At 39.8% G+C, this 57,671-nt stretch carries 38 protein-coding genes (1 of these 38 running past the window's edge); 15 read left to right on the forward strand and 23 right to left on the reverse strand.

The features are described from left to right. Window positions 1–160: 160 nt before the first annotated feature. The 3 genes from AC0UMU_RS06795 (at window position 161) to AC0UMU_RS06805 (ending at window position 4,192) form a co-directional block, all read left to right on the forward strand. The gene (locus AC0UMU_RS06795; protein WP_009319683.1) at window positions 161–2,800 is read left to right on the forward strand and encodes an ATP-binding protein; all 2,640 of its coding nucleotides are present in this window, start codon (window positions 161–163) and stop codon (window positions 2,798–2,800) included. Between the two features lie 20 nt (window positions 2,801–2,820). After that, a complete protein-coding gene (locus tag AC0UMU_RS06800) occupies window positions 2,821–3,516 on the forward strand; it encodes a response regulator (protein ID WP_122304185.1) in 696 nt (231 codons plus the stop codon). 64 nt (window positions 3,517–3,580) lie between these two features. Further along, entirely contained in the window at window positions 3,581–4,192 is a 612-nt protein-coding gene (locus tag AC0UMU_RS06805) for an L-threonylcarbamoyladenylate synthase (protein ID WP_009319685.1), read from the forward strand. A 188-nt stretch (window positions 4,193–4,380) separates the two neighbouring features. Here AC0UMU_RS06805 and AC0UMU_RS06810 read toward each other — a convergent pair whose 3' ends face one another. From AC0UMU_RS06810 to AC0UMU_RS06830, 5 genes are all read right to left on the reverse strand, one after another. Then, entirely contained in the window at window positions 4,381–5,766 is a 1,386-nt protein-coding gene (locus AC0UMU_RS06810) for a transposase (protein WP_288641156.1), read from the reverse strand. A 584-nt stretch (window positions 5,767–6,350) separates the two neighbouring features. Then, entirely contained in the window at window positions 6,351–7,505 is a 1,155-nt protein-coding gene (locus AC0UMU_RS06815) for a 1-acyl-sn-glycerol-3-phosphate acyltransferase (protein ID WP_122337269.1), read from the reverse strand. Window positions 7,506–7,557: 52 nt separating this feature from the next. Next, window positions 7,558–8,538 (reverse strand): D-alanine--D-alanine ligase, encoded by a 981-nt coding sequence (locus AC0UMU_RS06820; protein ID WP_022390835.1) that lies wholly within the window; start codon window positions 8,536–8,538, stop codon window positions 7,558–7,560. Between the two features lie 48 nt (window positions 8,539–8,586). Continuing rightward, window positions 8,587–9,657, reverse strand: a complete 1,071-nt coding sequence (locus tag AC0UMU_RS06825; RefSeq protein ID WP_122337270.1) for an RluA family pseudouridine synthase — start codon at window positions 9,655–9,657, stop codon at window positions 8,587–8,589. Continuing rightward, complete coding sequence (locus tag AC0UMU_RS06830) at window positions 9,657–10,268, reverse strand: PASTA domain-containing protein (protein ID WP_278714104.1); 612 nt, start codon at window positions 10,266–10,268, stop codon at window positions 9,657–9,659. The genes AC0UMU_RS06825 and AC0UMU_RS06830 overlap by 1 nt, the downstream gene beginning before the upstream one ends. A 237-nt stretch (window positions 10,269–10,505) precedes the next feature. Between AC0UMU_RS06830 and AC0UMU_RS06835 the strand changes: the two genes are divergently transcribed. The 5 genes from AC0UMU_RS06835 (at window position 10,506) to AC0UMU_RS06855 (ending at window position 16,649) form a co-directional block, all read left to right on the forward strand. Next, on the forward strand, window positions 10,506–11,399 hold the full coding sequence (locus AC0UMU_RS06835; RefSeq protein WP_009318906.1) for a DUF8429 coiled-coil domain-containing protein: 894 nt from the start codon (window positions 10,506–10,508) through the stop codon (window positions 11,397–11,399). Window positions 11,400–11,677: 278 nt separating this feature from the next. Further along, entirely contained in the window at window positions 11,678–13,129 is a 1,452-nt protein-coding gene (locus tag AC0UMU_RS06840; RefSeq protein WP_022390833.1) for a TolC family protein, read from the forward strand. A gap of 27 nt (window positions 13,130–13,156) precedes the next feature. Beyond that, window positions 13,157–14,152, forward strand: coding sequence for an HlyD family secretion protein (locus tag AC0UMU_RS06845; protein WP_278714107.1), 996 nt, complete (start codon window positions 13,157–13,159; stop codon window positions 14,150–14,152). A 52-nt stretch (window positions 14,153–14,204) separates the two neighbouring features. Next, window positions 14,205–15,386, forward strand: a complete 1,182-nt coding sequence (locus AC0UMU_RS06850; RefSeq protein ID WP_278714110.1) for an ABC transporter permease — start codon at window positions 14,205–14,207, stop codon at window positions 15,384–15,386. Between the two features lie 27 nt (window positions 15,387–15,413). After that, window positions 15,414–16,649 carry an ABC transporter permease gene (locus AC0UMU_RS06855; protein ID WP_278714112.1) on the forward strand — a complete coding sequence of 412 codons (1,236 nt, stop codon included), beginning with the start codon at window positions 15,414–15,416 and terminating at the stop codon, window positions 16,647–16,649. Window positions 16,650–16,755: 106 nt separating this feature from the next. Here AC0UMU_RS06855 and AC0UMU_RS06860 read toward each other — a convergent pair whose 3' ends face one another. The 10 genes from AC0UMU_RS06860 to AC0UMU_RS06905 all read right to left on the reverse strand — a co-directional run bounded on the left by AC0UMU_RS06860 (window position 16,756) and on the right by AC0UMU_RS06905 (window position 37,183). After that, window positions 16,756–17,799, reverse strand: a complete 1,044-nt coding sequence (locus AC0UMU_RS06860) for a glycoside hydrolase family 43 protein (RefSeq protein ID WP_009318911.1) — start codon at window positions 17,797–17,799, stop codon at window positions 16,756–16,758. A gap of 61 nt (window positions 17,800–17,860) precedes the next feature. After that, entirely contained in the window at window positions 17,861–19,540 is a 1,680-nt protein-coding gene (locus AC0UMU_RS06865; RefSeq protein WP_288641164.1) for a T9SS type A sorting domain-containing protein, read from the reverse strand. Between the two features lie 91 nt (window positions 19,541–19,631). After that, the gene (locus AC0UMU_RS06870) at window positions 19,632–22,409 is read right to left on the reverse strand and encodes a carbohydrate-binding protein (RefSeq protein ID WP_473979901.1); all 2,778 of its coding nucleotides are present in this window, start codon (window positions 22,407–22,409) and stop codon (window positions 19,632–19,634) included. Between the two features lie 12 nt (window positions 22,410–22,421). Beyond that, on the reverse strand, window positions 22,422–24,983 hold the full coding sequence (locus AC0UMU_RS06875; RefSeq protein WP_288641168.1) for a glycoside hydrolase family 3 protein: 2,562 nt from the start codon (window positions 24,981–24,983) through the stop codon (window positions 22,422–22,424). 14 nt (window positions 24,984–24,997) lie between these two features. Further along, window positions 24,998–25,735: a DUF3823 domain-containing protein gene (locus tag AC0UMU_RS06880; RefSeq protein ID WP_288641170.1), complete on the reverse strand. Its 738-nt coding sequence runs from the start codon at window positions 25,733–25,735 to the stop codon at window positions 24,998–25,000. Window positions 25,736–25,820: 85 nt separating this feature from the next. Further along, window positions 25,821–27,710: a RagB/SusD family nutrient uptake outer membrane protein gene (locus AC0UMU_RS06885; RefSeq protein ID WP_278714126.1), complete on the reverse strand. Its 1,890-nt coding sequence runs from the start codon at window positions 27,708–27,710 to the stop codon at window positions 25,821–25,823. Between the two features lie 11 nt (window positions 27,711–27,721). Further along, window positions 27,722–30,796, reverse strand: a complete 3,075-nt coding sequence (locus AC0UMU_RS06890; RefSeq protein ID WP_009318917.1) for a SusC/RagA family TonB-linked outer membrane protein — start codon at window positions 30,794–30,796, stop codon at window positions 27,722–27,724. Beyond that, on the reverse strand, window positions 30,793–33,054 hold the full coding sequence (locus AC0UMU_RS06895; protein WP_288641173.1) for a GH92 family glycosyl hydrolase: 2,262 nt from the start codon (window positions 33,052–33,054) through the stop codon (window positions 30,793–30,795). The genes AC0UMU_RS06890 and AC0UMU_RS06895 overlap by 4 nt, the downstream gene beginning before the upstream one ends. A 10-nt stretch (window positions 33,055–33,064) precedes the next feature. Continuing rightward, window positions 33,065–35,332: a GH92 family glycosyl hydrolase gene (locus tag AC0UMU_RS06900; protein ID WP_288641174.1), complete on the reverse strand. Its 2,268-nt coding sequence runs from the start codon at window positions 35,330–35,332 to the stop codon at window positions 33,065–33,067. A 234-nt stretch (window positions 35,333–35,566) separates the two neighbouring features. Next, window positions 35,567–37,183, reverse strand: coding sequence for a GxGYxYP domain-containing protein (locus AC0UMU_RS06905; RefSeq protein ID WP_288641176.1), 1,617 nt, complete (start codon window positions 37,181–37,183; stop codon window positions 35,567–35,569). A 263-nt stretch (window positions 37,184–37,446) separates the two neighbouring features. On the opposite strand from AC0UMU_RS06905, the gene AC0UMU_RS06910 reads away from it, so the two are divergent. Both AC0UMU_RS06910 and AC0UMU_RS06915 read left to right on the forward strand, forming a co-directional pair. Continuing rightward, window positions 37,447–39,957 (forward strand): Kelch repeat-containing protein, encoded by a 2,511-nt coding sequence (locus tag AC0UMU_RS06910; RefSeq protein ID WP_288641178.1) that lies wholly within the window; start codon window positions 37,447–37,449, stop codon window positions 39,955–39,957. A gap of 134 nt (window positions 39,958–40,091) precedes the next feature. Further along, the gene (locus AC0UMU_RS06915) at window positions 40,092–40,286 is read left to right on the forward strand and encodes a hypothetical protein (protein WP_288641180.1); all 195 of its coding nucleotides are present in this window, start codon (window positions 40,092–40,094) and stop codon (window positions 40,284–40,286) included. A gap of 213 nt (window positions 40,287–40,499) precedes the next feature. Here AC0UMU_RS06915 and AC0UMU_RS06920 read toward each other — a convergent pair whose 3' ends face one another. The 3 genes from AC0UMU_RS06920 to AC0UMU_RS06930 form a co-directional block, all read right to left on the reverse strand. After that, the gene (locus AC0UMU_RS06920; protein ID WP_288641182.1) at window positions 40,500–41,621 is read right to left on the reverse strand and encodes a Fic family protein; all 1,122 of its coding nucleotides are present in this window, start codon (window positions 41,619–41,621) and stop codon (window positions 40,500–40,502) included. A gap of 87 nt (window positions 41,622–41,708) precedes the next feature. Beyond that, window positions 41,709–42,389 (reverse strand): PIN domain-containing protein, encoded by a 681-nt coding sequence (locus tag AC0UMU_RS06925; protein WP_288641183.1) that lies wholly within the window; start codon window positions 42,387–42,389, stop codon window positions 41,709–41,711. A 289-nt stretch (window positions 42,390–42,678) separates the two neighbouring features. Continuing rightward, a complete protein-coding gene (locus tag AC0UMU_RS06930; RefSeq protein WP_122337282.1) occupies window positions 42,679–42,879 on the reverse strand; it encodes a helix-turn-helix domain-containing protein in 201 nt (66 codons plus the stop codon). Window positions 42,880–43,477: 598 nt separating this feature from the next. On the opposite strand from AC0UMU_RS06930, the gene AC0UMU_RS06935 reads away from it, so the two are divergent. From AC0UMU_RS06935 to AC0UMU_RS06950, 4 genes are all read left to right on the forward strand, one after another. Further along, window positions 43,478–44,416 carry a magnesium transporter CorA family protein gene (locus AC0UMU_RS06935; RefSeq protein WP_288641186.1) on the forward strand — a complete coding sequence of 313 codons (939 nt, stop codon included), beginning with the start codon at window positions 43,478–43,480 and terminating at the stop codon, window positions 44,414–44,416. Window positions 44,417–44,635: 219 nt separating this feature from the next. After that, window positions 44,636–46,693: an endonuclease gene (locus AC0UMU_RS06940; protein ID WP_288641188.1), complete on the forward strand. Its 2,058-nt coding sequence runs from the start codon at window positions 44,636–44,638 to the stop codon at window positions 46,691–46,693. 12 nt (window positions 46,694–46,705) lie between these two features. Further along, entirely contained in the window at window positions 46,706–47,776 is a 1,071-nt protein-coding gene (locus AC0UMU_RS06945) for an endonuclease (protein WP_288641190.1), read from the forward strand. 2 nt (window positions 47,777–47,778) lie between these two features. Then, entirely contained in the window at window positions 47,779–50,160 is a 2,382-nt protein-coding gene (locus AC0UMU_RS06950; RefSeq protein ID WP_288641192.1) for an endonuclease, read from the forward strand. A gap of 76 nt (window positions 50,161–50,236) precedes the next feature. On the opposite strand, the gene AC0UMU_RS06955 is transcribed toward AC0UMU_RS06950, so the two are convergent. The 4 genes from AC0UMU_RS06955 to AC0UMU_RS06970 all read right to left on the reverse strand — a co-directional run bounded on the left by AC0UMU_RS06955 (window position 50,237) and on the right by AC0UMU_RS06970 (window position 55,893). Next, entirely contained in the window at window positions 50,237–50,749 is a 513-nt protein-coding gene (locus tag AC0UMU_RS06955; RefSeq protein ID WP_278584343.1) for an RNA polymerase sigma factor, read from the reverse strand. A 400-nt stretch (window positions 50,750–51,149) separates the two neighbouring features. Then, complete coding sequence (locus AC0UMU_RS06960; RefSeq protein WP_270214340.1) at window positions 51,150–52,343, reverse strand: pyridoxal phosphate-dependent aminotransferase; 1,194 nt, start codon at window positions 52,341–52,343, stop codon at window positions 51,150–51,152. A gap of 285 nt (window positions 52,344–52,628) precedes the next feature. After that, complete coding sequence (gene porE / locus AC0UMU_RS06965; RefSeq protein ID WP_288641196.1) at window positions 52,629–54,602, reverse strand: PorE family type IX secretion system protein; 1,974 nt, start codon at window positions 54,600–54,602, stop codon at window positions 52,629–52,631. Window positions 54,603–54,666: 64 nt separating this feature from the next. Further along, window positions 54,667–55,893 carry an S-adenosylmethionine:tRNA ribosyltransferase-isomerase gene (locus AC0UMU_RS06970; RefSeq protein WP_278714162.1) on the reverse strand — a complete coding sequence of 409 codons (1,227 nt, stop codon included), beginning with the start codon at window positions 55,891–55,893 and terminating at the stop codon, window positions 54,667–54,669. A gap of 54 nt (window positions 55,894–55,947) precedes the next feature. Between AC0UMU_RS06970 and AC0UMU_RS06975 the strand changes: the two genes are divergently transcribed. Continuing rightward, window positions 55,948–57,012, forward strand: a complete 1,065-nt coding sequence (locus tag AC0UMU_RS06975; RefSeq protein ID WP_278714150.1) for a DUF2027 domain-containing protein — start codon at window positions 55,948–55,950, stop codon at window positions 57,010–57,012. A 46-nt stretch (window positions 57,013–57,058) separates the two neighbouring features. Here AC0UMU_RS06975 and AC0UMU_RS06980 read toward each other — a convergent pair whose 3' ends face one another. Next, window positions 57,059–57,671, reverse strand: the 3' portion of a protein-coding gene (locus AC0UMU_RS06980; protein WP_278714152.1) for an AAA family ATPase. The gene runs 125 nt beyond the window's last position; the window shows 613 of its 738 coding nt (coding positions 126–738); its start codon lies beyond the right edge, outside the window; its stop codon occupies window positions 57,059–57,061.

The raw sequence follows: 57,671 nt of genomic DNA on the forward strand, positions 1-57,671 counted from the left end.
TCATATATCAACGGCGGCATCCATAAAAAAACAGATGTCGCCGTTGATATTTCTTTATCGGAAAATTTAAACAGGCTAACATTTTCCCTCTTTATTATTTTGAGAGATCAAAGATCTTTTTTTATTTTGTTAAACATTCCGAGATAAAATATGTCTTTTTATGAATAAAGTTTTTCGATTCAAACCTCAAAAGAGACTCAGCTTACTCAACCCTGAGCGAAAAACAAAAGGACAACTAACCTTGTTCTTCGGAATGTGTATGGGTATAGGGAAAACCCACTTGATGCTACAAGAAGGTATCCATTTGATAAAAGACGGTTTCGATGTCGTTCTGGCAAATTATAACTCGCACGGAAACAAAGAGATAGAACGGTTAGCGGCACAAATAGAGCAAATCCCACTAAAAAAGAACGGAGAAATAAATCTCGACTATATAATCAAACGCGATCCTCAAATTGTTCTGATAGATGAAATGGCCCATCAAAATCCCAACGGCAGCCGACATAAACATCGACATCAAGATATAGAGGAACTGCTCGACGACGGAATACACGTATATACGACTCTAAGTGTACTGCAATTAGAAAGCAAAGCCTATTCTGTTCAGGAAAATACCGAATATTACACTACATGTACCGTTCCGGATATTCTATTCGAGCTGGCAGAAAAGGTGCATTATATAGATGCGTCTCCCCAAGAAATAGCAAAACGATTTCTCGACAAAAGTATTTATCTCGACCAACATTTAGGAGAGCATTATCGAAAAGCATTTTTTTCGATCAAGAACCTGCATTTGTTACAACGCCTTTGCAAACAAATGATGGCATTCCGCCGAAATGAAAAACAACGCCAGTACCTTTATGAGCACCATATGCAAGAAGACACCATTACCGGAGTAAAATTATTGATCTCCATTAATGAAAGTCCGCATATGGAAAGTTTTATCCGAAGATCAAAAAATCTATCCTACACCTTAGGGGTTCCTCTCTATGCCGTATATTTCGACTCTACAGGACAACTGACAAATAAAGAACAAGAACAACTCAATAAAAACATCAGCATGGCCTACCGATTAGGAGTATTTGTTATCCGGTCAACAGGTGAGAACTGGGTATCGAGCATGCTGGATGTAATCCGTATCGAAAAAATTACACATTTAATTTTCGAGAGACTTCCGAACGAAAAATATATAAAGCGAATTTTCAGACGAAGCGAACTGGATCGTCTTATCTCTAAATGTAAGAATCTCGATATTTACATTCTTTCGAATGAGAGTATTCTTGAGCGGAAAAAGAAATTTTTCCAAATCAATACATCGGGGTTCAAGACCTCGATCTGGAACTATATAAAATCGGCGACAATAACATTATCTGCAGTAGCCATACTGAGTCCCTTTATCGGAATGGTAAGTGAAGTATCATCCGGATACATATTCCTTATTATTCTTGCATTACAGTCTATCTATTTCTCAACCGGACCGATCCTTTTATCGGCTTTGCTGAGTGCAGGAGTATATGATATATTCTTTACTATCCCTTACGGCACACCATCCCTTTCCTCTCCTGACGACTGGCTACAATTTTTTATGTTCCTTGCTATCCCGTTTATCAATATCATGCTGGCTACCCGATTAAGGAAACAAGAACAGCAAAGCCGAAAAAGAGAACGGATATCAAACACCATGTTTAATTTTTCAAAACACCTTAGTACCGCCAGCGGAATTAACTCGATTCTCGAAATATCAGCAAAAGCTATCAACGATAGCTTCAAACTAAAATGTGCATTTATCTTGAAAAACAATAAAGGAGGATTAAGCAATTCTACCTCGCCTCACAGTAATTTCACACTTACCAGCAATGAGTTTAAAGTTGCACAATGGGTTTTTGACAAGGGGAAACAAGCTGGTAAGTCAACAGAAAATTATATGCATGAAGAACGCACATTCTATCCGCTCAACAGCCTTAAAATGAAAATGGGAGTCGTCGTTCTCGAATTTAAAAAATTATTCGATGCCGAAGAAGAGCTACTGTGGCTTACGTTGAAAAGGCAAATCTCAAATGCACTTGAACGGGAATATTTGAACGATATGGCCAGACAAGCCTCTATATTAAGCGAATCAGACCGATTGTATAAGACTCTTTTCAACTCTATATCTCATGAATTACGTATTCCGGTAACCTCGATTCTTTCTGCTTCTGAAACCTTGAAAGAGATAGAACAAGGTATCAGCAAGGATATAGGTGAAGAAATTTATATGGCTGCCCAAAGACTACACCGGCTTATCGAGAATCTGCTCAGTATGTCGAGATTAGATTCCGGCAGGCTTTCTCCTCGTTTCGACTGGTACGATGTACATGATCTTGTAAATTCGGTAACCGGGTTACTCAAAAACGAACTAAAAGAATATGATCTTTCTATAAATATTCCGGACGATATGCCTTTGGTACGCATCGATTTCGGACTCATCGAACAGGTGTTGTACAATTTATTATACAATATCACAGTATATGTCCCGTCTCATACATTGATCGAATTAGATTTCCAGCACGACGGAACAAATTTCTGCATATCTATTACCGACTACGGGAAAGGATTTGCAGACAAAGATTTACCCTACATCTTCAACAAATTCTACCGGGGTGAATCGGGAATTACAGGAGGATCGGGTCTCGGATTATCCATTGTCAAAGGATACATAGATATCCACAAAGGTCAGGTAGAAGCCAGTAATGTTACCGGAAAAGGAGCAAATATTTTCATCCGTATTCCCAGTATGTTACCTTTGATAGATAATTTTTGATTTTTACTAATACATATAACATGAACAATAACAGTATCTTGATTATAGACGACGAAGTACAGATACGACGCTTATTGAGCATTACTTTGGAAATGAGCAAATATAAAGTATTGGTTGCCTCTAATGCCAAAGAAGGATTAATGGCCGCCGCCATGCATTCTCCGACATTGATTATTCTCGATCTCGGATTACCAGATGAAGACGGACAATCTGTTCTGCGAAAACTACGAGAGTGGTATAAAAATCCCATTATCATTTTATCTGCACGCACGCATGAAGAAGAGATTGTAAAAGCCCTTGACTCTGGAGCGAATGATTATCTGACCAAACCGTTTCATAATGGCGAGTTATTAGCCCGCATCCGGTCGGCAATACGTTCTATTCGGGAAGAAAAAGACCAATCGGCAATTCTCTCATTCGGCGATTTAACCATAGATATGCTAAACCATTGCGTAAAAAAGAAAAACGAAATTATAAAATTGACAAGTACTGAATTTTCGATATTGTCTCTAATGGCACAAAATGCAGGGAAAGTCCTTACCCATCAATATTTGCTGAAAGAGGTATGGGGTGTAGCCTATCAGAGCCAACCCCAATATTTACGGGTATTTATAGCTCAATTAAGAAAAAAGATCGAAAACGATCCTTCTTTCCCGACATTTATTCTTACCGAATCAGGAATAGGATATCGTTTCAGCGAACAAGCAGAGAGATAAACAATTCCTTATAAACCTCTGTTTCCAATCACGGTCAATAACAAACAATATATACAGTTTTATCATGGAAGTTATCAAAATATATCCGGAAAACCCGAATCCAAAAGAAATAAACAAAGTGGTTAATGTCCTCAAAGAAGGAGGACTGATAGTATATCCGACAGACACTGTATATGCGATCGGATGTGACGCTCTTAATGTTCGTGCCGTTGAACGAATATGCCGCCTAAAAGGCATTAATCCTCAAAAAGTCAATCTATCGATCATTTGCTATGATCTCAGCAATATCAGTCAATACGCTAAAGTAAACAACGAACATTTCAAATTGATGAAAAAAAATCTACCGGGTCCGTTTACATTCATACTGCCTACTCACTCCAATCTTCCAAAGATTTACAAAAACCGTAAAACAGTGGGAATTCGTGTCCCTGACAATTCTATAATTCGGGAAATCGTACATCAGTTGGAAAATCCGGTACTAACAACTTCAATACGTGATGAAGACGAGATTCTGGAATATACTACTGATCCCGAACTTATTGCAGAAAAATATGAAAATGACGTCGATATTGTCATCAATGGGGGATATGGAGGCATAGAGGCTTCTACTATTGTCGATTGTAGCGAAGACGATGCATTCATCGTCCGTGAAGGGAAAGGAAAATTGATTTGGTAACCCAATGATACTTAGGGACAGTCGTTTAATTCCGTCATTATGAGTCAATCGGCAGACTGTCCCGGTAATTTTCGATCGAACTCATCTTTTTATATTTTCGGCTCCGTTTCGGAGCCCCTTTTTTCATTTTTGGACCCAACTGGAGCCAATACTCCAGTGAAAGGGCCGTTTCTCACTCACCTCGAACATCAGGCAGCCTGAGCAATTTCGTTGACTTCCCGCCGGACGAGCTGTACTGCATTCGCCTTGTGGATGCCAAAGAAGATGTACAGGATTTCGGTCAACTTCGTCCTTGCCTTGATGCGTTTCAGGCCATAGTGTTCCTTCTGCGTTCCGAACGAGCCTTCCATCCTCGTTGCCCTCACCCTCGCCAGCTCGTTGCGGATGATGTCGTTCTCTTTCTTTTCCAAGGACGGACGGCCACGCTTGACGAATGACGTCTGTATTCCTCTATCCTTGCAGTACCCCCTGTTGGCGCTGCCGGCATAGCCTGCATCTCCTCCGACCTTCTTCGCGTCCACACCGAAGAGCTTTCGGTGCATCTTCAGGCAGTGCGTAAGCCTGGTTCCCTCGTTGAAGGCATTGAATGACAGCTTCTCGATGAATGAGAGTCCGTCAACCTGGATGTTGTTGCACTTCGCACCGAACTCTACGCTCTTCACTTCCTTGCCTCTCACGATTGGCCTCACATACGGCTTGCTGATGCTCACTATCCTGTCCTTGACACTCTCGCGAGGATTGTTGTTCTCGAAGTGGGCCTTCTGCTGGCGGTACACTCTTGTGATGATTTCAATATCGCTCTTCTGTCTGGCTGTCAGCAATTTCTCCGCGCCTGCATTCTCCCTCTCCAGTGTGCGGGTCTCCTTCAGTATCTTCCCCAAAAGGTTGAGCAGGCGTCTGGTCAGTTTCCTGGTCTGGACTTTCGTATGCCTGCGCCGCTTCCTGTACGACAGGTTGGCCTTCTCTACGTCTACGTACTTCGTCCTCGGACGGTGCACATTCAGCTTGGCACTCAGAGTGCACATTATCTCATATGACTTCTCTATTCCTTCCCACAGAAGCTTCGCATCCGTAGGATAGCGCATCTCGCTCTCGTAACAGGTTGCATCCGTATACATCGTATCCAGGTCCTTCATGTACGGTTTCCAGGCTCTTGCCAGTATCTCCTGCTGCTGTTGGATCTTCAGCCCGCGGGCCAGCTCCGAAAACACGTCGTCCAGAAGTTTGTAGTTCGTCAGAGGATGCATCGGGTCTATTCTCAAATCGCAGAAGAGCTGATAGTGGACGTTGCCGTTAAGATGCTCCATCAACTTCGGGCTGCTCAGACCTGTGTACATCTTCAGGAACATCAGCGCAACCTTGCCCTCCGGGGTGAAGTATGTTTTTCGCCCTTTCTTCGCTCTCATGCTCTTGCTTATCAGTCCAAAGTTCTCTGCCATCTCACCAAGCGGCAGCCTCTTCCTGATTTTTCCCAGCTCGCTAGTCTCGAACGTCCGCCTATACAATTCATAAAAATCGAACTCCGTGAAAGGAAGATCGGGTGATATTTCAGAGAAATTTTGTACCTTAGCCATGCAGATTAATTTTTGCGATACCTCCAAATTTGGCTTTTCTAGGGCAATTGGAGGTATTCTTTTTATCTTTAGCTAAGATACAAATTTTATATTACATTGGCAATCAATTCATTATAAAGTTTTATTCTTTTTACGACAGTCCCTACTTAACCTTTAAATTCTGTTTAAAGTCTCCGATAAAATAATCCGGACAAATACTTAATCCTTCTTTGAATTTTCTTTCGTCAGATAAGCTGCCATCATACTCACAAAAACAGAAAAATATTCTCAAAAACAAAAGACTTCGATTGACATCGAAGCCTTTTGTATAAGAAGTTTTTCAGATCCGAAGCCGGAAGTCAATTCACTATTCTTCATAAGGTGTCTAAGAGTAAATAAAATAACATGCTTTGATGGATTCACATCCTAAAACAATTACTTTTCCAAAACCTCAGACCTGAAAAACTATATTGTAATTATAATTTATGTGCATCTCTATGCCTATGTCACTAAGATGTTCTTTTCAGAACATATTTTATTATTATCATCGCAAAAATAGTCATTTTATATGATGAAATAAAATTTAATACTAAATATTTTTTACATCATAGATCAACACCCGTAGCTATCAATTTATTTTTCAATGGATTAGAATACATTTCAAGCATCCTTTCAAGAAGAAACGCCTCATCCTTCTGCGGTAAATCGATCTTATCTAACTGTTTCTGCATATAATCCATAAAACGACGTTTCTCTTCTGTGGAATAATTTCTTGAAAAACGATCTGTATGGTACAACTCGTCATAAGCGACATAATTACCCGAATAAATCATGTAATTTGAATGAATTGCTTTATCAATAATACGGGTTATACAATGCAACACATCCGATTTTTCACAACAGTCTTCCAATTTTTCTAATTCTCCGTTAATAACCGGCGATAAATGAAAATGAATATGCCCCTTATAACCGGATATTCCCGTTTCCATACTGAAAAGATCATCCTGAGGTTGTTTCTTGTAATCAGGATTATCCCGTTTCATCTGATACTCTTTTGCTTTTAAATAGTCACAAGGATCATATTCATAAGATATAGAAACCGGAACAATATTCAACCCCATAATGTTCGTACGCATATCGCTTCCACCCCCGAGATTCAGCATTTTGATAACGCTTTCCTGCGTTTGGTCCTCAGAATTTTTAGAACGTCCCTCACGTTGGGCAATCCATAAAGATTGATGTTTTATCTTAATTGCGAAATTAATATAATTAGATAACCGGCGAGAAACCTCAAGCATGCGTCGGCGAGGTACATTACGGTTTACGATAACGCTTTTATTTACCCGTACCAAATCTGAAATCCACGGATACACCAATAAATTATCCCCGATCGCCACTTCACTGGTTTCAAATCCGTGAGCATCGAGCATCATATTCAGGAAAGAGGCATCTAAAACTATATCTCGATGATTTGACATATAGGTATAATTACCTGACGGAGACAAATTTTCAAGTCCGCTCGCATCCACTCCTGAAGTAGAGCGTCTCGCCAAATCGTTTAATACAGGAATAGCCAATCGTTTTTGAAATTCTCTTTTAGTAGTACATTCTTCCATTTGGCGACAGAATGCATCCACATCCGGAACAACGAATTTTAAAGCATGCCGAAACTTTTCTTCTTTTGTGAGCGACCTGATAATGTCAGGAATCTCCTCGTCATAAAAAGGACGTATCTCGTCAAAATCAAATAGTTGTCTCATAACTTTATCATTTTACAGATCATAACAGAGCTCTTCATAAGAATCGTTATCTTCACAACATTTCATCTTCAATAATCTCCGACAAAACCTGTTTCATCTCCATTCCGGCAGCTTTTACCTGCTGAGGGATAAAGCTGGTCTCGGTCATACCCGGAGTCGTATTTACTTCTAACAAATAGGGTTCTTTGCCCACGATAATATAATCGACACGGATAATACCTTTGCACCCCAATATATCATAAATAAAAGATGTCCGCTCCTGTACCTTAGCTGTCATTTCCTCAGATAAACGGGCAGGAGTGATCTCTTCTACTTTGGAAGCCGTATATTTGGCTTCATAATCAAAGAACTCGTTTTTACTCACGACTTCGGTAACCGGGAGTACGACATCCCGTTTCCGGGTTTTATAACAACCGCAAGTGATTTCCGTCCCTGCCATAAAAGCCTCGATAATAACTTCTTTCCCTTCATCAAAAGCTTTCTTTATAGCCGGCTGTATTTCTTCTTCAATCTTTACTTTCGTAGCTCCGCAACTCGATCCACCTACATTAGGTTTTATAAAGCAAGGTAAACCAATCTGCTCTACGATCTCCCGGTCAGAAACAGTCTGCCCGTTTCGCAATACGATAGAATGCGCAATAGGAATACCGAACGCATGCAGATAGCGATTACACACAAACTTATTGAATGTCATAGCCGAAACCAAAGTATCGCAAGTCGAATAAGGCAAACCTATCATATCTAAGTAGCCTTGTAAACGCCCGTCTTCACCGGGAGTCCCATGTATCGTAATATAAACGAAATCAAAATGACGAATCCGTCCACCTTCGACAAAACTAAAATCATTTTTATCTATTTCAGAAGTTTCTCCGTCAGGCAACTCAACAAACCATTCGTCACGAGTCAATTTCACGATATATATGTCGTAACGGTCTTTATCCATAAAAGAATAAATCCCTTGCGCACTTCTCAACGAGACCGGAAACTCCGAAGAATATCCACCGGCTACAATAGCAATTCTACGCTTATCCATGTTTATAGCAATAAATATACTTAAAATATTTTATATAATGATCTTTATTCAACCAATTTCTCTATTCTGCATGTATGAACGCCATTTTTCGATCAACAAGCTCATATCCTCCGGTATCTCCGAATCAAAAAACATCTCTTTTCCCGTAATCGGATGTACAAAACCCAAAGTTTTGGCATGTAAGGCATGACGGGGACAAATATCAAAACAATTTTGAACGAACTGTTTATATTTGGCAAAAGTCGTTCCCTTGAGTACCTCATTTCCTCCATACCGAGCATCATTAAACAAGGTATGACCGATATATTTCATATGCACCCGTATCTGGTGCGTACGCCCGGTTTCCAAACGACATTCTACAAGAGAAACATATCCCAAACGCTCGAGAGTCGTATAATGAGTTACGGCATGCTTACCATAATCGCCCTCGGGAAACACGGTCATTTGCAAACGATCTTTCAAACTACGACCTATATTTCCTTCGATCCGACCTTCGTTCTCCTCCATTCTTCCCCATACCAATGCAACATACTTCCGTTTTGTCGTTTTATTAAAAAATTGCAATCCCAAATTCGTTTTCGCTTCGGGAGTTTTAGCGATCACCAACAGACCCGAAGTATCTTTATCGATACGATGCACCAATCCTAAACGAGGATCGGAGACATCGAATAAAGGATCATTTCTAAAATAATAGGCTAATGCATTGACCAATGTTCCTGAATAATTGCCATGTCCCGGATGCACGACAAGACCTGCCGGCTTATTCACAACCAGCACCTCTTTATCTTCATATACAATATTAAGGGGAATATTTTCCGGTATGATTTCCGATTCATAACGAGGTCTGTCCATCACTACCGAAACAACATCCAACGGTTTTACTCGATAATTAGACTTTACCGGATTCCCGTTTACCAATATACAATTAGCTTCGGCAGCTTGTTGAATTCGGTTTCTCGATGCATTCTCGATGCGAGCTACCAAAAATTTATCGACCCGTAGCAAATTCTGACCTTTATCCGCAACAAACTTAAAATGCTCATACAGAGCCGGAATTTCTTCATCCCCCGTCTCCAGTTCTTCACAGTCGGTCTCTATGTCCGTGAGCTTCTCATCCATTATTCCATCCACTCCTCTCCCACAGAATCTTCACTCATAATAATAGAGTCTTCTATAATTTCCGCCGTTCCATTTCCAACGAATAATTTCAATCGGGAAGATACGGGCAATTTCAATCCTTTCTCTACTGATACTCCATTATAAACGACATCCAACACAAGATCTTTATATTCCGAAGCTACATATTCGATCTCCGGTTGCGAAAGACCTATCCCTTCAAGAATAGCAACAGCCTGGCGATATGACATATCTCGAACATCCGGTACTGTAACTTTTCTGGGAAGATTAGAGTTTATCGTCAGAAAAACAATTCTATTTTCTTTTACAGAAGAATTTTCCCGAGGTATTTGTTCTACAACTGCGCCCCGAGGAATATTGTCAACATACACCGAGTCGATGACTTCACTACGCAATCTATAGCGAGAGAAAAGATCTTTTGCATCTTCAGCCTGCATACGTTTGACATCGGGAACCGTTACCGACTCCCCATGTCGGGTGTAAATATCCAAACCATGTAACACGATCCAAACCAATGCCACAAAAACTAATCCGATAAAAATCAAATGTTTAAGAATCGGATGATTTTTAAAAAACAGAATGATTTTTTTCACTGCTTTTCAATTATACATATTAGAATTGGCAAAGATAGATATTTTGATCGGTTTTCCAATCAAGCTAATTTATTTTAATAATCATACATCAAAACCTCCACGAAACAAAGAATTCCCGATTCATAACTTAAAAAATCTAATATGGTTGATTTTTGCTTCTAAAACGTTTACCTTTGCGAGCAATATTCTCCCGATGGAGAATAAAAAATATTCTAATCTGAAAATACTTTTTCAAATATGAAAAAAGGATCTGTCATATGGATTGTAGCATGCGCTATTCTTGTTGTCATTTTGGTAATCGCTGCATATTTTATTTACTCACAAAAGAAAGAGATGGAAGATTTCAAAACGCAAGTTGAAATCGAAAACGAACGGAAAGAACTTGAAAAAGAATATGCCGACCTCGCATTCCAGTATGACCAATATGAAGGTGGAAAAATATTATTGAACAACGACTCTTTAGTACAAAAGTTGGATGCCGAAAAAATGAAAGTCCAACGTCTGCTCGAAGAACTTCGTACCGTCAAAGCTACTGATGCCGCACGCATCAATGAACTGAAAAAAGAATTGGCTACATTACGAAGCGTAATGCGTAACTACATCATACAAATCGACTCCCTCAACTCCCTCAACAAAAAGCTGATGGAAGAAAACAAATCTGTCACCAGTAAATATCAGGCCGTAGCCCAAACTGCTTCTCAATTGCAAAAAGATAAAGAACAGCTCAGTCACAAAGTTACGTTAGCATCAAAATTGGATGCAGTCGGAATCACGGTTACACCGATCAATAAAAGAGGCAAGGAAACCAACAAAATCAGTAAAATCGAACAAATAAAGGTATGTTTTACCATTGCCAAAAACGTAACGGCCGAAGTCGGTGAAAAATATATTTATCTCCGGATTATGAAACCAGACGGGGATATTCTGGTAAAAAGTCGGGCAGATTTATTTCACTACGAAGATAAAGAAATCAACTTCTCTACTCGCAAACTTATAGAATATGACGGAGAAGAAATGAATTTGTGCCTCTATTGGAATGTCGAAGAATTCTTATATCCAGGGGATTATCGGGTCGATATCTTTGCCGACAATTATATGATCGGAAGCAAGTCATTTAGCTTAGAAAAATAACAATAGATCAACAAAATATTGTAGAACTGTCTGTTGCCGAAATATGAATCATATTTCGGCAACAATTTTTTGCTTCCCCTTTTATTAAAAAAGAATAAAAACAGAAAACTAACCGAAAGAAAATCTTGTTATGTTAATATTCACAATATATCTTTGCCGGTAAAAGATAGAGCTGTGAAGTCTCTATTTTTTTAACGCAGAAAGATTGTTTATGCAACAATTGCATATTTAAGAATATAATGCGAGATTTGAGAAATAATATCTAAACAACGAACAGAATGAAAAAATTAATTGTCCTCTGTTTACTCATCATTGGCGGAAGTAATGCTATCGCACAACAGGTTTTTACCCTTGACTCGTGCCGGAATATGGCAATAAACAATAACAAACAGATACGTATTGCCAACGAAAAAATAAAAGCAGCCGGTTATGAAAAGAAATCGGCATTTGCAAATTATTTGCCCGGATTCGATGCAGTAGGCAGTTACATGTATAATTCAAAAGAAATCTCTCTATTAAGCGATAAACAAAAAGAGCAATTATCAAATGCAGGGACAAATACATTAGCTCCTATAATGCAACAAATAATAGCTCAACATCCCGAACTCGGACCACAACTTCAACAATTGGGTGCTGGCATAATAAACTCGGTAAACGGAGCAGGACAATCTTTAGTAAATGCTCTGCGTACCAATACGACCAATATGTTCGGGGGGGCAATTACGCTTACCCAACCTATTTATATGGGAGGAAAAATAAGGGCCTACAATCAAATCACCAAATATGCAGAAGAACTGGCAAAAACTCAGAAGAACACAGCAGTAAAAGACCTTGTATTCCAAACGGACGAAATCTATTGGCAAGTGGTATCGTTGGTATATAAAAAGAAACTGGCCGAAAGTTATGTCAATCTTCTAGATTCTTTATACCAAAATGTCGAAGCAATGATAGCAGAGGGGGTTGCAACTCAATCTGACGGGCTGACTGTTGCAGTAAAACAAAACGAAGCACAAATCACTTTAACAAAAGTTTCTGACGGACTCAGCCTCTCTAAAATGCTTTTAGCACAAATTTGCGGATTACCGATAAACATGCCTTATACTTTAGCTGACGAAATAGAAGAGTTACATGAAGAAAACTTTCCAACTCCGACAAACTCCATCAACATGGATGAAGTATATGCCAACCGCAGTGAAATACAGAGCCTCACATTAGCGACCGAAATTTATAAACAAAAACAAAAAGTCGCGCTTTCCGCCATGTTGCCTAACCTTGCGTTGACAGGCAGTTACATGTTCTCCAATCCGAATGTTTTCAACAGTTTCGAAAAGAGAGTAGACGGATTTTTCAATGTAGGTGTAATGCTTAAAATTCCGGTTTTCCATTGGGGAAAAGATTTTTATAAAGTAAAAGCGGCTAAAACAGAAAGAAATATCGCTCTTTTGAATTTAGAAGAAGCTAAAGAAAAAATCGAATTACAAGTCAATCAGGCTACGTTTAAAGTAAACGAAGCAAATAAAAAACTGATTATGACACGCAAAAATATGGAAAAAGCAGAAGAAAACCTTCGTAACGCCCAAATCGGATTCGAAGAGGGAGTTCTTACGACCGATAATGTACTGGAAGCTCAGACTGCCTGGTTACAAGCCCAGTCAGAAAAAATAGATGCCGAAATAGACGTCCGCTTATGCGAAGTTTATTTGTCTAAGGCTATGGGATTAATGAAATAAAATAGGAAACGTAAAAAACAAACGACAATGGATACTCCTCAAAGAAAAAAAGAAAAAAGTCTGATCATCGGATTAGTCGGACTCATTATCGTGATCATCATTCTCGCAATGATCGGATTCTTCATGTTGAAACCGGGTGACGAAACCATACAAGGACAAGCAGAAGCGACCCAAGTACGGGTATCGGGAAAACTTCCGGGACGTATTGTCGAATTTATGGTGGAGGACGGACAAAGCGTACATAAAGGCGATACTCTTGTCCGCATCTTTTCATCCGATGCCGAAGCTAAACTCATGCAGGCTTCTGCTATGGAGAATGTATATAAGGCCCAAAACCAAAAAGTAGATAAAGGAGCACGCATAGAAGTAATAAACTCGGCTTATGATATGTGGCAAAAAGCAATAGCCGGACTCGATATTGCAAAAAAATCATACGACCGGATGCAGGCTCTTTTCAAAAAAGGTGTGATTTCTGCCCAAAAACGCGATGAAGCCGAAGCAAACTATAACGCAATGAAAGCCACCGAAAGCGCGGCAAAATCTCAATATGAAATGGCAAAAAAAGGTGCGCAAATCGAAGATAAAGAGGCCGCGGCAGCAATGTTGCTGGCAGCAAAAGGAAGCGTGGCTCAAGTCGAATCGATATTGGCAGACTCATACCTGACAGCTCCGATCGACGGAGAAATATCCGATATATTCCCTAACGAAGGCGAGCTGGTAGGTACTGGAGCTCCGATTATGAATGTTCTGAATCTGAATGACATGTGGGTTACATTCAACGTAAGAGAAGAACTCTTGCAGAACCTGACTATGGGAAAAGAAATACCGGCAATAATTCCGGCTTTAGGAAACAAAGAAATCACTTTGAAAATTTACTATATAAAAGATTTAGGCACTTATGCTGTATGGAGAGCGACAAAAGTAAGTGGACAATATGACGCCAAAACGTTCCAGATCAAAGCTCGTCCGACAGCTCCGGTAGAAAACCTGCGTCCGGGAATGTCTGTCTTGCTGAAAAAATAATTAGTTACATCCGAGTCCGCCATCTTTAACGGACTCTCAATACAAAAATTACATGCCAGAAAAAAAATCGGTTACAAAAATTCTTTGGGCAGTCATCATAAGAGAATTGCACCGGCTGGTTTCCAGACCGATATACATTTTCTGTATAATAATAGCACCTCTCATCAGCTATCTTTTTCTGTTAACTCTTATGAACGAAGGATTACCGGAAGAGATTCCTACCGCCGTCGTCGATCTCGACCATTCTGCAGCATCGAGAAATTTTATCCGGCAACTCGATGCAATGAGTCTGACACAAGTTACAGAGCAACCCAACAGCTTTACAGAAGCTCGAAAATCGCTGCAAAAGGGAGAAATATACGGGTTCTTAGTGATACCGGAAAGTTTCGAAGCAAAAGCTATGGCCGGCCGCAGACCGGAAATATCGTTTTACACCAATAACGCATACTACATACCTGCGTCTTTGTTATATAAGAATTTCAAAACGATGTCGGTACTTGCCTCCGGGGCTATCGTACAGCAAACCTTACTCGCCCACGGAGAATACGGATATGAAATTATGCCCCAATTACAACCTGTGCCTACGGCAGTACATGAATTAGGTAACCCTTGGATAAGTTATTCTGTCTATTTGAATAATACATTTATTCCGGGAATGCTGCAAATAATGATATTATTGACAACCGTATTCAGCATCGGAACAGAAATCAAACACGGAACATCCAGAGAATGGTTAGCTCGATCACACAATTCGGTCGTATTGGCTATTACAGGGAAATTACTTCCGCAAACCGTTCTGTTTTTTATCATGGGAGCATTACTGCAATCTATGCTCTACGGATACTGGCATTTCCCATTACACAACGGAATCTGGCCGATGCTGGCGGCAATGTTCTTGTTGGTTCTTGCAAGCCAAAGCTTCGGCGTTATCATGATGAGTATAGCACCATCGTTAAGAATAGGGTTGAGTATAGCCGCATTATTCGGAATCATTTCTATTTCGATTACCGGATTTTCATTCCCCGTGCCTGCCATGTATCCGCCATTTCAGTTATTGTCAAACATATTCCCGCTACGACATTATTTCCTGATATACGCAGATCAAGCACTGAACGGCATACCGTTATATTACAGCCGAATGTATTATCTGTATTTGTTCCTTTTTGCCATAGCTTCTTTACCGTTACTGAAACGACTCAAAACCGCTTTGCAAAATCAAGTATATGTCCCTTAGCAATAAGCAGGATAAAAAAGTATTAAGATGAAACTACAAATATTCGAATCGATAAAAACCGGGATACTGGATATCTGCTATATCTGGAGAAAAGAGTATGTAACGGTATTCCGGGATTTCGGAGCATTGATTTTTTTCTTTGCCCTGCCATTTGCATATCCGATATTATATGCTCTTATTTATAATACTGAAGTCGTACGGGATGTTCCGATGGTTGTAGTAGATAACGCCCGCACTCCGTTAAGTCGTGAATTATGTAGGAACATGGATGCAAGCCCGAATGCAAAGATCGTATCTTATTGCGCTAATATGGATGAAGCAAAAAAAATAATGTATGAAAAGAACTGTTACGGCATTATGCTCATTCCGGAGGATTTCAGCAAAAAACTTATGCGAGGAGAGCAAAGTCCGGTTATTTTTTACTCAGATATGAGTATATTACTTAACTACAAAGGATTTCTGATCGCTTTGACAGAAGTGACGATGGACTTAGGGTCAAAACTACAAGTCGCCGCATTAGGTGGTGCGACCCCCGAACAAGCTAAAATGGCGATGTCTCCTATTCCATACAGTTCTATAACTCTCTATAACCCCGAAAGCGGTTTCGCATCGTTTCTTATTCCGGCAGTCTTGATATTGGTTTTGCAACAAAGTCTTATTTTAGGAATCGGACTTTTAGCAGGGGGAATATACGAACACAAGAAATTGCATAGATATTATTCCAACCGGGAAATGATGCATAACAATATCATGCATATTGTTTTTGGAAAAGCGATATGTTATTATAGCCTTTACATTGTCTCCACAATGTATATATTACACGTAGTACCTTGGCTATTCAAATATCCTCAGATAGGAAACCAATGGGAAATATACGCGTTCATCGCACCATTTTTATTATCGTCCATATTTTTCGGAATGACACTCTCTATATTTGTAAGAGAACGGGAAACATCGTTCCTACTGTTTGTTTTTACTTCATTGCTGTTTCTCTTTATTTCAGGTATTACATGGCCACGTTATGCAATGCCCGAAATCTGGAAAATAATAGGAGCTATCATACCTTCAACATGGGGAATCGAAGGCTTCGTCCGCATGAATACTACAGGAGCTAGCATCAGTGACGTACATGATGCATTCATTAATCTGTGGATACTTACCGGAATCTATTTTATAACAGCATGTCTGGCATACAGATATCAAATATGGAAAGATAAAAAAAGAGGTTTCAGAGGAAAGATAGAAGAAAACTATCAAATATAAGAGGCTGTCTAAATCCGAAATAGATCAAAAAGATTACACACTTTATATGAAAAATGCCCCTAATATCGAGGGGCATTTTTCATATAACAAATAAAAAGCGAACAGTTTATTTGATGCGATGAGGCTTAACCCCCTCAAACGTTATTTTAACAGGAAGAATATATCCGTCCTTATCAAAATACATCCGGTCGATACACGTTTCTCTATGATTCTGATTGGTATCACCTAAAGGTCTGCGATGATAAACGATATACCATTCGTCTTTCCCGGGAATCTGAATCACCGAATGATGTCCGGCTCCGGTTGCTACATTATCATCCTGTTGCAATATTTTACCGATACGTTTGAAAGGACCAAAAGGAGAATCGGAAATAGCATAAGCCACGCTATAATCAGAACCACCCCAGCTACCTTCAGACCACATAAAATAATATTTGCCGTTTCGCTTCAACATAAAAGGCCCTTCTACATAATTTTCAGGAGTAACCGATTTATATAAAGTACCGTCATCAAACGGAACAATGCTCAACAAATCATCACTCAACTTTACCATATTGCAATGATGCCAGCCTCCGTAATACATATAATAAGAGCCGTCATCATCACGGAATACGAACTGATCGATAGGTTGTGCGCCATTCACGATTTTATCGATCAGCGGTTTTCCTAAAGCATCTTTGAAAGGTCCCTCCGGACGATCGGCAACTGCTACACCTATACCACCGTATTGGTCATTATTCTGAATATCATTAGCCCCGAAAAAAAGATAATATTTCCCGTTTGCCGAAATTACCGACGGAGCCCACAAAGCAAACTCAAGCCACTTTATATTCTCAATCGAAAGGACTTTCGGATGCTTAGTCCAGTGAACAAGATCTTTAGACGAAAATGCGTCCATATATGTCTGCACATTGTAAATTTGATGCACAGCCCGAGTTTTTTTGCCCGTATCCGGATCTTTTCCATCAGCAGTTACCAGTCCGGACAATGTAGGATATATCCAATATTCATCTCCATACACAATAGCTTCAGGATCGGCATACCATCCGGGCAAAATAGGATTTCCGCTCGTTTTTTTCTTCTTTTGAGGAAAAGCTAATACCGACACACAGCAAAAAAGAAATAAAAAGAAAATTTTTTTTGTAACCATAATTTAACCCGATAAAACAAAAAACGCCCTTAACGGGCGTTCTTTGTAATTAAATAAATTTTTATTTTACAGACAATTTATAAGTAGCTACATTACCCTTCGCATCGGCAACTTTTACCAAATAAATACCTTTTGCCATAGACAAAGTACTCAATCCGGCAGCCACCTTAGTTTGAGAAATATTCTGTCCTGCGAAATTATACACATCAACAGTCAACGACTCAGTAGCAGACTCGATGCAAACAGCATTTGTCATGCCCCAAACTTTTACACCTTCAATTGTTGCCGTAGAGATAGAAGAAGGATCATAGTCGGTATCCAAATATACACCATGGATATTCGCACCGGCATCGGTCCTAAATACCATATACAAATCATGCACACCTTCTACTTTTGATGTCATAGTTCCGGCAGTTTTCTTCGGAGTGGCCCAGTTACTTGTACCCTGAGCCTGTACTGTTGCCAATTTCGTATCATTTTCCAATACCGATAGATCGCTATAATCATCATGATCCAAGTCGATATAGAAATCGAACGTACTGCTTCCCAAAGACGCCTGGTCTGAAGAATGATCTACCAAAATACGAGTAAATTGTCCATTTTGGAAATCAACGTCAACAAATTTCAAAACCACACCATAAGAAGTATAACCGATATTAGAAGCCTCAAATTTCAGATCATCTGAACCGTATGCCATAAATTCAACGGTGTTCTCAATACCCCCCATCGAATCGAAATGCATGCCATAAGCGTTATCAGTAAGAGGTTCGTCTATCAACTCTATCTTTTCAGGTTCATCATCTTCTACTTCCCAAGGAGTTCCTTCAATCAATTGAATTTCTTTCAAGTTTGTAGCACCCGTCCATTTTACATAAAGATCATGCACACCACTGATATTTTTCTCTAAGTTTTTTGCCAATGTACCGTAAACAGTCCAATACCAATCACGAGCCGTCCATATTCTAGCAATCATGTTATCTTCACTATCCGTACCATCAATATAAATTTCAAGGAAACCATTCGGATTAGTAGACCCTCCATGAGTAGAAACCACAGCTATCTGTTGATATGTATTTCCATCTTTAAAATCTATCGACGGAAATTTAACAATCAACCCTTCTCCTGTATTTCCCCAAACACCATCATTTAATTTAGCATCTGGACATACTTCCGGATTCACAACAGAACCTGCACTTGCCGGAATTGAATAATAATCATACGTCGGATCAGGCATTTCCCCTTGTTCTTCTTCAGTAAATTCATTGTTATAGAACACGATCTTTTTCAGATTACCCTCACAGTTATTATAGCGCATATATACTTGATGCTTTCCGGTAGGCCAAGTAAAACCATCAGTACCTTCAGGATAAAAATTATACCGGTAAGTACGATAATATTGGAAAGCACCCGTACCTTTAACATCAATTTGCGTAAACAGCAAACCTCCGTTATCCGGATCTCCCATATAGAAATCCAATGTACCTTCCGTATCCGGATTTTCATGTGCAAATTCCGCACCATTAGCTACATAAGTCGTTCCGTCTCCAAAATCGATTTCTCCTAAACAAATCGTTGTCCCGGTTTTTGTATTTCCCAAACATTTGTTCACAACATCAAAACGTCCATCATTTATAATTTGCACACCGCTTTCTTCTGTCATCTTAATGACAAGGTCCTCAGCAGAAGCCGTTGCGAACATTCCGGCAAAAAGCCCTAATAAAGTAATTGTTCTCGTTTTCATAACATACAATTTAAAAGTTAATGTATATAATAATTAAGTTGTCTTTTGATTTTCGGAAACCGACTGCTTAAAACCGGTTTCCGAGCTCTCACTATTTCTTGATTACACGACCATACGAATGAACAGACTCCCCGTTCAATCTCCAAACATATATTCCCGAAGGCAAGTTATTTCCGGAAACAACCAATTCCCGATCACCATCATTCAGAAATATCATATTTCTATATACACAGCGTCCTGCAAGATCGAATAAAGTAATTTCTATATCTTGAGACTGTTTTATAGAAACGGGAATATATATTTCATTGACAAACGGATTCGGATAAGCAACACCGACAGAATTTTCAGAAATAATAGAGTGATCCACACCCGTGTAGTCAGCAGCTTCTTCTATCCTAAATTTCTGATTATCTTCCCCTGTCAAATCTCCTACAGATAACTCCGCTCCTTCGTTCATCGAACTATCCGAAATCTCGAGATATTTCAATGCTCCTTTTTGTACGATAGTGAAACAGCCGTCTCCTTGATAATACAAATTCCATTTTCCGTTATTCACGGTACAATCAAAAGGAAATTGACCGATCGTATTCGTTCCTCTCAAAACGATATTCAATCCGGAAGCGACATTCTGCAAACCGTAACATGCATCACCGGCGACGTTCAATCTCCATATCTCCGTATTGTCTCCGGTATATTCTTTCTGAATAATTTTCGTTCCGTTTGTCGTATTATTCGTTTTCAAAGCCAATGCCTTGCCACTATGTACCGCGATGATTTTATATCCTTTGCTTCTCTCTATTACAGGAATGGTCTCCGTATCTTCTTCGAAATCGTAATAGTCGAGATTCATTCCCCCATTCGTTATCTGTACCCGTAAATTATGAGTTCCTTCGGGTATCGTTACCCTTACCATATAATCGGCATAATTATCGACTCCGGATGTAGACTTCAATTCCATTGAAGAGAGCACCTCATCATCCAACATAACACAAATACCCTTATCCTGTCCTGAAGGTGTAGAATAACGGACAGTCATCTTATACGTAGCTGTTTTTTCGACATTTACCGTATAATTCAACCATTCTCCGGTAGTAGTCCAGCCGATATGATACCCCGATCCGCCGGCTCCCACACCGACATAATCACCCTCTTCATTTCGGTATGCACCGCCTTCATTAGAAGTCGCCATATCATAAAAACCGGCGCCTTGACCTCCTAAATCGAAATCTTCAGCTTCTATGCGGCCCGGAATAGCTAAATCTTTATAAGGTTTCTGTCGCTCTGTAAAATATTTTTTTGCCGTAGCCAACAAATCGCTGGCTTTCAGAAACACATATTTTCCGGGAAATTCGCTTTGCAAACGTTCCACAACACGGTTTATCGCAGCATATCCGGCGCCTCCCAATCCAGCCTGAACCATATATACTCCGGTAAATACAGGGATATCATTTCGAGCAGCAACGCCTTTCAAATAATTATAAATACCGTCTTCATCACTGCAAACTCCGCCTGTACCGACAACCGGCATACCGCACCAGTTATAGGCATCTTTGTAAGCCCCGTTTGTCCATGCCAAAGTACCGGTAACTCCTGTTTTTACAAAACCATTGTTATAAAAAGGTTGTGCAGGCCAACGTAATGAGGATGCCGTACTGAACATGCCGGCGGCTTTCAGATACTGTCCGTTCATTACACACCATGATTCATAATCATCCGGTTTATAATAAGGTTCTTGGATATATTGTACCCCCGAAGGACCTCCGATAAACTCATCATTATCGGTTCTATTCTCATAATAATATTGCAAAATGAACGGAGCGATTTCGGTCAAAGCCGGAGATAAAGTCATAGAAACAGGCACTTTTCCCCGTTCAGACTGTTTCCAAATATCCAATGTCCCGTTATGATTGAATTGAATATTGTCCCCGTCACTCCAATGCAATGCGACATATACTTTATTCGTTTCCGCATCAACAGCCACACCTTCCGGCTGACGTCCCTCAAATGTTTCAGAAGGGAACGAAGAATAATAACTGGCATTCGGGAAAAGATCGCTCACTACAAATCCGAACCCTTCGGGATTAGTCGTGAGATTAAGATCATCTCCATGCATACCGTACCCCATTACCACCGCATTTTTAGGATATCCCGGCGTATTTAATATTTTTTTAATAATATTCTTCCCCGTAGTCGTCTCATCATCCACCCAAAAAGCAAATGAGCGTGAAGCCACGGCATAATCATAAATACGCCAACCGCCATTTTTCCAATCGTCACGCAAGCCGATACTAAAAACCAATTGCTTGTTAAGTTTAGGCATAATTTCCTCTAACGCCCAATCATAAGCCTGAGTTATCGTGCTCCAATTATTCCGGATATCGACGATCTCCTTATCCCATCCGAACTCGGCAACCAACTCATCTTTAAGTTCTTCCGATACAGGCAAAGCATCTTCGGCACAAGCCATCAACAGCGCCATATTGAAGGTATAGTCATTATCCGAAAAATTACATATTACCAATTTATCCAAACGGTCTTTATACGATTTGAACAAAGTGCGCAATCCCCGATTTTCACCCGTAACGATAACACCTTGATCCGGACGTTTATATTTAACGTCTAAATACTTAAACCAGTCTAATTCTTTATCTCCGGTCGAAAGAAACACTTCCGCAGAATCCCGGTTAATAATTCCCTGAAAGATCCGACAAATATGAAGCGCTTCAGGACTTTCCGTCGCACCTCCTACCGAAACGAACACAGGCGTCTGCACCGGTTTCATTTTCGGAAAATGTACTCCGGAAATTTGAGCGGATATTCCACCCAAAACTCCGTAGCACATTATCAATATCACTAATAGTCGTTTCATGAATAACCTCTATTAAAGTTTAACTACTTGCTGTAAACGAATATCATCCGAAGACGATCCGACCATGAAAATATAATTACCCGAAGGCGTATAGAATTTTCTCTCCTTCTCATCCCAAAGACGCAACTCCTTTTTAGGAATAGATACAGATACCTGAGCAGACTTGCCTTTTCCTATATGTACACGTTCAAAACCTTTAAGCTGTTTTAAAGGGACTTTTATTCCCGATTCAGGGAAACGCACATACACTTGTGCAACTTCATCTCCGGCATATTTCCCGGTATTTTTCACCGTAAACTTCAAATTCACGGCATCATCGGAAACTTCACTCTTCAGGTTTTTATAATCGAAGCGGGTATAACTCAACCCATATCCGAACGGATACAAAGGTTTATTTTCAAAATACATATAAGTTCTGCCTTTCTGAATATCATAATCATCAAAAGCAGGAAGCTCATCAAGGCTTCTGTAATATGTCAAAGGAAGACGTCCTCCGGGATTATAATCACCGAACAAAGCTTCAGCAACGGCAGTACCGCCTTGTTCTCCCGGGTACCAGGCATTTAATATAGCAGGAATATTCTCATCAATCCAGTTAATCGCCAAAGAACTTCCGGCAACCAATACGACTACGGTATTCGGGTTAGCTTTATATGCTTCCTTGATAAACAGTTGTTGATCGGCAGGCAACTCTATCGTATATCTGTCCTGTCCCTCCCGTTCGATAGACTTGTTGATACCCAATACGGCAACCGTAACATCGCACTCGCGAATAGCCCGTCCGGCTTCTCCGTAAAGATCGAGTAAAGCTTTCTTCCCTACATCCGGAACACGCCAATATAATTTTGCCGTAGCCTCAGCTCCGTCATCGAAATATTCGGCAACCAGATTATATTTTTCGCCCTTATTCAGCTCGACCACTACACTATCGGTCTGTACCCCCCGATTGTGCCAAGAATCGATCAGTTTCTTACCGTTAAGATATAACCGGCAGCCGTCATCAGTAGCAAAAGCCAAAGTATATTTTCCCGATACACTCGGCACAAGATCTCCGCTCCAGCGGATCGACAACGGAGACTTCGGCAAGAAAGGATCGGGAGCTTGATTGGCCGGTTCAAAATTGATATTTTCATCGGTACGCACTTTCGGTGTTCCTTCCAAGTTCTTATTTCCATAATACTCAGCTTTCAAACCATTCGGAAAATTCGCTTTCGTAATCATCTCATATCCAGAAATCGAAGAAGACCACGGTGCATATACGATTTTCACATCATCCCCTACTCGATTTTTAATTCCTTCAAGAACAGATACCGGAGCATTCACCGGAGTACCGCTATAATCTCCGAATTCGCAATTCCCGGCATTAATGCCGACCACAGCGATCGATTTTACTTTTTTCGGATTTAAAGGCAAGAAGTTCTTTTCGTTCTTAAGTAATACAAGACTTTGACGTGCTGCTTCCAATGCTAATTGCCGATGCTTCTCACACCCTACGATAGAGGGAGATATAGCATTATACGGATTCTTTTCGGGATCATCGAACAGCCCCAGCATCATACGGGCACGTAAAACCCGATAAGCAGCAGTATCTATATCTGCATCTGTCACCATACATTGCTTGTAAGCATTCATCAAAGGCTCGATATATACATTGTCGCCGCATTCCAAATCAAGACCGGCTTTTATAGACAATGTCGCCGCAGCTTCGGGAGTCTTCACATATTTATGATGCGTCACCAAGAAACCCGGTCCTCCGCAGTCAGACACGACATACCCGTTAAAGCCCCATTCTTTCCGGAGAACTTGAGTCAACAACCAAGGGTTCAAAGTACACGGGACATCATTGATCGCATTATAAGCAGACATGATAGATTGAGCTTTACCCTCTTTAATACAACTTTCGAAAGCCGGAAGATAATATTCTCTTAAATTCCGTTCAGAGATATGAGGATTACATTCAAAACGGTTATGCTCCTCATTATTGGCTGCAAAATGTTTCGGAGTAGAAACAATTTTAAGGTAACGAGGATCATTACCTTGAAGCCCTTTTACAAAAGCAACCCCCAATTTGCCGGAAAGGAACGGATCTTCTCCGTATGTCTCAGGAGTACGTCCCCAGCGAGGATCACGAGCCATATTCACTGTCGGTGACCAAAAAGTCAGCAAATCGCTAAAAAAACCTTTCTGATCTTTACCCCGATTCAATTCGTTCCAGCGTCCACGTGCTTCATCTGAAATCGCTGTCGATATTTCATACAACAATTCAGGATTCCACATACTCGCCAGTCCGATAGCCTGAGGAAAAACGGTAAAATTACCCGGACGAACAACCCCATGAAGCGCTTCATTTCCATGATAATATTTATCGATACCTAAACGGGGAATTCCCGGAGATGTAGCCCGCAAAAGCGAAATTTTCTCTTCTACCGTCAAACGGGACAATAAGTCCATAATCCGCTCATGCTGCGGAGCGTTCATATCTTTATACAACTCCTTAGTCTGGGCAACAGCCAAAGAAGTAGTTGCCAGACAAAAAGAGAATAACAAGGTCTTTATTTTCAGATTCAAAATCATGATGTCAGTTTAAATTAAGGTGCGACAATTTCAATAACAGGAGTATAATTATACCGTTTCAAAGTCGAATTATAGCTACAGCTCGACAGAGCGGCAACACGGATATAATATTTCTGCCCGCTTTTCAAATTCTTGACAGTGTCTTCATATACCTTTGACTCTATCGAAGCATCTGTAGAACGGCTAAGCACTTTTGTCGTAGAATTTTCCTCTATGAAACAACTGTTATAACAGGAAACTACCGGATAGATATTGCAAAGCAATCTGGATTCGGAAATTGTTTTCTTACCGATAGTCATTCCTTCCGGAGTAGTAGAACGGCGGATTGTATATTTAACCGTAACCTCTGCCGAACCGGGCTCTCCATAAACAATCTCTTCTATATTTACTTTCAGGAACGGAGTCACCTTAAAATCATGCTTAGTAACACCTTTAAGATGTACTCGTTCGGCTTCTACCGGGAAAAACGGACCTTCTGTCGGCGTTACATCATAATCCCCGCTAAAAAGAGCTACATTACGGAATGTACCGTCAGCTTTAGCCCAAAACTGAAGCGGTGTAGGATTTTCATAAGAAAGATCCATCAATTCAATACGGCAGCCATCCGGCTGTTCGGTGTAAACCGGAGATCCGGTCTCAATATCGATCAAAGTCCCGTCGATACCCGCATCGGGAGCATCATAATTATCCAGTTGAAAACAAGATGTCATCAACAAAGGGAATATGGCAAATATCAAACTAATCTTTTTCATGTATTTACAATTTTATTTTTAAGGACTGTCTGAAAACTTCCAGACAGTCTTGTCATATTTCTATTATTTACTTATCTACCGACGATTAATAGCCGGGGTTCTGCTCGATACCCGGATTTAACTTTCTCTGATCGTCATTAATACGGATATAATATAAATAGGGCTTAAAATCATGTGCATTACCGACTTCAACTTTCTTGAATATCCAAGTCTTCTTATTAGCTACCCAATACGGATAAAGACCTTTCATCTTCTTATTGTTCATAACCTTATCGGCCTGACGCCACCGTTTGAGATCCCAGAACCGATGATTCTCATACATCAGTTCAACTTGACGTTCATTACGCACTACATCTACTGTAAGAGATGGAGCATCTTCTACACCTGCACGGTCACGTACGTCATTTAAATAAGTCAATCCATTAGCTACATAATCCGATACCCCCATCGTAGCCAATTCGGCTGCAGCTTCAGCATAATTCAGCTCAACTTCAGCATACCGGAACTCAAACCAATCCTGCTCACCACTCGTATGTTTAGGATCTTGTGTAGCATTTCCCTCATATAAGAATTTTTTAATATACAAACCGGTAACCGTCGATTCGGAATTACCTCCGACACCTTGCGCCCCGATTACATATATCGAAGTATCTTTCTGTGTTTCCGGATCGGTATAACTAATCTGATCGGTAAACGCACCCCCCTCTTTCAAGATCGTTACATTCTGACCGTTCATTTCGACAATTCCTCTTTTTACATCAATTATACCGCTTACATCTCCTTTTGCATTGGTCCACTCAGCACCGGGAATCAAAACTGTAGCATACAATCTCGAATCTCGTCCGTCGAAAAGATCGGTACGGTCTTTCACCTCAAGAATATTTCCATCATCCCCGACAATCCAACCCGAAGAATTGGTTTCAAATTCTCCCGACGTACCATCTGCCATCGGAAAGGCCTCTATCAAATCCAATGTTGGAGACAAGCGAGAACCATAACCTTCCGGATAACGGTATCCCCAAGGCTGATTCCATAAATCCCAGTTATGAGCTTTATCGGGATACTCATATTTCTTTACAAAAATCACTTCAGGACAATCTCCCTTGATCCAGAACATTTCCTGATAGTTTTTTGCCTTGTCTGCATTTCCACGATATAGAGAATATCCTCCTTCACGAACGACATCTACCGCCTTGATTACTTCTTTATAGTATTTTTCAGCTTTCGAAGGATCATCGAACCCTACCAATCCGTTTTTATCATACGAACCATATTTGGCTATAGAAGCGGCATAAAGCATGGCACGGCTTTTCAAAGCTGCTGCGGCATATCGATTGATTCGGTATTTTTCCCGAGACGAACGGGTCGGTGGAAGCATAGCGATTGCATTGTCCAAATCTTCCAATATAAATTCATACGTCGCTTCCTCTGTGCTTCGATTTACCAACAAAGCCGAAGGATTGGATTCGTCATATTCTTGAGGAACCTTTATAATAGGAACACCTCCATAACGTTTTGCCATACCGAAATAGTACCATGCACGTATTGCATATGCTTCACCCAATAATTCTTCTTTTTTTTCCGGAGCAAAAAGCGTAGATTGTTCCAATTCTTGTATCAACTGATTTACGTTACGCACATTGTCGTATGACCACCACTGATTCCATGCACCATTTTCCGTCGCCGGTCCGAATATTTCATGAGGCCATTCGCAGTGAATAGCTTCATCGCAACTCAGAGCCGGAACAAAGCATCCGGAAACCCAATTATTAAATCCGGATTCACTTCCGTAATTGAAATCTTCTATCGGAAGGCGGTTGTACAAAGTCGCCATGTAAGCCTCTATTCCGGCTTCACTACCGAAGATATCGTTTTCTGTAATTTTATTGATGGGCGCCAAGTCGAGAAAATCGCTACAAGAAATCGTACCGAAAGTAAGCGTCATGGCCAATGCCCCGTATATAATCTTTTTCATCATATCAGCCTTTAGAATGTTACGTTTACACCAAAATTAAAGTTTCTCATAATCGGATAACGGGCAAGAGAACCTCCGGGATTTTCAGGATCGGTATAATTCAGATCTTTAGAACAGATCGTGAATAAGTTAAACCCGTTAGCATATATACGAAGATTACTGATCCCGATTTTATTCGTCCATTGTTTCGGCAATGTGTAACCCAACTCAAGATTTTTGAGTCGCAGATAGCTACAATTATTATAGAAATATGTAGATTCTTGTCCGTAGTTTTGAGGATCTTGCAAACGAGTCGACGGATAACGTCCGGCCACCCACGTTCCCTCACTATCGAACGGTGCGGGATTACCTTCTGCATCGACTTTATGCCAACGATCCATGAAAATATCCCATGCTCCTCCGAACTGTAACGGACGGTCGGTCAAGTTAGCATTAAACATAGCTGCACCTTGGAATGTCACATTCAAATCGATACCTTTCCACTGTCCGCCAAGAGTAAGACCATAGTTCATCACCGGAGTATTCCCCCTAAGAAGAGGTTGTTTATCCCAATCATCGATAATACCGTCTTCATTATAATCGACATACATCAAGTCTCCGGGAAGGTAAGAATACTGCGTATAAAGACCGTCTAAAACCGGATTCCTGTAAATTTCATCCATACTGGAGAATTGTCCGCGAACATCATATACCCATTTGATATTGCTGTTTCGATTATTCTGATTATTGCGCCAATTATCATAAGAGTTTCCGGACGGAGTACTTTCGATATATTTATTACGAGCTAAAGTATAGGTAAAGTTTCCTGAGATATGATAAGTAAAATCAGCAACTTTCCCTTCATGCCCCAACACTAATTCAAAACCCGATTGCATATCCGAGTTGATATTCTCTTTTGCGAATGTAGCTCCGAAAGTTCCCGGAACAGAAACTATACGATTTGCCAACAATCCGTCACGATCACGGCGAAACAAGTCGAATTCAACAGAAAGAGCACCTCTCCATAACGACATATCGAAACCGATATTTTTTGTCGTAGATGTGTACCATGTAGCATCATAATTTGGTATCTGAGGCATTCCGACACCCGGAATAAGACCTTGATCTCCCAATACGTATTTATCACCACCCGGATAATCGAATGCCATCATCCACAAGTAAGCATCAGTGTTGTCATCCCCCATCTTACCGATAGAACCACGAATTTTCAAATTATCGATAAAGTCTACATTATCTTTAATAAACGATTCTTCAGAAAGACGCCAGCCGACAGAAAGAGACGGGAAGAATCCCCATTTCTTATTTCTGAATTTCGAAGATCCGTCTAAACGGAAACTTGCTTGAACCAGATATTTCGATAAAAAGTCATAATCTATACGTCCGACAAGCCCCATATTTGAGTTACGGTCGGCAGAACCGTTTACACTACGAGCATCATCTACCAATCCTGCGTAAATCTGATCGACGGCATCCATCAACGTATTACGGCTTCCGCTCAATTCAGAAGTTTCCCATTTACGGGTTTCGAACAATAATAAAGCTTTCAAATTATGTTTATTTTTGATCGAAGTTTCATAGTTCAAAGACAACTGTGTTGTCGGAGTCGCCGTGTTGCTGCGCCATTCTGTCACACTTGCCAAAGAAGATGTTGTTACTACATCATAAGATTTCGCGTCGGCATTGTATTTATAAGTTTTATACTGCTTCTTGAGCATCTTATCTGTATGATATTTAGGGTCATAAGCAATAAGTGCTTTTGCTGACAAACCTTTTACCCAAGGTATATCCCAACGCAAAGAGGCGGTTGCTTGCACTTGCAAGTTTTTGGTACGACGATATCCGCCATATTCCTGAGAACTTTTTATCAAAGCGTTCTTTTCATCATTATATTGATAGCCCAAATAATCGGGATTACCATTGGCATAAACTTCATAAATAGGAACTTGTGCCGAAACAGCATCGAAAATTTCACTGGGATAATAAGCCGGAGCATCCTTGTCGTCATAATATCCTCCTATCTGGAATTCGGCAGTCAATTGATCGGTTATTTTTGCCGTAATATTCGATCTCAGATTATAACGTTCATAATTCAAAGAATTCGCTTTCCACAATCCTTCTTCCGAGTAATAACCGATACTATTGAAATATTGTACCCGATCATTTCCTCCGGATATATTCATATTTATCTGCCATTGCGGTACCGTAGAACGAACAACCTGATCGAACCAGTTGACATTAGCATAAGGAGATCCCGAAGTTACCAAACTCGGATCGTAAGTCGGAACTGTTTCTCCTCGATTAGCCATCGCTTCATTATAAAGTTCCATATAACCATAAGCATCTACGGATTTCGGGAATTTGGTAATATTCTGTATACCGTATGAAGCGTTCAATGTGATTTCCGGTTTACCCTTTGTACCACGACGGGTAGTAACCAATACGACTCCGTTCGCAGCTCGCACACCGTAAACGGCAGCCGAAGCATCTTTCAACACAGATACCGACTCGATTTCATTCGGATCGAGACGATCGAAGTCATCACGCGGAATACCATCTATAATAACCAAAGGCGATCCTAAACCACGAATATTAAAGCTGTTATCGTAACTACCCGGTTCGCTGGAATTTTGTTTGATGTTCAAGCCCGGCACTTTTCCTTGCAAAGCATTCGTTAAGTTTGAAGTAGTTACAGCCTTAATCTCATCCCGGTTAATAGATGCCACAGAACCGGTAATCTCTTGTTTTTTTTGAGTTCCATAACCTACGACAACCACTTCATCCAAGAGTTTGGTATCTTCTTTTAAAACCACGATCAGGTTATTTTTTCCCTTCACCGGAATTTCTTTTTTCTCAAATCCGACAAAAGAAAAAACCAGAGTAGCTTTATCTTTATCCGCTTTTAAAGAAAAATGTCCATCGACATCCGTAGCTGTTCCGACTTTAGAACCTTTTACAATTACACTCACACCGATGAGCGGTTCACCCGCACCATCTTTTACTACACCGTTTATCTCGGACACCTGTGCCATCAAAGACAGCGGCAGCCCTGCCAAAAACAGTAAAATCATCACTTTTAGATGTTTCATTGTATTTCAGATTTAGTATATAATAATTCTTGTTTCTTAACTCCAAAAGATTTTTCAGGAACATTACCCATTGTCAATTCCAAAACTCCTCCTTGCATAATATCTTCATGTGAAATCCAAGCTTTTTCATAAGGTTTTCCGTTCAGCTTGACCGACTGTATATACTTATTTGCCGGAACATTATTCAATGCAATAATTTTAAAGCTCTTTCCTTCCGGCAAAGAAATTTCAGCCTTGTCAAACAACGGAGAACCCAAAATATAATCACCTCCTGCAGGCACAACCGGATAAAAACCTAATGCAGAAAAAATATACCAAGAAGACATCTGCCCGCAATCTTCATTCCCTTGCAATCCATCCGGCTGGTCGCTATACATATTTTTAAGGATATAGCGTACTTTTTCCGCAGTCTTCCACTGTTGTCCTGCCAACGTATATAAATATGTAATGTGATGTCCGGGTTCATTTCCATGCGCATACTGTCCGATGAGTCCGGAGATATCTCCTGAAGCTTTTTCACCCATGGATTCGTTCAAAACAAAAAGAGAGTCCAACTTTTGTACGAACGCCTCTTCGCCTCCCATTAATTTAATTAACCCCTCGACATCGTGAGGGACAAGCCAGGCATATTGCCAGGCATTCCCTTCACAATAGTCGTCAGCCCGATGTTCCGAGCGGAAAGGATTAAAACCATCCCGCCAGCTTCCGTCAGCATTCTTACCCCGAAAAAATCGAACTGAAGGATCCCAATAATGGCGGTAATATCCCGCCCTTTCCATAAACAACCTATAATCATCTTCTTTACCTAATTTCTTCGCAACTTGTGCCACCGACCAGTCTGCCAACGCATATTCCAAACCTTTAGCAACACTTTCGCCTTCTTTATCTGCCGGTATATATTCATTTTCACGTACAAAATTCAGACCTTTATAATCGCTTAGCATCGACTGCTTCATGGCGTTATAAGCCTGCTCGTAGTTAAATGTATTATACCCCTTTAAAATAGCATCTGCAATTACCGGAACAGACTGTATACCGATCATTTCATAGGTATCCGATCCATACAAATGCCATACGGGCAAACATCCTTTCTGATCGAAAATAGCCAACATGGATTTCACGAAATCCGAAACCCGTTCAGGTTGCAGTATCGTATATAACGGGTGTGCAGCTCGATAGGTATCCCACAACGAAAATACCGTATAATTTTTAAAAGGTGCATTGGAATATACTTGGCGATCGGCCCCCCTGTAATCGTTATTTACATCATTAAAAAGTACCGGTTGCAAAAACGCATGATACATGCCCGTATAGAAAATACGTTTCGCTACCGTATCATTTGTTTCTACGACGACTTTCGACAACTCTTTTTCCCACGCATCAGTCGTTTGTGCGACAACCTGCTCAAAATTCCATTCCGGGATTTCCGAAACTATATTTTGTGCCGCATTTTCAATGCTGACCGGAGAAATACCTACTTTAACCTGAACATCTTCAACATCATCCGCAAAACGGACATTTGCCTTCACACCCTGAGCTTTCAAAGATTTTCCGGAAACCTCAGCCGTGTCATTTAATAATATAACGGAAACAGGCAAAGAAAATTTTGCTGTGAAGTAAATTTGTTGTACACCTTTAGACCAACCTGTTGAAAAACGATAACCGCTTACCGTGTATTCATCGGTCTGTTCGATAAAACTTTCCAATGTCCGGTCATCTCCATACCCGTTTTTCAGGTCGATCATCAATTGTTTTCCTCCCGGTTCTTTCGGGAAAGTATAGCGATGGTAGCCGACACGCTCTGTCGCTGTCAACTCTACCAAAACATCAGAATCGTCCAGCATAACCGAATAATATCCTACTCGAGCTTTTTCCCGATCGTGAGAATAATGCGAACCGTAACCCGAAGTAGGATTTTCCTGTGTCCCGGCTATTTTCTTCATTTCTCCGGTATAAGGCATGAACAACAAGTCTCCGGAATCGCAACACCCAGTTCCATTTAAATGCAGATGTGAAAAACCGATCAATACTGAGTCGGAATAGTGATATCCCGAACACCAATCCCAGCCTTTATTTATATTCGTCGGTCCTAACTGCAACGCACCGAAAGGTGCAGCTACCCCCAAAAAGGTGTGTCCGTGTCCTCCCGTGCCGATATAAGGATCGACCCAATGGGTAAGGCTCGTTACATTTTTGTCACTGCAACCGGACAATGCCAGAAATGCGACCGCCAGACATATACTCAAGAAATTTTTCATTATTAAACTATTATTTTTCATTGCTCAGCGAATAGGGAAAATCTTTTTTATCGATACCCCGTTTTTTATTGGGGACATTACTCATTTCATAATCAATTACGGCTCCTTGTTTTAACCGGGAATATGAAAACCATGTAGGAGTATATTCTTTCCCGTTTAGTTTAATACGTTTTATATACCGGTTTTCTTTAGTTACATCAGGAGCATTCAGTACTATTTTTTTACCATTTTCAAGAGTAACGGTCATTTTCTTAAACAACGGTGTTCCGATTACATATTGATCCGTTCCCGGACAAACAGGATAAAATCCCATAGCAGAAAATACATACCAAGCCGAAGTTTGCCCATTATCTTCATCACCGCAATAACCATCCGGAGCTGCCGTGTACATCCGATCCATCACCTCTCTTATCCAATATTGCGCTTTCCACGGCTCTCCCGCATAATTATATAGATAAAGCATGTGCTGTATGGGCTGGTTTCCGTGTGCATAATTGCCCATATTCATAATCTGCATCTCTTTGATTTCATGAATACAGAATCCATAATAACTGTCATCATATATAGGTGGAACGACAAACACGGAATCAAGCATCTGAACGAAAGTCTTCTTACCGCCCATCAGATCGATAAGCCCCTGTACATCATGAAAGACACTCCATGTATAATGCCAGCTATTTCCTTCTGTAAAAGCATCTCCCCATTTATAAGGATTGAATGGCGTTTGGAAAGAACCGTCCTGATTTTTCCCACGCATCAAGTTATGGCTCTTATCGAACACGTTTTTATAATTAAGACTGCGGTTACGGAAAAGCTCGATCTCCTTTTCAGGACGTCCTAACTTTTTAGCCATCTGCATGATGCACCAGTCATCATAAGCATATTCAAGCGTACGGGCGACATTTTCAGGAATCTTTACATCATAGGGTACATAACCGAGTTTGTTATAATAATCCGCTCCCCATCTTCCTGTCGACGGAACATCGGGATGTACTTTATCCGTAGCTGCCAATAATGCATCATAAAGCGTTTCACTATATTCTACACCTATTCCTTTTAAAAATGCGTCGGCAACCACCGATGCAGAATTATTACCGACCATACAGAAACGATGTCCGGGACTTGCCCATTCGGGAAGGAATCTGCTTTCTTTATAAGCATTCGCTAGCCCTGCCTGTATCTCTTCATTAACAGAAGGATACATCAAATTCAAAAATGGGAATAAAGCTCTGAAAGTATCCCAAAAACCGGTATCCGTATAAAGAAAACCTTTTTTTACACCCCCTTCGTACGGGCTATAATGAACAGGCTCTCCTTGTGCATTTATTTCATAAAATTTACGAGGAAACAGAACCGAACGATAGAAACAAGAGTAAAACGTACGATATTGATCCGTAGAACCTCCTTCTACCTGTATTCTACCCAATATATCATTCCAACGATCACGTCCGGACTTTTTAATTCTTTCGAAATTTCCGTCTCCCAACTCTTTCAGATTCAACCAAGCCTGATCAAAAGAGATAAAAGATGAACTTACTTTCGCCTGAACAGTCTGTCCTCGACGAGTCTTAAAACCTATAATAGCACCTACATGATTGGCTTCCAATTCTTTCTTTCCGGGAACGACCTTACTGTCACTCCAGACATCAGACGAGGCAAAAGGAGTATCGAACTCGATTACAAAATAATTTTTAAAGTCCGGAGTAACACCTCCCGAATTTTTCGTAGTATATCCTATTACCGTATTTTTTTCGGGGATCACCTCTATATAAGAACCGTTATCAAAGGCGTCGATCACAATATAAGAACTATCGCTTTCAGGAAATGTAAAGCGAAATGCCGCCGAACGTTCGGTCGGGGTCAATTCTGTCGTAATATCATGGTCTGCAAGATATACACTATAATAATAAGGTGTAGCAACCTCTGCTTTATGAGAAAACCAACTGGCTCTCTCCTCCTGTCCTATCTTATATCCGATAACAGGCATTAAAGAAAACTGCCCGTAATCATTTATCCACGGACTCGGTTGGTGGGTCTGCTTAAAACCTCGAATCTTATCGGCCGTATAAACATACGTCCAGCCATCTCCCATCTCTCCGGTCTGCGGAGTCCAAAAATTCATTCCCCAAGGTAAAGCAACAGCAGGATAGGTATTCCCTGTTGAAAGCAACTTCTTCGACATGCTCCCGACAAGAGGGTTGACATAATCGACCACTTCTGTTGCAAACAAAGAGGTAGTAAAAAGCGAAAATAAAATTGTCGTTAAAAAACTCTTCATGGCTCAATATTTTCTCTAAGCATAAATGTGTTACGAATATATTATAGTAATATAGAAAAGATCATTAATTTATCATTAACAGAAATGGTTCAACCCCGATTTAACAATAAACAAAGCCGAAATTTCTCTTTTCCATCATTAATAATTCATTAATTTTTCAGTTCCATACAATCTTTCTATTCAAAGGAATATATCCTATAACCCAATCATTTATAATACATTAAACATATATGATCATCTTTTTTTCTTATCAAAATAGCGAGCAGCAGATGCAGCAAGATCTTTCGGTAACAAATACTCATAAACACCCGGACGCTCTTTCTCTAACCGGTCTATTTCCCGCTTTAACTTTGCAATGCCTCCGTTCCTTCCATATTCGGCGGCAATCGGATATACATTTACAAACACAGGCTCATCCTCCTTTGCCTTGACCTTCATTAAAGCATTGTATAATTCACCTTCTTTGCGAATATGTTCTCCCTGATTCATAATGATCACCCCATTCTTATATGCGATGCCGGTTTTATCGTCACCATCGAATATCCCTTGCAATCCGGCAGTCTCGATAAAACGATCGAAACAATGACTTCCGAATGTGGCATGCCAAAAACAAGCTGTATGAAAACCCGCCGATGCAAGCCAACGGCGATTTTTCTCTAACCACGATTCATAACCCTCTTTTTGATAATCCCGACCATAAATAAACTGATATCCCGAAGGTCCGGCAACCAACTCGTCATTCTCGCTCTTATGTTTATAATACCACTCAAGTAAAAACGGATTGATTTCTTGCAAACCTGCCGCCATAGTAGTGCCGACCGGAACAGTTCCCCGCAACGAATCATTTTCCCACATTAGATACAAAGCATTCTGATCGAACTGAAGATTGTCCCCGTCACTAAATATGATACTGACATATATTTTACCGGGTTTGACCTTTCGGGCTTTCCCTTTAGGTTGATAAAAAGATTTATTCGGATAAGCACTCCAGAAACTTCCGTTGGCATAATAATCACTGACCACATAACCTATTCCATAATTATTGACTGTAGCCAACAAGTCATCTCCGCTTTTGGCATACCCCATAACGATCGATCCGGGGTTGTACTTACCTGCAATACAAATATTCCGGATAATTTGCCGTTCATCTTTTTGAGCGTCATCCAACCAGAAAGCAAATCCTCCGGATGCAGTAGCATAATCATACAAAGTCCAAGGAGCTCCGCGCCAATCATCTCTTAAACCTACCGAAAAAAGAATATTTTTATGACATTTCGGCATCAATTCGGCGATAGCCCAATTATAAGCAGCCTCTTTATTCACCCATTTTTCTGATAAATCGACAACTTCACCTTTCCAATTATATTTCTTCACCACCCAATCGGCATATTCTCGTGTCAACGGAATGCCTTTGTTCTGGGAAGAAAGCATCAAAGCCATATTCCACGTCCAATCTTTACAAGTATCCCATACATATATATAAGAGAACCTGTTCAAATATTTATCCAACAATGATTGCAGTCCCGCATTTCCGGCTCTCGAATCTCTATTCAGAACCGTATATTTCCGCTCCGTATCATTCAACTGACGAACATGATGATCTCCGAGAAATAAATAAACTTCTGCCGAATCCTGATTAATAATCCCTTGGATTGCCGTAGCCACCATTTTCGACAGCGCCGAATCCTTACGGCAATCGGCAACCCAAATTTCAGAAGACATTTTACACTTAAAAAATTGTCCTGATTCAGGAGCTAAGCTGCTCTCATATTTCGGCTTCGAAACACGGAGAGAACAACCGGTCAGAATAACAAATAATAAAAGTAAAGGGATTTTGTTCGTGCCTTTCATCTCAACTAATTTAAAAAACAACAAATAAATATCGTATGGCAAAAATATCCCCGACCTATATCTGCCGTCATTAATTATTCATTAATAAGAGAATGAATAAAAAATAACCGAGCCCTACTCTAAAATTTACAGAAACAGAAACGGAAATTATTCATTAATTTTCCCAAAAAGCAAAAAGCGGTATTCCTTTTTATTTTTTTGTTTTAGTCTTTTAAATATATTCACTACCTTTGTTGAAACACATTTATACATCAACAAAAGCCATGAAGAAAATTTTCATATTTTCTATTTTGTCGTTTTTCTTCCTTTTACATATTTCAGCAACGGATATCTCCTCCGGTTTAAATTTTGCATCCCATGAGGTAATCAAAGAAAAAAGGACTTCTTTATTGTTGAATGACGGTAAAGAATTTTACCTGCCCGAAGGATTTTCCTTGGATTTCGGATTGCGGTTCAGAACCGAATTACACAACTACGGATATATTTTCAGAATCATAGCTAACGATACGGTATGCTTTGATTTGGTATCCAATTATTCCGATGGACGAAAATCTTTAAGTTTTATCGAAGGAAACAGAATATTCACTCCCTTTAGCAGACAGATATTGGAGCAATACGAAAAAAACAGTTGGGTTACGGTTCATTTCGGTATAAACCCTAAAACAAAAGAAATAACAATATCGTTTAATGGTGAGGAGATCAAAATTCCATATCATTACAAAAAATTGTCTCGATACCGTTTTCAATTCGGATATTGCAGTCATCCCGACTTTCTTTCCTACGATGTCCCTCCCATGGCAATCAAAAATATACGCATTGAAGATCAAGAAGGTAAAATAGAAGCATACTGGCCGTTGAGAGAACATCAGATCGCAGAAGTATATGACTCGGTTTCTTGTAGATCTGCAATAGTACACAATCCCATTTGGGAAATAGATAAACATACGCAATGGGAAAAAGAACGATCTTTCGTTTCGGGACATTACACTCAAATTGCCTTCAACGAAAAAGATAACATACTTTATTTTGCTGATCAAAAACAAATTCTCGTTTACCACCTAACCGATAACCGCATAGATACAATCCCCGTACAATCGGGTAACCCGTACTATGTAAGCTCGAACCAGTTAATTTATCAACCTTCGACAAACGAGCTATGGTCTTATGACTTTGACGGTCCTATCATCTCCCGATTCGACTTCAAAACCCATAAGTGGAGTCAAGCCAATAAAGACACAAAGAACCCTATCCATACTCACCATAATTCCTTTATTTCTCCAAAAGATTCTAATTTATACATATTCGGAGGATATGGCGAATATCATTATAAGAATGATTTTCTCAAACTATATTCCGACGAATCGAAATGGGAAAAAATCGATATGAAAGGTTCGATTCCTCCTCGTTATCTGAGTGCATTAGGCATAAAATCGGAAAACTCTATACTGATATTCGGAGGATATGGCCATATCAGCGGATTACAAGAATTAGGACCTTATAATTATTATGATTTATACGAAGCAGATCCCTACACGGGAAAAATAAAGAAGTTATGGTCGTTGGATAAACAAGAAGAGCCTTTTGTCGTATCGAACGCTATGATAATAGATACTACCGAAAACTTATTTTACACACTTTGCTTCCCCAATAACCGGAGTAACAGCCATATTGTTCTGAAATCATTCGATATAAGCAACGGAAATTCCCGGACATTAGCAGATACGATTCCCTATCCATTCGAAGATATAAATGCATACTGCTCTCTATTTTACAGCAAGAAAGACAATAAATTATATGCCGTAACCATTTTTCACGAAAAAGACAAATCTCAAATATCCGTATATTCATTACTGTATCCGCCATTATCTACAGCGAGCATCATTCAACCGGCCCGGGAAAAGGCCGACCTTATGTGGTTATATATCGCAACGGCAATTATTCTGATTATAGGAACGGCACTATTCATAATATATATAAGAAAGAAAAAATCTACAGTTCAAGATTCGGTGATCTTAAATATGGAAGAATATGTTCCCGAAGCAATTCCAAATCGATCGGCAATATTATTTCTCGGAGGATTTCAAGTGTGGGACAAAAACGGGAACGATATAACCAAATCATTCACTCCGACATTAAGATATTTACTTATATTGATCATTCTCTACACACAGAAAAACGGAAAAGGAATTTCCAACTCTACCATGTGTGAAATCTTGTGGGCAGACAAAAGCGATGAAAGCGCACAGAACAACCGGCGGGTTACCATTCGGAAACTAAAAGTTTTGCTTGAAGAAATAGGAGGTATCGAATTAGTAAATACAAATACTTATTGGGCGACAAAATGCAGCGAACCGTTCTTTTGCGACTATTATACGGTTTTCGAGAGTCTGAAAAAGTTACAAAAACAATCAAAGGTTCAAGTAAATAAATTATATGACGTACTGCATCTCATCGCTAACGGATTACCATTGCCATATCTGAATCAGGACTGGGTCGACTCTTTCAAATCCGATTACGCCAATTATGTCCAAGATATGTTATGGAATATCGTACAATCAGGGAATCTGACAGATTTCAGACTCCTTACCAAAATTGCAGACATTATTTTCTTATTCGACCCTACAGATGAAAATGCCATACACTTAAAATGTAACGTACTGGTAAAAAATGGTAAAGTAGGACTGGCGAAGAGCACTTATGATGCATTCTGCTCAGAATATGAACAGTTATTAGGAACTCCGTATAATAAATCTTTTAATGATATATGTCATTAAGCATATCTTACTGACAAAATTTAAAGGGGACAAAAAATTTGAAAATGAATTTATTGCAATTAAAACGGATCATTCAACTTACCAACGGTGAAGCCGACATCGAAACACATGAAAAGGTTTTTCTTTTGGACTGAATGATGACCTACAAAGAGAATCAAGCAAAGTGCGGTAAAAAGGACGGAGACCAAATCTGGGTAACAATCCGCATCCTGAAAAATTTTGCCGGAGAACAAGCAACGATGGATCAGATCGATAAGACATTCTGCCTATTCGTTTGCCACTCCATAATCGACTCTACATCGGACAATCTTATTGCCTTTGCTTGCTGATTGTGCGACAATCCTTCCGATGGCGAATGTCGGTCAGAGTATTTAGACTCCCGAAATAAATTTCGAGGACACATAGCAAACCAAAATCAAAATAGTTTTAGCAAACGTCTAATGTAAGGAACAGCACTGACTGCCAAAAGTTTCCGATAAAAGTGTCACAAAATAATGTCATCATAAGGATGAAAAAAGACAAAATAAAAGCGATTATCAAGGTCATTGTATTTCCTTTATTTCATTGTATAATGCCAACCCTTTTGCCGTCAACAAATATTTCTGTCTCGGGTGATTAGGCTTGTCAGGATATAGCATCTTGAGAACCCCGGCCTCTAAAGCGAGGTTTATATAGTTCTCTAAAAATGTCGGACGATGTTTCAGACCGACTTTTTCCATCAATACTTTTAACGATAACTGTTCGCTTGACAAAGCTAACAACAAAGCGCGAACTTGTTCGGGTACTTGTACGGCAGGTTGTTCGGTACTTGTATGGTCGATATGCTGTACTTGTTCTACAATCAGCCCTTCCGGAGCATTAACCAGCATATGTCGATTTCGCAATTCATTAGTTTCACCCAATAGAAGATTACGAAAGAACCGTTCCAAATATTCAGAATTACGCATGATACCTTTTTGCACGTTTTGGTAATTTGCACGTACCAGCGCATTACGGAAATACCACGAATGATTGGCGAACAAGTCGTTTGTTACGTCAAAACCCATAGAACGTAGATAGAGAATCGTGAACACGGCAGTCGTTCGGGTATTTCCCTCGCCGAACGGATGGATTTGCCATAATCCCGATACGAATTTGGCGATGTGTTTCACGAGCCCGTTTTGATCCACTTTGGAATAGTCGAATTGACGTTCTTGCTCCAAGTCGTATTCGATCGCTTTTCGGAGATCGGGCGCGGAAACATACAACACCGTATCACCACGCAGCACCCATTCCTTTTTGGTAATGTTGTAATCGCGGATTTGCCCTGCAAATTTGAATATTCCGTCAAAAATTCGACGATGAATCGATGTCAGCCCAACAAGAGTAAAGGCAAAGGTTTTCTCGGTAAGAAGTCGGCGGATGTTGGTCGATGCCATATCCGCCTCATGCATTTCCGTATCTTCGGGTGTATGTGTTATTTTCGATTGATAATAGCTACGAATAAGCAGTTCGACTTCGTCGATTGTAATCTCGCCCTCAATATCTTTACGTGCAGTCTCAATCAAATAGTCGGAAGGCTTCAAGCCATCGACAGCCTGCAACCCTATTGCGGTCTGCCATGCATAACCCTTCTCCCGCTTCTGTGGCTCGCCTTGGCGTATGTATTCGTCAAAATTAATCATATTTCAAATCATTTTACTCCTAATTTATTACACAATTCCTCGATTGTCTCCGTGAGATATGTATAAGATTGTGGAGCGGCAATATTATTATCCAAGCATATTAACGATTTCGGTGTCTCTAATCTGGCAACATAACGGAAAAGTATTACCAACGTCTTTTTCTCCAGAATCTTCTGTAGATCCGAATAATTGTAGACGGTTCTCTTGGCAATGGCAGGAAATACTTCGTCGATATTTTCTGAAGATAGAATATCCTCGACTATAACCCATACATTGTATGGATTTACGATCTTTACTCCTGTAAAATAGAACAATATCACCTTTCCGAATGGATTTGATTCGAGAATGACATAGATAAGCTTTTTTAATGGTATTGCCTTGACATGAATATAAAGATTGATCTTTCTCGAACAAAGAACCTTTCATGCTGCTGAAGTCCGGGAACAAATCTTCATGGTATTGCGGTCGAATAGGAATATAGATACAGATTGCGGCAACATTACTGTCCCCATCTTCGATGCACCAGCATTTACGCTTATCTTCTGCACACTTTTGAAACCTCTCATCGAATCCTACGTATGATTGGCGTAATGACTCGAAGAATGGTTGATTCTTGTCTCGATTAATGTCTTCAAACTGCATCGGATGAATATACAGACAATGGTGCTGCTCTGCGGAGAGTTTCCGCAGTTCAGCAAAAGAAGAATCGAGTATTTTGCTCGTATCTTCTAATGGAATGATAATGTTTGTATCTAACAATATATTCATCCGATAGTTACTTAATTAGACAGCATTAATCAGTACACGTATATTTTATATGCAACATCATAGGTTTTGTTTACTTCATTGTCCTGTGTATAATTGTTGAACTATCTCTTATGGGATTAATTTTATCTCTTTATTACGAATAAGACATGATACAGCAGGATAGATTTTGCCTTTTTTGTCTGTTCGTTCAATGATTCGGTTCTATAACTCGACAATGGCATCTTGGCTGAACTGCTCCAGACTGTATTCGGAATCTTTAAGGATATCGTATAGTTTCATATGTTTAGGCTTATTTACTGTTGATTAAATCTTTCGGATTAACTTGTAGAATATTTGCAATTTGGAATAACACATCCAAACTCGGCTGACGTCTGTTGCAGACATAGGAATTAACGATACAAAAACTCTTTCCGAGTTTCTCCGCCAACCATGTCTGCTTGATGCCTTTTTCTTCAAGCACCTCTTTTATACGGTTCTTTGGTTTATTCATGTTTAATCCGTTTGATATTTGCCTACAAAGATATAAAATACAATGCAATAAAAAGATAAAACAAGATAATATTACAATCGTTATTATCTGTCTGATACCGAACTTAGTTGTTTAATAGTTTTCAGCCATTCGTATAGGCTTCAAGAAACATGAATTAGCCCAAAAGTCGTATTGTAGCCAAAAGAGAAATACAATAAAACTTTCTCTCTTTTGGCTGCACCAACTTATTCATAAATAGTCGAACGATATTACTTGTACAAGAGGTAGGTAATCGGAAGATAACCGAGGAAAATATTATAAATACGACCAAGTGTAAGAGATGAAAACATGTGAAGCGTAAAAAAACAGAAAATTGCTTAAATTGCCAATTTTATTTCTTTGATCTATTAAATATCCCATTATTATATTGATATTTAGCATGATAAATATAAATACAATAATATTCCCCAGATTCTTAATTTAATTTTCAATAATAGAAAAGCACGGAAACAATCATTTTACTATATTTGCACCGTTCTAAAAATAAACAAAATGGACGATTATCATTCGGAATATTAACGCAAGGGTAGGATTTTATACAAATTCTACCTGTAAAAGTATGGGAGATTTGTATATGAAGACTTATCTGAACGGCATAAAACTTATGCCCGAAAAAATCTGGATGCCTAATTATTGGATCAATATCGAACAACCCGACAAGATCGATATCGACTATCTGCTTAACGAGCTCAATGTTCCCGAGTCTTTTCTGAAAGACATAGAAGATCCTGAAGAAAGGCCACGTATCGAATACGAGGACGAATGGCAAATGATTATCCTTCGTATCCCGACAAAAGGCCATGATACCGGATATGCCTACACGACAGTTCCTTTAGGCATTTTCTTAAAGAACGACCTGATCATCTCTGTATGTTTTTACAAAAATGAAATGATAGGGGATTTTATCCGGTATAATCAACGTAAAGAGATCGGATTCAATAATCCCTATGATCTGGTGCTTCAACTCATATTTTCTGCGGCAGTATGGTATATGAAGTATCTCAAACAACTGAATATCATTATAAAGGAGAGCGAAAAAGAATTAGAAAAATCTATTAAAAACCGGGAGCTTCAGGCGCTGTTGCAGATAGAAAAATGTTTTGTCTTTTTTATAACCAGCTTAAAAGGGAATACCATTCTCCTGCACAGGATCAAACACGATAAAAGGAGCAGTAAATACATCGATCCCGATCAGGTCGAAGATGTGGAAATAGAAATGAGACAAGCTCTTGAGACCTCCAATATATATAGCGACATCCTTGCCGGTATGATGGATGCATACGCTTCTGTGATCGGAAATAATATGGGCGATATCATGAAACAGCTAACCTCAATCTCCCTTATTCTCATGATTCCGACCCTCATCGCAAGTCTATATGGGATGAACGTACCCAACTCGTTACAAGATAGTCCGTATGGCTTTCCCATCATTTTAATAGCATCAATCACTTTATCGACTTTCGGTGTATGGCTATTCCGTAAACGTCGTTGGTTTTAATGGTTATTCTGAAGTTTTTCTTGTTCAGAAAAACTTCAGATACTCTTTATTCTTGCACCTTAGAACCTGTCATCCAAATTTTACAATCGCATTACAAAAAATAAAAAATTCAAATCCTTTACACTTTCTATGTAAATATCTTTCCTTTCTTATTTATATATACTAATTTTGATACCCTTTTTCTTTCAGAAAGATAAACGATACCTAACAAATATAAATATGAAAAAATTTTTACTTTACTCCTTTTCGTGGTTATTGTTTGCAAGCATGTTATCCTTACACGCCCAAGAAATTCCCACAGGCTATTATGACAAAGCTATAGGAAAAAGCGGAAAGGCTTTGCAAGAAGCATTATCTACGATATTAAATAACGGAGCTAAAGATGTCGGATATGACGGACTATATTCCGTTTATCGAACTTCGGATAACCGAAACGGAAAAGTATGGGATATGTACTCCGACATAACAGATTTTTCTTTTAGTAATACATGCGGGAACTATAAAAACGAAGGAGATTGCTATAATCGGGAACATTCAGTTCCGCAAAGCTGGTTTAATGAAGCTCGTCCTATGAAATCGGATGCATGGCTGGTATATCCGACAGACGGGAAAATAAACGGATACAGATCAAACAATCCCTTCGGAGAGGTCGGCTCAAAATACAGTTCTTCGGCAAACGGTTTTTCTAAATGGGGGACATCCGCTACTCCCGGGATAACCGGAACGGTATTCGAACCAAACGATATGTATAAAGGGGATTTTGCCCGTGCCTATTTTTATATTGCCACCCGATATGCCGATAAGTGCGGAAACTGGCAAAGTCAGGTATTCAGTTCTTCATTTCCCCATTTAGCCAAACCGACTTTGGATATGATGCTCCGCTGGCATCAAAAAGATGCCGTAAGTGAAAAGGAAATAGTCAGAAACGATGCTGTTTATAATGAACAAAGAAACCGAAATCCGTTCATCGATTATCCCGAACTTGTCGATCTCATCTTCGGGGACAGGACCGACGAACCTTTTAATCCTGACGGAAGCGAACATCCTTATCTGATTTCTCCATTAAGCGGATCGACAATAAACATTGGAACTACATTGTTTAATCACTCCGTCAGTAACAATATTCTCATACAAGGGAAAAATATCGAGAATGATCTGACTCTTACTCTTAGCGGAACAGATGCAACACTCTTTTCTCTATCGGAAACGATTGTTTCCGCATCGGATATTAACGACGGGAAACAGATAACCGTAACCTATTTACCGACAGAAGTCGGTCTGAATAACGCGACATTGACAATATCGGGAAAAGATTTGGCCTATTCTACACAAGTTACCCTAACCGGAAAAGCGATAGATGGATTTGCGGCATTAGACCCGATAAATATTACCAATAATTCTTTTACCGCACAGTGGAGTGCGGCCAATGGTGCAACCGGATATTTGTTGGATGTCTATTATTTAGATAATACATCTTCGGGAGAGGAAGTCACGGTATTAAATACGAATTTTAAAGAATTGACTCAAATCCCTAAAGGCTGGGAAACTTCCGGATTTGCTGCGATAGAAGGCGATAACGGTGTACGCCTGGCTTCGGGAAGTAGAGACGGATCTATCTCCACTCCGGCTCTCGACCTTTCGGGTAATGAGACTTCATTATATATAAAAGCATCTCCATATAAAGGAGCTGCATCACTATATATTTATCTGGACGGTAAAAAGATAGACGAGCTGAATGTCAGCAGCCAAATAGAAAAAAAGATGCCGCTACCGGCCGGCACATCATCTTCGGTAATAAAATTAGAAGCCTCTTCGGACAAACGTATTTATGTTGAAGAAATCATCATCAGTAAAGGAGGCGGATACAAAGAAGTACGAGTAAACGGTTATCCCAAACAAGTAGGAAATACCCTTTCCGAAACAGTAACAGGGCTTACCCCTTCTACAGAATATTACTATACAGTTACGCCTATCGGAGGAACAGCTTCGAAATCGAATGAAATCAAAGTAACGACTTCCGATGACCCCGCAGCTCTTCCCGACATAACAGATATTAGTTATTCTGTTATATATAGTAATGTAAACCGACTATATGTCTCTAATGCCCCGGCAAATACGAAAGTATATGTATTTACCATAGACGGACAATTGATTCTGGAACGCACTTTACATGATGAGAATCTTGAAGAATATACAATCGACACGGCAGGTGTTTATATTGTAAAAATAGTCTCACCGCAAGGAAGTAAAAGCAATAAAGTTATTATCGAAAACTAAATTTTTCATTTTATGAAAATCAAATATTTTGTTTGCCAAAGCATAATATCATTATTTTTTACTCTCTCTGCATATACTCTGTGGGCACAGATTCCTAATGGATATTACAATGCAATCGAAGGTAAAAAAGATAAAGATCTGAAGACTGCCTTATATCAGATTATCAGTAATAATGGATTCAAAGTTGTCGGATATAGCGGATTGTGGGACGCTTATAAAGACACAGATGCCCGTCCGGACGGAAAAGTTTGGGATATGTACTCAAACACTTCGAATTTCACATTTGTAACAGATCAAGATAAAGGTTCGGGAGGGACAATAGAAGGCGATAAATATAATCGTGAACACTCATTTCCGCAAAGTTGGTTTGAAAAAGCCTCAGGGGACATGAAATCCGACTTATTCAATGTTTATCCCACTGATAAACTCGTTAATAATAAACGAGGTAATTATCCGTATGGAGAAACCAATGGCGAGATCTATAAATCCGATAATGGTTTCAGCAAATTGGGGGCATGCTCCTTTCCCGGATATTCAGGAACTGTTTTCGAACCTAACGATCAATATAAAGGTGATTTCGCCCGTTCCTATTTTTATATTGCAACATGTTATGAAGATGTATTTCCCCAATTCGGAGGAGAAATGACTGCCGGAAATTCGTATCCCGGTTACAAAGACTGGGTAATCGATCTTTTGTTGAAATGGCACAGAAACGACAACGTAGATTCGAAAGAGATCGACCGGAACGAAGCCGTCCAAAAGAAACAACACAACCGTAACCCGTTTATCGATTATCCCGAACTCGTTGAATATATCTGGGGAAACAAAAAAGGTATAACATTCAATCTGCCGACATCGACAGGCAAAACAGATATGAACACCATACATATCGCTACCAGAGAGGAATCAATAATCATTACGACTTCCGTTCCCGTACATGTTTTTCTATATAATACTTACGGAACTTTGATACAATCCCAAAACGGACAAGGAGAGATACATATACCGGCAAATCGATCAGGTATTTATATTCTGAAAATCCAAAACGACAAACACATCATTACACAAAAAATAAGACTTTAACTATGAACAGTATGTTCTCGAAAGTAAAAATTTCTTTTCTACTTTTTCTCGGAATATCTTTACAATTAGGGGCACAAATTCCTGACGGATATTACGATAGTGCATTAGGGAAAAAGAAAGCCGAACTAAAAACGGCCCTACACAAAATTATAGGAAAAGCCGATGTCTTGGACTATGGCAGCGGAGCGGGTAAAACTTGGTCCGGTTTCGTTCAAACGGATGTCGATGATGAAGGTTATTATGTAGATATGTATTCGCCCAACCGAGTAAAAGCCAACGGAAACTCTGCCGGATCGGGAATGAATATAGAACACTCTTTCGCAAAGAGCTGGTGGGGAGGCACAAAAAATCAAGCATATAAAGATATACAGCAATTAAGACCGTCCAATTCAAAAGCCAATTCAAGTAAAGGAAGCTGGCCTATGGCGATAGTCGATGGAAAAACGACTTACGATAACGGAGTTATCAAAGTCGGGAAATCTTCAAGTCGTCCCGGCGGCGAAATAACGGCATGGGAACCGAGCGACCAATATAAAGGAGATTTTGCTCGCATTTATATGTACATGGTTACTTGTTATGAAAATTTCAGCGAGAAATGGACAGGAAACTCGGTAAACCAACTCGATAATAACACCTATCCTGTTTTTGAGGATTGGACAATAAAAATGTTATTGGAATGGTGTGAAAAAGATCCCGTCGATGACTGGGAAATAGCCCGGAATGACAAAGTCTATAAAATACAAGGAAACCGGAATCCGTTTGTCGATCATCCCGAACTTGCCGAATATATCTGGGGAGATAAAACAGACACGGAATGGTATCCCGAAGATAATAATGAACCGGCAATTATTTCTCCCAAAGATAAATCGGAAATCGACCTCGGCATGACAGCTGTCAATTATCCTTTATCCCGGGAATTATTAATAAAAGTTCGTAATCCCGAAGGGAATATTTCCTTATCGGTAAGCGGTACGGGATTTTCTGTCTCCCCTGAAACGATCACGGCAGAAGAAGGAAAAATCGGGAAAAATGTTACCCTTGCCTATACTACGGCAATAGCAGGACGGTCAGAAGGAAATTTAACCGTTTCTTGCGGATCTTTGATTGCTAATGTAGATCTGAAAGCCGAAGCCGTCGATGGTATTCCCGCTCTTCAAGCTACGGACATTACAAAAAATTCATTTACGGCAAATTGGATAAATCCGGCACACATACAGGATATATCTCTTACGGTATATCAAACCTCATCGGGTTCTCCTCTTCCGGGATTTCCGAAAACAGTCGATGAAAATACGACAAAAATGGAAATATCAGGATTAACACCTGACACTGAATATAGTTACAATTTATCCGGAGGAGGTTTGACATCCAATACGGTTACAATTCGGACTCTGCCGCTAAATCCTCATATAGAATATAACTTAGAAGACGGAGACCTGCTTTTTACGACAATAACAGGTTATGCATCAGACAGCAAACGCATACGAATATCCGGAACAGACACTTCGCTCCCATTGCAAATAAATACAGAAAGTCCGTTCGAATTATCTGGAGATCAACAAGAATGGAATACACAACTTGTCCTTCCTGCAGAAGGCGGATTAGTTTATGTCCGGCTATCAGCTTCAGAAGTACCGGGAAATTATTCTGCCGATTTAACGATATCCTCATCCGAAATAGAAGAAGAAACAGAACTTTTATCCGGAGTTATCGAAATAAAAAAAGCATTTTCCGAAACTTTTGAGAACGGAACAAAAGGTAGCTACAATAATGGAAATGTCGAATGTTCAGCTACAGAATGGTATATGGAAAATTCCCTGATCGGAACTCAATCGGGAGATAAAAAGAACGGGGAACAATCGGCTCGCATAAAAGGGTCGATCGAAATGGCCAAAGATAAGCCGGGAGGTATCGGAATGATTTCTCTATACGGGGCAAATTTCAGTAGCGATAATGACGGTAGTTTCAGCTTGTTTTACTCAACCGATCAAGGGACGACTTGGAAAACCGTTCAAAAGTCGGAAACATTGACGAATACACTGCAAAAATTTACATACATAGTTAACGAGCCGGGTAACATCCGAATCAAAATAGTGAAGGATAAAGGTAACCGCATCAATATAGACGATATAGAGATAAGCGATTACGATAATCCTGACGGAATTACTCGGATCGAAAATTCTTTCTTTAAAATATATAGCTTTCAGAACGAACTGATCATCGAATCTCTTCAAAAAAGCATCTTTGCAATATATGACATTACCGGTGCTTATATAAACCGATACGAAGTAAACGGAAATATTCGCATTCCCCTTTCTGCCGGAGTATATTTAATAAGAAATCTCTCTGACGGAAAAACTATAAAAATAAATATAAACCGATAAACTCTGTTCTGCAAAACTAAAAAGAGGAAGCCAAATAATAATCGACTTCCTCTTTTCTTTTTACAACACTCACACATTATCTTTCATAATGGTAATCTCTCAATCGAGACTGCAATTGCTGACGCGTCATATAGATACGGCTCTTTATCGTTCCGATAGGCAAATGCATTTCATCGGCAATTTCCTGATATTTATAACCGGCAAGATAAAGTGAAAAAGGCACACGATATTCTTTCGAAAGATTATCGATCGCTTTATTTATTTCTTTGACATTATATAAAGATTCAGGTGTATCGTCCGAAGGACCATTTGCAACAGATTTCATTATTGTTTCGTCTTCATTATCATAAACCGTTCTGCGATTGACGTTACGGTGATAATCATTAATAAAAATATTACGCATGATCGTATACATCCACCCATTCAGATTTTCATAATGAACTAATTTTTCTACATTGCTAAGCACTTTAAGAGAAGTTGCTTGCAACAGGTCTTGAGCATCATCCCGATTCATGGTCAGGCTATAAGCAAAATTGAACAAGCTCTTTTGCATCCCGATTAACAGACCGGTCATTTTTTTTTCGTCCATATTATTATCTGTCTTAAAAAATTAAACATTTGTAATCCATTTCCCTTTTGGATGTTACAAATGTACAATTGAAGTTATAAGTATATTGTAAGTATTATAAGACAGGGTATAAAGATTTTATAAAGAAATTATCAATATAAATAAATATGCAACATTACCCACTATTATGCACATAATAATGCAAAAACAGTTATACATATAACAATAAAAAGATACCTCTTTTAATAACAGATTTGCTACAAGAAAAAAGCGAAAAGAAAATGAAAATAAAGTTCCTAAGAGCTTGTCCAATAAATATTACGAAAATCCATGAGAACTGAGAACAAAGTGTAAATAGAAACTCAAAAAAAAGGTTGCCTGCAAACAGACAACCCTTTCATATTTTTACAGAAATAATAAGTTATTTCAATTTTGCCAATGCCTCTTTTATACGACGTAGAGCTTCTACCAAGTTTTCGTCAGAAGTCGCATACGAAAAACGCAAACACTCGGGTGTTCCGAATGCAGCACCACCGACTGTTGCGACATGACCTTCTTCTAACAAGAACATTGCCAGATCTGCTGCATTTTCTATTTTACGGTCTCCAAAAGATTTTCCAAAATAGTAACTTACTTCAGGAAAAAGGTAAAAAGCCCCCTGAGGAACGTTTACCTTAAAGCCGGGAATCTGTTTTGCCAGATCGACAACCAAATTACGACGACGTTCAAATGCCTTGCGCATCTCTCCTACACACGATTGATCGCCTGCAAAAGCTGCCACCGAAGCTTTTTGGGCAATAGAACTCGGTCCGGAAGTGTATTGACTCTGCAACTTATTGCATGCTTTTGCCAACCAAAGAGGTGCAGCAATAAAACCGATACGCCATCCGGTCATTGCGTAAGCTTTCGATACTCCGTTTATAATAGCTACACGATCACGGATATTTTCAAATTGGGCAATACTCTGATGCCCTCCTATATAATTAATGTGTTCATAGATTTCATCAGCCAATACAATCACCCGAGGATATTTAGCCAACACGTCGGCTAAAGCTTTTAATTCGTCTTTCGAATAAACGCTTCCTGTCGGATTGGACGGCGAACACAAGATCAATGCTTTAGTCTTAGGTGTAATAGCAGCTTCGAGCTGAGCGGGCGTGATTTTAAAATCCTGATCGATACCGGCTGTAATAATCACACTTTTACCTTCGGCAAGCTTCACCATTTCTACATAGCTCACCCAATACGGAGCTGGAATAATCACTTCATCTTCCGGATCGATAAGGCTCAATATCGCATTACAAATCGATTGTTTTGCACCGTTCGAAACGACAATCTGGTCGGGAGTAAACTCCAGCGCATTTTCATTTTTCAGTTTCGCACATATAGCTTTACGCAGATCCATATATCCGGGAACCGGAGAATAGAACGAAAAATTATCATCAATCGCTTTTTTTGCTGCGGCTTTAATATGATCGGGGGTATTGAAATCAGGCTCTCCTACACTCAAATTGATGATGTCTATTCCTTGCGCTTTCAATTCATTACTTTTCTGCGACATAGCCAACGTCTCTGAAGGAGAGAGGCTTGCCAAACGTTCTGAAATCTGATTCATGGGTGATATTTGTTTAAATTATTACTTTCTGCATCTTAACTATTTTACGCTTGCAAAGATAAGACAATCTTAAATGATAGCAAACAATATACCTAAATATTTCGATATACAATAACAAAAATATGGGAAATACACGTAATAACAGAACAATATGTCACAAAATCAAGAAAAGTAAAAACTTTTAAGATAATCCAGGATCTACGAGGAAACCTCTTTTTTATTTTTAAGAACATTCTAAAGACAACATAAATTCCTTGAAAATGCTTTTTCGGAAATTTTGAGAAATCAATACAACCCGTAATTTATTTTCAACACACGAAACTCGGTGCGACGGTTTATCTGATTGGCGATTTCTTGCTGATCTTCAGGCAATGCGAGAATATATTCTTCGGTAAGCACATCTCCTTCTTTAAACATCGGATATTTCTGTGCCATTTTTTTGGTTATCGTTTTAGGCTGACTTTCTCCGTAACCTTTCGGAGTAAGACGGTCTGCCGCAATCCCCCCGGCAATCAAATAATCCACGACAGACTTTGCCCGACGTTCCGACAAATTCAAATTATAGGCATCTGCTCCTTTCATATCGGTATGTGCACCCAACTCGATCGTCACATTCGGATTGTCTTCGAGCATTTTTATCAACTCATCCAACGCTGTCGCCGACTCGGGACGCAATGTAGCCTTATCAAAATCATAAAATATATTTTCGATCAATACCGGTTTCGTTATAGATGCAAGAATAAAATCGACCGAATAGGTGATATTTTTTTCCTCATCACTGGTGCGCATTTCATTCTTGGCATTCAAGAAGCCCCGGCATCCCGCCATCATCACATAATCCGTACCTAAACTTAAAGGGAATTTATAAGTCCCGTCCTTTCGGGCTATAGCTTTTTGATTAGAACCATCCTTGCCGACAATGCGGATAATAGCATCCGGAACAGGTTCTTCGTCACGGTCGATAACGACTCCGGTCACCCACACATTGATCGTAGGTAATTCAAAACTATAAATATGGTCATATCCTCGGGCATCATTGCGGTTAGAACTGAAAAATCCGGATTCACCCGGTCCGAACGTAATACCGAAATCATCAGAGGAAGAATTGATCGGATACCCCAAATTTTCAATCTGCCAAACACCATACTCGTTCATCTTTGCCTTAAACAGGTCGAGCCCCCCCATTCCCGGATGTCCGTCCGATGAAAAATACAGATCTCCGTTTTCACGGATATACGGAAAAACTTCATCTCCCGGAGTATTTATCTGACTTCCCAAATTTTCCACTCCTCCTTTTTCATCATTCAGAGCGATACGCCAAAGATCCTTTCCTCCGTATCCTCCGGGCATATCTGAGGTAAAATACAGGTACTCTCCATCAGGCGATACTGCCGGATGTGCAAAAACAGACAACGTATCCCCGGTAATCTCGTATTTCTGCGCGGCACTCCATTTAGCCCCGGAACGCAACGAGGTAAATATCTCAACAGACGTATCCGAATTGGGTTCTCTTCTTGCTTTTGTCAAATACATCGTACTGCCATCGGGACTGAAACTGATAATTCCCTCATCCAACTCGGTATTCACCTCTCCTTCTACCAATTCGGGACGCATCCATGCCCCTTTTTCATCCTTTTTTGAAAAGAAAATATCATTATTCTTCACCCCCGTAATATCGCTCTTAGTATTTCCTGAAGCCTTGTCGTTCGTAGAAGAAAAATATAATTGATCATAATCACTTCCCAAAAACATCGGACTACATTCGCTTCTTCTGGAATTAAACAGGTTAGCCCGCTTTACAACATAACGTGTCGGCTTAGCCTTTAACTCCACAGCCAATTCACATCCTTTTTTCCCATTCAAAGCCAAAGGATCATCCGGTTTCTTTTCCAAATAAAGGTCATAATTCTTTATCGCATCTTTATATTTGCCCTGCATTTGAAACGCTCTACCCAAATATAAATAAGCCGTACTATCCGGATAATGGTATCTGATCGCATTTTGATACGCCCCGGCACAACGAGGAGCGGAGTTCAACATACGATAACAAGTTGCCATACGGAATGCTATCTTGCCTCTAAGCGCCCGTTCTTTACGAGGAGAGGTCTTATTATATACTTTACGATATGTCGCGGCGGCGGCAAAATATTCTCCCCGGCGAAATTGTCCCTCGGCCGTGCTCAGTTTTGCACTGTTGCATCCCGTAAACAACCACGCTAATAAAAAAAGAGATAAAGGCACGTATATCCGCTTCGACATCAAATGCAAATTATTTTATAGTTTATACGGCATATTCCGCAAATTATTGTACATCCGCTCCAATTTAATCAGGCAATAACAGAGAACTGTCTCCATAACTTAAAAAACGGAAATCGTGAGACAAGGCATAATCGTATATCTCCCGCCACCTTCCGTCTACAAAAGCCGAGACCAATAATAATAAAGTGCTTTGTGGCTGGTGAAAATTAGTAATCATTCCCCTGACAATCTTAAACGTATATCCCGGAGCAATTATAATTTGCGTAGCTGTTACGAGTCTCGACAGACCTTTTCGGTCTAAATAATCTACAATATTCCGCAACGCTTTCCGATAATCGATCTCCACCACCGTATCGTCGTAAGGCTGCCATTGTCCGACTTTCAGCTCTTCAAGAACAGCATCGGGATTGTATTCTAACGTCCGACCGATATAATAAAGACTTTCCAATGTACGCACCGAAGTTGTTCCTACGGCAATAATCCGACGGTCGGTTTCGGCAAGAGAAGCAATCAATGAACGTTCGACCGAAATAAACTCGGTGTGCATTTCATGACCTTCGATCGTCTCGCTCTTCACCGGTTTGAATGTCCCCGCCCCGACATGCAACGTCAATTCCAGACACGGAATGCATTTCTCTTTCAGAGCAGCCAATACATCTTCCGTAAAATGAAGACCGGCCGTAGGAGCGGCAACAGATCCCTCTATTTTTGAATATACTGTCTGATAAGTCTCCTTATCGCTCTCTTCCGTTTCCCGATTCAAATAAGGGGGAATAGGGAGTTCGCCGACTGCATCGAGCAAAGCTGCAAAAGAGATTTGCGGATTATCCCATGAAAAACGAATCTCAAAACTATTTCCGTACGCATTCAGCCGATCAGCATTTAAAGTCACGGATTTACCCTCTATAATAACTGTCCGGGATAATGTTCCGCTTTTCCACTTTTTTAAATTTCCGACCATACATGCCCAAACACATTCCCTGTTGGACTGGAACGACAACAAATAATCATTCGGAGAAAGAGGTTCAAGGCAGAATATTTCGATCAACGCACCTGTCTCTTTCCTGAAATGAAGCCGTGCCTGTATCACCTTTGTATTATTGAATACCAACAGGCTATTCTCCGGCAACAGATCGGGTAAATGAAAAAACTCGGACTCGGAAACCGAACCTGAACGATATAACAGCAATTTAGAACGGTCTCTTTGCGATAAAGGGAATTTTGCAATGCGCTCATCCGGCAGCGGATAATTGAATTCTTCGATATGTATATCTCGTGTTTTTTGCATAATCTATTGAATATATCTACAAAAATAAGCAACTTTGTGAGATAAACAGATAAAGATATGGTTAAAGTAGGTGATAGAGTACGCTTCCTGAACTCTGTGGGCGGAGGAATCGTAAAAAAGATAAATAAAGATATTGCTTTGGTCGAAGAGGAAGACGGATTTGAAACTCCCGTACTGTTACGGGAATGCGTAGTGATAGAAGCCGGGAAAAAATACAGCGATCCTGTTCCTGAAAAACGGACTGATTCGCCTCAAATATCCCGGAATATTATTCAAGAAGAGGAAGAAGAAGCTGAAGATGAACTGCCTCTACTCGAAACACCGGAGGGAGAACGTCTGAACATTTTATTAGCATTCGTACCGGAAGAGCGGAAGAATTTGCAAATCACACGTTTCGATGCTTATTTAATAAACGACAGCAATTATTTTCTCGATTTTACCTATTCCTGCAAAACTGACGCAGGTTGGCTCGTAAGATACCACGGATCTATCGAACCCAACATAAAGCTACAGCTGGAAACATTCGGAAAAGAGATATTGAACGACCTGGAACGTATCTGCATCCAGGCAATAGCTTATAAAAAAGAAAAAGCATTCAAACAGAAAAATCCTATATCGGTAGAACATCGCATCGACACGGTCAAATTTTACAAACTGCACAGCTTCCGGGAAAATGATTACTTCGATGAAGATGCCCTAATCTTCCCGATCGTGCGCAATGATATTCCTGAACGATCATTCATCATAGATCCCGTTGAGATCGAAACTGCCATAAAACAAAAAAAAGATTCGGAAAAACCGGAACGGCAGGCGATCAAAAAGAAACACCGTCCGATAAACGAACCTTTAGAAATAGACCTCCACATTAACGAACTTCTCGATACTACTGCAGGAATGAGTAACTCCGATATACTTCAATATCAACTGCAAAAAGTAAGGGAAATTCTGAATGAACACAAAAACGAGAAAGGCAGAAAAATCATATTTATACACGGCAAAGGCGATGGCGTATTACGCAATGCATTGATAACCGAATTAAAAACAAAATATAAGACTTTCTATTATCAAGACGCCTCTTTCCGTGAATACGGATATGGGGCAACCCAAGTTACAATACGTTAAAATATAAGCCATTATACATAGAGCGATAGACTTTAATTCTATCGCTCTATATATTGTTATCCTCCGATACTCCCAATTCGTCAAGCATCTTGGGATAATTATTTATAAAGTACTTTGTCAACTTAAACTGGTCAGTCTCTTCATAAGTCACCGATTCGAATCCGTTATGCGTTATGCGGTAAATATCAGCTCCGGGATAAGACAACAATATAGGGGAATGAGTAGCGATGATAAACTGAGACTTGTTGTCCACCAGTTCTTTCATCCGAATCAGCAGTCGGAACTGGCTGGAGATAGACAAAGCCGATTCCGGTTCATCGAATATAAACAAGCCGTTCCCCGACAGTCGATTCTGAACAAGGGCCAGAAAACTCTCACCATGCGAATACTCATGAAGCATACCGCCATAATTTATCATTTGAAATGCACGGCCCGAAATACGATCCAATTCACTGGATACATTATAAAAACTCTCGGCTCTGAGAAAATAGCCGTCTTTATTCCGGTAAGCCGATCTCACCAATTTAAGATCATTGAACAGGCTCGAATGAGAATCATAAGTGTGATAATTCAGATTAGGACTGCCTCCTTCCGGATTGAATCCGGCACAAATGGCAAGAGCTTCGATAAAAGTAGATTTTCCTGCCCCGTTTTCTCCG

The sequence above is a fragment of the Coprobacter fastidiosus genome (assembly GCF_982245605.1).

Coding starts and splice junctions, on each gene's coding strand:
- AC0UMU_RS06795 (WP_009319683.1), top strand. CDS start 161: ATGAATAAAGTTTTTCGATTCAAACCTCAAAAGAGACTCAGCTTACTC.
- AC0UMU_RS06800 (WP_122304185.1), top strand. CDS start 2,821: ATGAACAATAACAGTATCTTGATTATAGACGACGAAGTACAGATACGA.
- AC0UMU_RS06805 (WP_009319685.1), top strand. CDS start 3,581: ATGGAAGTTATCAAAATATATCCGGAAAACCCGAATCCAAAAGAAATA.
- AC0UMU_RS06810 (WP_288641156.1), bottom strand. CDS start 5,766: ATGGCTAAGGTACAAAATTTCTCTGAAATATCACCCGATCTTCCTTTC.
- AC0UMU_RS06815 (WP_122337269.1), bottom strand. CDS start 7,505: ATGAGACAACTATTTGATTTTGACGAGATACGTCCTTTTTATGACGAG.
- AC0UMU_RS06820 (WP_022390835.1), bottom strand. CDS start 8,538: ATGGATAAGCGTAGAATTGCTATTGTAGCCGGTGGATATTCTTCGGAG.
- AC0UMU_RS06825 (WP_122337270.1), bottom strand. CDS start 9,657: ATGGATGAGAAGCTCACGGACATAGAGACCGACTGTGAAGAACTGGAG.
- AC0UMU_RS06835 (WP_009318906.1), top strand. CDS start 10,506: ATGAAAAAAGGATCTGTCATATGGATTGTAGCATGCGCTATTCTTGTT.
- AC0UMU_RS06840 (WP_022390833.1), top strand. CDS start 11,678: ATGAAAAAATTAATTGTCCTCTGTTTACTCATCATTGGCGGAAGTAAT.
- AC0UMU_RS06845 (WP_278714107.1), top strand. CDS start 13,157: ATGGATACTCCTCAAAGAAAAAAAGAAAAAAGTCTGATCATCGGATTA.
- AC0UMU_RS06850 (WP_278714110.1), top strand. CDS start 14,205: ATGCCAGAAAAAAAATCGGTTACAAAAATTCTTTGGGCAGTCATCATA.
- AC0UMU_RS06855 (WP_278714112.1), top strand. CDS start 15,414: ATGAAACTACAAATATTCGAATCGATAAAAACCGGGATACTGGATATC.
- AC0UMU_RS06860 (WP_009318911.1), bottom strand. CDS start 17,799: ATGGTTACAAAAAAAATTTTCTTTTTATTTCTTTTTTGCTGTGTGTCG.
- AC0UMU_RS06865 (WP_288641164.1), bottom strand. CDS start 19,540: ATGAAAACGAGAACAATTACTTTATTAGGGCTTTTTGCCGGAATGTTC.
- AC0UMU_RS06870 (WP_473979901.1), bottom strand. CDS start 22,409: ATGAAACGACTATTAGTGATATTGATAATGTGCTACGGAGTTTTGGGT.
- AC0UMU_RS06875 (WP_288641168.1), bottom strand. CDS start 24,983: ATGATTTTGAATCTGAAAATAAAGACCTTGTTATTCTCTTTTTGTCTG.
- AC0UMU_RS06880 (WP_288641170.1), bottom strand. CDS start 25,735: ATGAAAAAGATTAGTTTGATATTTGCCATATTCCCTTTGTTGATGACA.
- AC0UMU_RS06885 (WP_278714126.1), bottom strand. CDS start 27,710: ATGAAAAAGATTATATACGGGGCATTGGCCATGACGCTTACTTTCGGT.
- AC0UMU_RS06890 (WP_009318917.1), bottom strand. CDS start 30,796: ATGAAACATCTAAAAGTGATGATTTTACTGTTTTTGGCAGGGCTGCCG.
- AC0UMU_RS06895 (WP_288641173.1), bottom strand. CDS start 33,054: ATGAAAAATTTCTTGAGTATATGTCTGGCGGTCGCATTTCTGGCATTG.
- AC0UMU_RS06900 (WP_288641174.1), bottom strand. CDS start 35,332: ATGAAGAGTTTTTTAACGACAATTTTATTTTCGCTTTTTACTACCTCT.
- AC0UMU_RS06905 (WP_288641176.1), bottom strand. CDS start 37,183: ATGAAAGGCACGAACAAAATCCCTTTACTTTTATTATTTGTTATTCTG.
- AC0UMU_RS06910 (WP_288641178.1), top strand. CDS start 37,447: ATGAAGAAAATTTTCATATTTTCTATTTTGTCGTTTTTCTTCCTTTTA.
- AC0UMU_RS06915 (WP_288641180.1), top strand. CDS start 40,092: ATGATGACCTACAAAGAGAATCAAGCAAAGTGCGGTAAAAAGGACGGA.
- AC0UMU_RS06920 (WP_288641182.1), bottom strand. CDS start 41,621: ATGATTAATTTTGACGAATACATACGCCAAGGCGAGCCACAGAAGCGG.
- AC0UMU_RS06925 (WP_288641183.1), bottom strand. CDS start 42,389: ATGAATATATTGTTAGATACAAACATTATCATTCCATTAGAAGATACG.
- AC0UMU_RS06930 (WP_122337282.1), bottom strand. CDS start 42,879: ATGAATAAACCAAAGAACCGTATAAAAGAGGTGCTTGAAGAAAAAGGC.
- AC0UMU_RS06935 (WP_288641186.1), top strand. CDS start 43,478: ATGGGAGATTTGTATATGAAGACTTATCTGAACGGCATAAAACTTATG.
- AC0UMU_RS06940 (WP_288641188.1), top strand. CDS start 44,636: ATGAAAAAATTTTTACTTTACTCCTTTTCGTGGTTATTGTTTGCAAGC.
- AC0UMU_RS06945 (WP_288641190.1), top strand. CDS start 46,706: ATGAAAATCAAATATTTTGTTTGCCAAAGCATAATATCATTATTTTTT.
- AC0UMU_RS06950 (WP_288641192.1), top strand. CDS start 47,779: ATGAACAGTATGTTCTCGAAAGTAAAAATTTCTTTTCTACTTTTTCTC.
- AC0UMU_RS06955 (WP_278584343.1), bottom strand. CDS start 50,749: ATGGACGAAAAAAAAATGACCGGTCTGTTAATCGGGATGCAAAAGAGC.
- AC0UMU_RS06960 (WP_270214340.1), bottom strand. CDS start 52,343: ATGAATCAGATTTCAGAACGTTTGGCAAGCCTCTCTCCTTCAGAGACG.
- porE (WP_288641196.1), bottom strand. CDS start 54,602: ATGTCGAAGCGGATATACGTGCCTTTATCTCTTTTTTTATTAGCGTGG.
- AC0UMU_RS06975 (WP_278714150.1), top strand. CDS start 55,948: ATGGTTAAAGTAGGTGATAGAGTACGCTTCCTGAACTCTGTGGGCGGA.